Raw genomic sequence first — 44,842 nt, forward strand, 5'->3', positions numbered from 1 at the left:
CCGTCAGCACGTAGTAGCTCGGTGCCAGCGTATCCCCCGTCGTGTGAATGAGCCATGTGACGATGAACGGCGCGAACACGCCAAACAGCGTGACGCCGAGGCTGTAGCCGAGCGACAGCCCGGTCGAGCGCACGCGCGTGGGGAATATCTCCGACATCAGCGCCGGCATCGGGCCCGAATGCGCGGCCTTGAAGATGCCCGACACGGCTTGCAGCGCCAGCAGCGCACCGATGGTCGGGTACGCGCGCAACAGCGCAAACATCGGATAGATCAGCAGGATCATCAGCACCGACGTGGTGAGCATGATGCGGATGCGGCCGATGCGATCGGACAGCGCGCCCATCACGGGCGATAGCAGAAACTGCAGCCCGCCATTGAGCACCACCACCGCGAACGACTGGGCGGCCGGCAGATGCAGCTGCTTGACGGCATACGTCGGCATGTAGAGCTGCAGCACGTACACCGACACGGTGGACTGCGCCACCACGCCCACCGCCAGCAGCAGGTTCGTCCACTGCGCTTTGAACGACGCTTGCGGATCGACCGTCGTCTTCTTCTGCTCGGCGACGAACTCGGGCGTCTCGTCCAGATGGCGGCGGATGTAGAAACCCACCGGGCCGACCAGCAAGCCGAAGACGAACGGCAACCGCCAGCCCCAGCCTTCCAGATCGGCCGGCGTGAGCGATGCCGTGAGCAGCGCCCCCAGCCCGGCCGCCAGAATGGTCGCAATGCCCTGGCTGTAATTGCCAGCTGGCGTAGTAGCCGCGCCCGCGCGTGCTGTGCTCGACCATGAAGGCGGTCGCGCTGCCGAATTCACCGCCCACCGCAAAACCCTGCACCAGCCGTGCGAGCAGGATGGTGACGGGTGCGACGATACCGATCTGCTGATAGCTCGGCATCACGGCAATCGCCAGCGTGCCGACGATCATCAGCAGGATCGACAACGTGAGTGCCGCCTTGCGCCCCTTTCTGTCGGCATACATGCCCAGCACGATCGCGCCGACCGGCCGCGTGATGAACGACACGCCAAAGCTGCCCACCGCAAACAGCAGCGACACCCATTCGTCATCGGCCGGAAAGAACAGCTTGCCGATGACCGACGCGAAGAAGCCGTAGACGAGAAAGTCGTACCACTCCAGCGCATTGCCGATCGACGACGAAATGACGATGCGGCGTGCGTGCGCTGCACTCGTTGTTGCGGGCCGAGGCGCAGCAGTGCCTGCCGCAGAGGGGCGGTCATGATGAGGGTTCCTTTGGTGCCGGCCGGGATCGTTTTTATGGGAACTGCAGCGCGTTGCCTGCCCGGTCCGACGGGTCAGCGCGCTGGTGCGGCGGAGCTTTCTTAAAAGCCCACCGCGTGGCCGTCGCGGCGGCTGTCGCTGGCGGCCACGTAGCCGTGGTCGGCGTCGTCCGACAGGCGCCAGATGAACTGGCCGGAGCCGAAATCCATGTACGGATCGGCCACCGATTCGAGCTTGTGGCCGCGTGCTTCCAGTGCAGCGACGGTCTTGGCGTTCATCGTGCCTTCCACGTCCAGCGTGAAATCGCGGTTGACCTTCCAGCGCGGTGCGTCGCACGCGGCCTGGGGCTGCTGCTTGTAATCGAGCATGCGCACGAGCGTCTGCAGGTGGCCTTGCGGCTGCATGTCGCCGCCCATCACGCCGAAGCTCATCTGCGGCTGGCCGTCCTTGGTCAGGAACGCCGGAATGATGGTGTGGAATGGTCGCTTGCCGCCTTCCACCACGTTGGCTGAACGCGCGTCCATCGAAAAACCGAAGCCGCGGTTCTGCAGGCTGATGCCGGTGCCGGGCACCACCACGCCCGAACCGAAGCCCATGTAGTTGGACTGGATAAACGAGACCATCATGCCGTTCTCGTCCGCCGCCGTCAGGTACACCGTGCCGCCGGCGCGCGGCATGCCGAAGGTCGGCATCTGCGCGCCCATGTCGATGAGCTTGGCGCGTGCATCGAGGTACGCGTCGTCGAGCATCTGCTCTGGCGTGACTTCCATCGAGCGCGGGTCGGCCACGTATTTGTAGAGATCGGCAACGCCAGCTTCATCGCTTCAATCTGCAGATGCTGCGAATCGGCGGAGTCGACCGGCAGGCCGCCAAGATCGAAGCGGTCCAGAATGCCCAGGGCGATGAGCGCGGCGATGCCCTGGCCGTTCGGCGGAATCTCGTGGAGGTCGTAGCCGCGGTAGCGCTTGGTGATCGGCTTGACCCATTCGGGACGGTAGTCGCGCAGGTCTTGTGCGGTCATGCCGCCGCCGCATTCGCGCGAATAGGCGGCGATGCGTTCAGCGAGTTCCCCTTCGTAGAAATCTCGGCCATTGGTCTGGCCGAGGCGGCGAGCGTGGCGGCTGCGTCGGGCAGCTTGAATTTTTCGCCCACTTCCGGCGCGCGGCCGTGCGGCATGAAGGCCTGCGCGTAGCCGGGCTGTTGTGCAGCTCGGGAATGGCCGCCGCCCATTTGTGCGCGACGATGGGCGCGATGGTGGCCGCGCTCGGCAATCTCGGCGGCAGGTTCCAGCACGTCGGCAAACGGCAGCTTGCCGAAGCGCTCGTGCAACGCAGCCCATGCGGAGATGGCGCCGGGCACGGTTACCGCGTCCCAGCCGCGCGTGGGGCGCTTGGGGTTGCCGTTGGCGTCTTCGCCGTATTTCTTGCGGAAGTAATCGAGGTTCCAAGCCTGCGGGCGGTGCCGGAGGCGTTCAGGCCGTGCAGTTCCTTGCCGTCCCAGAGGATTGCGAATGCATCGCTACCCAGGCCGCACGAGACGGGTTCCACCACGGTCAGCATGGCTGCCGCCGCGATGGCCGCATCCACGGCAGTGCCGCCTGCGAGCAGCATGCGCAGGCCCGCCTGCGCGGCGAGCGGGTGCGAGGTACACAACGTTGCGCGCAAACAGCGGAATGCGGACGGTCGGATAGGGGTTCTGCCAATCGAAGCGGTGGGACATGGGGCTCAGGCGGTGATAAACGGGAAGGGTTGACGAACGATTATTTGCGGTGCGCTGGATTTAATAAAGTTAAAATTCATTGGATATTGCTTAAGAAAAACTTGAAAGTTAGCTGCGCCTTGCCGTGAGTACCGTCCGCTTTCTCCGCACCTTTGTCGCCGTGGCCCGTCATGGCTCGTTTGCCGCCGCGGCGGAGCGCGTGGCGCTGACGCAGGCCGCGGTGAGCCTGCAGATGCGCGCGCTGGAAAACGAACTGCGCCGTGACCTGTTCGACCGGTCCGGCCGCACCGTCACGCTGAATGCGCACGGCCGCGCGCTGTTGCCGCAAGCCGAGCACCTGCTGGGCCTGTACGACGCCATGCGCATCGGCGATGAACCGCAGACGGAGCTGTCCGGCGCGGTGGCGATCGGCGCGGTGGTGTCGGTGATGGGGTCGCTCGCGCATGCGGTGGCGGGGCTCAAGCAGGTGCACAAGGGGCTGGACGTCAAACTCATCACCGGCAAATCGGGCGAACTGGCGGAGCAGGTGGAGGCGGGCGAGCTGGATGGGGCGCTGGTGGTCGAGCACTTGGAGCGTCTGCCTGCCAACCTCGCGTGGCATCCGCTCTATACCGAAACGCTGGTCGTGGTGGCGGGCCGCCACACGCGCGGTCGTGCGGAAGAGGTACTGCGCACCCATCCGTTCCTGCGCTTCGACCGCGCGGTGCGCACCGGCGCGCTCATCGACCGGGCCCTGCGCAAGACGCACATGGCGGTCAACGAGTTCATCGAAGTCAATTCAATCGAGGCGATTGTCGAGCTGGTGCGCCAGCAGGTCGGGGTCACGCTGGTGCCGCGCCTGCGCCGTGCAAGCTGGGAGAGCGATCCCGCCCTGCGGGTGCTGCCCATGCCGCCGCACACGCCGGTCCGCACGGTCGGCATGATCGAGCGAAAAGAGCATGTGCGGCACGGTGTGATCCAGGCGGTACTCGATGCGCTCGAAACCACACTTGGCAATTCCAGCGCCTAGACTGATTGCACCAAGGCTGGCTCTGGAGGCCGCGATGGACGCATTCATTCAACGCTGGCGGGACGAATTGATCCTGCTTGCCCGGATTCTGCTGATGGTGCTGTTTGTGATGTCGGGCTGGGGCAAGCTGACGGGCTTTCAGGGCACGGTCGGCTACATGGCCAGTACGGGCGCACCCTGCCGATGGTGGCCGCGGCGGTGGCCGTTGTCATGGAGTTTGTGTGGGCATCGCCTTGCTGATCGGCCTGTGGACGCGGCCGCTGGCGCTGCTGATGGCGCTGTTCGTGCTCGGCACGTCGTTCATCGCCCATTCCTACTGGGATATGGAAGGCGCCATGGAGGCCGCCAACAAGATCCAGTTCTACAAGAACCTGAGCATCATGGGCGGGCTGTTTCTGTTGGCTGCGGTGGGACCCAAATACGCGGTGCAGAAGTCGTAGTGCGCACGTTTAACGCAACGACCGCTGCACCACTACCAAGACGGCAAACACGCCGCATGCCACCGCAAACCAGCTGAAGAGCTGCGTGCCGGCCAGCAGCGTTGCCTGGCGATCAATTTCAGCAGACAGGCTCGCCAGCCGTTCCGGCGTGAGCGGGCTGGCGGCCTGCAGGTCTGCTGTGAACCGCGTGACATGCGCCACGATGAGCGAGCGCGATTCCGCCTGCTGCGTCTGCAACGACACAGCCGCCAAGCCTGTACCAACCGCCGTCGCAAACTGGCGCGCGATGTTCTTCATCTGGTAGCCGTGCGCAAAATCTTCCCGGTCCAGATCGAGGTAGGTCATCATCGCCACCTGGATCATGACCGCGCCCGGCGTGATGCCTTCCAGCGTCGACACGGGGAAGAACGCGTAGTCTGGCGCACCCGGCATCAGGCTCGTCGCCAGCAACAGCGCCGCTGCCGCATACACGGCAAAACCGATGGCGATAAAGCGACGCTTGCGGAAGAAGAACGGCAGCCAGACCGTCATGACCACGGCCACCACGGTCGAGACCGCCCCGCTGATCATCAGGAACAGCGTGGTCGTGCGGAACGTAAAGCCCAGGCCGCCTTGCGACACCGCCGGAAACAGGTACGACCAATACCCGCTCATCAGGTAATAGACGCCGTAAAAGCCGATGCCCCATAGGTAGCGGCGGCCGTTCAGGCGGGAGAGATCGAGCCACGGGTCGGGGTGCGTGCGCAGGCGGTGGATGGCCAGCAGCAGCGAAGCCGTACCGCCCAGCAGCAACAGCGGAATCACAGGCGAGGCCGTCAGCCGGCTGTAGCGCAGCTCCGACAGGCCCATCAGGAACGACAGCGCGCCGATGGCCATGGCGCCCACGCCCACCCAGTCCCACTGACTCTCTTCGGGCGGCGCTTCATCGGGGCGGCGCGCGGCGCGTGTGCGCGGCTGATGACGTTCCGGCGGCAGGAAGAACATCGCCACCCACGCGACGCCGGCCAGCGCCAGTTCGATCCAGAAAATCACGCGCCATTCGCTGTACTCCAGCACCTCGGCGCAGATCCACGGCGCAATGGTGGTCAGTCCGAACAGGCCGACGCTGAACATCAGCATCGGCGGAATGCGCTCGTCGGGCTCCGTTGTGAGCTGCACCAGGATCCGCGACGCCGAGAACAGCCCGCCCGCGCCCAGGCCCTGGATGGTCCGCCCGATGACGAGTTCGCCGATATTGTTGGATTGCGCACACACCAGGCAGCCGATGGCGAACAGCACGATGCCCACCAGCGAATACATCCGGTAGCCCACGTGCGCCGCAATGCGGCCAATGGCGAGGTTGGCGACCACCGCCGCCACGGCATACGCTGTCACGGCGTACAGATACGCCTCGGGGCTCGCATGCACACCGCCCTGGATGTGCTGGCCCGCCACGGCGAACATCTGCGACGAGACGAAATCGAGGCCTGTGGAGAGACCCAGCGCCAGCCCAAAAGCGTGGACCCGCGCCGAAGAAAAGTGTGGAAACGCCCGCAGCGACGCGGGTTTGAGGATTTGCAGCGACATGTGCCCGAGCATAAACTTGCCCGCCAGCCGGATAAACGGCCAACTCTAGGAACACTGTCCAGTCATGCGAACAATGGAGTGGAACGACTGGGAAACCTTCTGCCGCGTGGTGGAAGCCGGCAGCTTCACCGCCGCCGCCGAGGCGCTGGGCATTCCCAAATCGACCGCCAGCGCCGCCGTATCACGGCTGGAAGCTGCACTCGGCGTGCGGCTCATGACGCGCACCACGCGCCAGTTGCGTCTGACCGAAGCGGGCTCGCAGTTCTACGACGACATCGCGCCCCTGTTCGAGCGCCTGCGCGCAGTGCATGCAGACACGACCGCAGCCAGCGAGACCGTGGCCGGCACGTTGCGCATCGCCGCGCCGTACGAAGTCGGTGCACAGCACCTGACCGAACCGGTGTGCCGCACGCTTGAGAAATATCCGCATCTCCAGATCCAGGTGCACATCTCGTGGGAGCAGCCCGACCTGCTCGCCAGCGGCTACGACATCGTCTTCGTGATGGTCGATCAGATGCTGCCGGATTCATCGCTCGTGGCGCGCCGCGTGGTGCTGATCCCGCGCGGTCTGTATGCGTCGCCGACCTTGCTGGCGGAACGCCCCCGCTCAAGACGCCAGCAGACCTCGCCGGCTGGCCCTGCCTTTCGGGCCCCGACGACGCGAGTTGGGCCTTCCGCCCCGTCGGCGAGCCCACGGCCGAGCCGATCGAAGTCCCGATCCAGCCGCGCCTGCAGACGCTGAACGCCGAAATGCGCGCCCGCGCCGCCGTGCGTGGCCTGGGCGTGGCACGCATGGCGCGCTCCGTGGGCGATACGGAAGTCGCTGCCGGCCGGCTCATACGCGTGCTGCCCGACTTCGAACTGACCGCGCTGCGCGTCTACGCGCTGATGCCGGCTCGCAAGCTGGTGCCGCGCAAGGTGCGCGTGTTTCTGGATGCGCTGGAAGCAGAGGGCGCTTCCGCCACACCGGCCGCCGCCTAGCCGAAGACCGGCGCCGGATGTCACAATCGGCGCTTCCTATTCGGATTGTGAGGACCGGCGGCCATGCGTCTGCGCCAGATTGAAGTCTTCCGCGCCGTGATGCTGGTCGGGACGGTCAGCGAGGCAGCGCGCATGCTGAACGTGTCGCAGCCCGTGGTGACGCGTGTGCTGCAGCACACCGAACTGCAACTCGGCTTCCGCCTGTTCGACCGCACCAAGGCCGCCTGCAGCCCACCGCCGAGGCGTTCGAGCTGTTCAGCGAAGTCGAGCGGCTGTACCAGGAGGTCGAGCGCGTGCGGCGCGTGTCGGCCAATCTGCGTCACAAGGGCGCCGGGCGCTTGCGCGTGGCGGCAACGCCCAGCTTGGCCCCGAGCATCCTGGCGCCTGCCGTGCGGCGTTTCTCGCAGCGCCATCCCGATACGCTGGTGCGCGTGTTCACGCATCACACGGCCGAGATCGTGCAGGGGTTGCTCTCGCAGGATATCGACGTCGGCTTCGCCTTTGCGCCGCCCGTGCATCCGGCTATCAGCACCACGCCGGTCGCGCAGGGCCGCACCTGGCCGCGCCGCGCGCCTGGGTGGGCGGCAAGACCGACGGCCGCGCGCTGCACAAGCTCGTTGCCGAAAAGCCCTTCATCGGATTGGAAGACCAGATTTCACTCGGCTCGCTGGTTGGGCAGACGCTGGCGCGCGGCGGGCTGGCGCCGCAGTCGACGCTGGAAGTGCAGACGTATTCGCTGGCGCGTTCGCTGGTGGAGGAATCGCTCGGCGTGACGATGCTTGATCAGTTCACGGCTGCCACCGGCAGCATGGAGCGCATCGCGCTGTTCGCGCTGGAGCCGGCGCAGACATTCGATGTGCGCGCCATGCGTGCCGAGCATCATGCGCCGTCGTCGTTGGCCGATAGCTTGGTGCAGTGCTTTGCGGAGGCCGCCCGTGCGCTGTCGGACGAACTCCCGCAGCGCGTCGAGCCGACCGCGTTTGTGCTCAAGCCCACCGAACCTGACAGCGACGCGGCGGACTAACCGACTTGCGCTGACCATTTTCAGGAGACGGATCCATGCGTCGTTTTGCAACTGCAGTGATGTTCGGCCTGGCGATGGGCGCCGGCGCCTTCAGCGGCGTCGCAACCGCCCAGCAATCGCCGGTGCCCGGCATGTCGTCCGACGATCTGAACACCGCGCTCGACTTTGCCAAGGCGGGGCTCAACAAGGCAATCGACCAGGCGCGCGCGTATTCGGCGTTGCCGATCAAGGACCCGCACGACGTGCGTTACACGTGCGAAGGCGGCAAGACGCTGCTCGTGAAATACATGACGGTGGGCGACACACCGCTGGCCGTCATGACACTCAACGGCAAGACGTTGGTGTTTGCCAACGTGATGGCCGCTTCGGGGGCGCGCTATGCGTCGGGCCAGTATGTTTGGTGGACGAAGGGCGCCACCGGCTTCCTTGCCGACGAGACCCAGCCCGGCAGCCGCAATCAGCTCTACCGCGATTGCAGCGAAGCCACCAGCGGCCGGCCTTAGATTTCCTGCAGATCGTGCCCGACGATGGTCTCGCCCTTGAAGTGCGGGCGCACGGCATCGAGCCAGACTGAATCTTCAAGGAACGGATAGCCGCCGGGCACGAAGTGCGACAGCACCAGCGTCTTCACCTTGGCCTCGGTAGCGATGCGGCCGACCTCTTCGGTGGACGTGTGGCTCGCCAGCAGATGCTCGCGCAGCGTCTTGGCGTTGGGCTCGGTGGACAGCAGCTTGTCGAGCGACGGCAGGTGCATCACCTCATGGACGAGCACGTCGGCGCCGTATGCCAGGCGCACGAGGTTTTCGCTCGGTGCCGTATCGCCGGAAATGACGATCGAGCGGTCTGCTGAATCGAAGCGAAACGCAAATGCCGGCGACACCGGCGGATGCTTGACCAGCGCGCTCGTCACCTTCACGTTGGCATCCTGCATGACAAGGCCGCCTTCGGTCAGCTCGTGCGGATGCAGCATCGGCGCCAGCGGCGGGCGGCCTTCGTCGGCAATGCGGGTGCGGATGTCGTAGTCGTACAGCTCGAGGAACTTGGTCGTCATCGCGGCCAGCGGGGCGGCCCCAGGCGTCGACGGGGCCGGTCAGGTCGGTGGCCCACGCGAGCAGCATCAGCGTGCCGTAATCGGCGTTGTGGTCGGAGTGCTGATGCGTGAGGAAGACGTGGCGGATGTCCTTGAGCTTCAGGCCCGCCGTCACGTACTGGCGTGCGACACCGTTGCCGCAGTCGACCACGTACGACACGCCGTTGATGACGATCACCTGTGCCGGCGCCGAGCGGTTCTTCTTGGGCGTCGGCCCGCCTGCCGTGCCGAGCAGGATCAACCGCGTGCCCTTCTTGGGCGCATCGGCGGCCAAGGTGCCCAGCGGCAAACCTGCCGACGCCGCGCCCGCACCCACGGCCAGCGCGCCGGCCTGCCGCATCCAGCGGCGACGGTTGTTGTCGAAAGCGTGCATGCGGCGGTCTCCTCTCTGTTGTATATGCGTGCGCTTCAGCGCGGCAGCCCGCCTACCTTCATGCCGGGCTTGATGCCCTTGCGTGCAAACCAGCCCTTGTTCATTTCCAGCGCATAGCTGCCGGCCTTGGTGGGGCAGTGGTTGTCTTCGGTCTGCGGCTTCATCTCGGCAATGTCTGAGATGGTGCCGTCGTCGGTGATGAACGCGATGGACAGCGGCAGGTCGGTGTTCTTCATCCAGAAGCAGTGGCCCGCGGATTCATCGAACACGAACAGCATGCCCGCGGTATCGGGCATGGTCTTGCGGAACATCAGGCCGGTCTCACGCGTTTGCGGGGTGGCCGCCACCTCGGCCTTGACCTTGTACATGCCGATGGTCAGGTCGACCACGAGCAGGCCGGTATTCGGGGCAGTCGGAGTCTGGGCAAGCGCTCCGGTGGCGGCAACGGCCAGCGACAGAGCGGCAAAGAGGCGGGACAGGGTGGTCATGGCGCGAACGGGTCGGAAAAGAAACGCTCCATGATCGGCACTCGGCCAGCCGCCGTCAATCAGACAGCCGCTAGCCAGGGCGACGAAGTTGTTACCGCGTATTGGTGGCTTGCCGGCCGATAGCGATTGTCTGTGCGGCCGCCTTGGGCGCATGCGCAGAGCGCGCCTTGTCCGCCGCCGGATCGGGCATCAACGCCACGTAACGTGCATCGGTGAGCGTGCGCAGGAATGCAACGATGTCGTCGATCTCGTCTTCCGTCAGCGCGGGCGTGGCGCCGGGCCGGCGGTTCATCGGCACGGCATTCACGTTGATGTTGCCCTGGTATTTGGCGGGCACGTCGTTGAAACGCTTGCCGCCGGGGTACCACTGCGCGGGGTCGGTCGAGCGTGTGGCATAGAAGGCCACCGTGTCGCGCAGGGTGCGGAACACGCCGTTGTGCATGAACGTCTGGCGCACCGCCACGTTGCGCAGGCCCGCAGTGCGGAAGTAGCCGCACCACTGATCGGGCTCCGGCCATTTGAGCGTGCGGGCGGTCTGGCACAGGCCGACATCGAAGTGGCGTGCGTCCTTGTTGGCGGGCAGCAGCGGGTTGCGCGGCACGGCGATGGCGTCGTAGCCGAAATCCGTGAACAGCGAGCGCTCGGGGCGTGACGACGATTCCACCATCAGATGGCACGACGCGCAGTTGCCTTTGTCCGGATTGCGGAAGAGGGCGAGGCCGCGCATCTCTGCGGGCGAAAGCGGCGTGCGCTTGCGCAGGAAATCGTCAAAGCGTGAGGTGAACGGCGCCAATTCGTCGCTCTGGAAATACGCCTCAAGCGCTTGCCCAACGCGCCGACGAGGGCGTTCGGGCTCACGCACTGCGTCGGCGCCGAACTGCTTCGTCAGCGCCTGGCCGAGGTCTGTGCCGGCCACCTTGCGCTGCAGCTCGCGCGCCGAACGGTTGCCCATCTCGTCAGGATTGAACAGCGGGCCGCGGATCTGCTCGGGGATGGAGTCGGCACGGCCATCGGCAAAGAAGCCGCCAAACGGCGACGGGAAGCTCGCGTCGTCGTCCTGGAAGAAATAGCGATGCGGGATGTAGCGCAGATACAGCAGCGACGGCGCGTTGCGTGCCGCCACGTGCCCGGGGCGGCTGCCTGCCGGCACACCAATGCGCAGCGCCTCGCCCTTCAGCGTGGGCGCGAACGCGCGCCCGGGGTCATGGCACGCCGCGCACGAGGTGCCTTGCGGCTCCGACAGGCGCGGATCGAAAAACACCCGCTTGCCGAGCGCGACGAGGTTCGGGTCCGGCTTGAACGCGGTCGACTCGGCAGGCGGCGGCACGGCGTCCAGCCTGGGCGTCATGCCGAACGATTCGGCCGCCGCCACGCCCGGGATGAGCGCAGCGGCGACCCAAGCGCAATGCTCAGGCGCTTCAAGGTGCGACGAAGCCGGTCTTGTCGCACACCAGGCTCGTGCCGTTCTGCGTGCACGTCGTCAGCAGCTTGCCGGCCACGGTGTAGGCCTTGAACAGCCAGCCCTTGGCGGGCGGGCTGGCGGTCCATCACCATGAAGCCGAACGAGTTGTTGTGCGAGATGCTGCCCACCGTCACGCCCGAAGCCGGGCTGATGGCCGGGAACGGATCGGGCAGCGCCACGTCGAGCGAATCGCCGGCGTTGCCCGCAACGATGGTCGCCGGATGGTTGCTCGTGAAGTTGATGGCCTGGAAGTCATGCACGTGGCCATGCAGCGCGACCTGCACGCCCGGCGGGTAATACGCCGTGGCGTTCAGGCTGTTCATGACCGACAGCAGCGCCGCATTGCCGCCCAGTGGCGTGCTGCCCGCGATGGGCACGAAGCCCAGGATCGGGTGGTGGTTGGTAAAGATCGACATCACGCCCGGCTTGGCGGCCAGCGTGCCCACCGTGCTGAACTGCTTCTGGTAGGTCTGGAACCACGGGTCGGTCGTCGCCAACGCCGTCGTGCCGGCCTTGGCCGAATCGAACACGATGACTTGCGTATCGCTGCCGATCGCGACGGCGTACGGGTCCGAGGCGTTGGCTGCCGTGTCGTTGGCCGGGTTGTCGCACGAGCGGTCGGCCGAATACGGACGCGGATCCAGGAAACGGTACCAGCCCTGGCCGGCGCGCGCGCATTCCTCGTGGTTGCCGCGCACCAGCACCCACGGAGCCGCAGCCATGAGCGGGGCGGCGGGCTGGAACAGGTCGGCCTGCCACGTATCCCAGCCGTATCCCCAGGGGCTGCCCTGGCAGCCGGCCACGTCGGGCGGGCAGGCGTTTTCGCGGTAGTGGTAGTCGCCCACGTGAAGGACGAGGTCCGGGTTCATCTTGGCGGCCGTGGCGGCAGCGCTCGCAAACGGCCACGACAGCGGGTCGTTACACGACTGGAACGTGTTGCTCGACTTCTTCATGCGGCAGCCGGTGTCCGCCAGGATCACCACGCGCTGCGGGTTGGCCTTGGGCAGCGGCAGCACGCGCGAGCCGATCGACGCGGCCTTGGCCGTGGAGGCCACGGTGGCTTCGCAGGCATTCACGGGGAACGACGAGGCTTTCGAATCGCTGGCGGCGCTGGCCGTGGTGCGCTGCGCCGGCGTGCCGGCCGCCACACGCAGCGTCATGCGCGTGGAGGTGCCGTCCACCGTCAGCAGCGGGCAGACCGAGCTGTCGACGGGCGAGGCGCTGTTCGTATAGCTCGTGACGGCGCGCACGACAGCCTGGTTGCTGTCGCCGATCTCCACCCACGCGGCCTGGATGTTGGCGTCAGCCGTGGCCGCATCCGACGGCGTGGCCGTCGACACCGGCGTCGAATCGGACGACGAGCCACCGCAGCCTGCAATTACTGCAGCAGCGGCCAGCGCGGCAAGAGAGAGCATCGTGAACACGGTGCGTTTTCGTCGCACCGGAGCGAACATCGATCGGAATTCCATTGCGCCATCCCTGTTTCTTGTTGTGAGGAATGGGCAAGGTACTCAAGCTTGATGGCGCTATTTTGACAGCCCTGCATGCGCGTCCGGGTTTCCGTTCAGCACGTGAGGGCGAAAAAAGCAGATGCATCAGCACCTGCTTTTTCTGTATCGGCCGAGCCGCGCGGGCCCGGCAGAAACACAAGCTTATTGCTTGGCGGCGTCAGCAGCCGGAGCCGAAGCGTCAGCAGCCTTCTTGGCAGCCTTCTTGTGGTGGTGCTTCTTGGCCTTCTTGGCCTTCGGAGCAGCCTTTTCGGCAGCAGCCGGAGCAGCAGCTGCGTCAGCAGCCGGAGCGGAGGCTTGAGCGAACACACCGGTGGCGAACAGGCCGGCGATCAGGGCAGCGATCAGCTTCTTCATGGTGAATCCTTTTATAGATCAGTGAGTTAACCAACGACCCGCTTAATGAGTCATCTGCAATAACGCAGGCCGTTACAGGCGCGTTGACACGTTGCACTGAATTTTTTGTGGGAGCCGCCAGAAGCCTCTGCGCTTACTGATCTCCAATGTGGTGCATGTTGCGCCGCGCAAGAAAGATGCCCGCGATGGGATGTGCCGCGCTCGCGTTTCGGAGCGGTCTGATTGGAGGGCGGCCCCCGCACCTGCAGAATGCCGGCCGATTTTGCACAAGGCTCACCGTGTCTCTCCCCCGCCATCTTTCCGCCCTGCCAAGCCGTCTCAGCCCATTCAGCCTGCCCATTTCAGGCGCCGCGATTTTGTCCTGGGCTGTGCCGCATTATTTGTGCTGGGCGCTGTGCCAGCGCTCCGTCCGCCTTCGCGCGACGCTTCCAGCCTGGACGATTTCATGCTCGTCTCCCAGACCATTTCCGGCGCGCGGCTGGATCGTCAGGTCGGTCTGTCCTGCTTCAGCCATTTGCAGCGAAGCGACGATCGTTTCATCGAGAACATTCAGGCGCTTGCATGGTTGGTCCGCCGCAATCCGGGCCTGGATGGTGTCGGCCTGATCCGCTTGCTCGATGCCGAGAACGCGTGCGACCTGCGCGCCGCGTTGGCCCGACTGGTGCGTGCCTGGAGCGCTCGGCTGGGTGCGGTCCCCGGATTCGCCGATGCCGGGGGCCTCATCGTTCGGGCTTCCGACGCCCGCCTGTCCGGCGGTTGACGGTCGCCCCGCCGGGTGCGGGAGTATGGCGGATGGTGAAATTTTCCGGCATAATGCGGAATTCACTCTTGTGTCTTATATAAGAGTTGCGGCTTGCGTGAGATGCGAGATTTGTGCGGTGCATCGTGAGCGCGTCACCGTAGGCCGTTAGAATCGCCAGTTCATTGCAGCGCGCCACGCCGGCCAACCCGTGAGCGGCACGCTGTGCTGTCAACCCCACCGTCCACCCGCTAACCTGCGGTCTGCACTGGAGTCGTCCATGTATCAACACATCAAGGTCCCGGCCGGCGAGAAGATCACCGTCAACCAAGACTTCTCCCTCAACGTTCCGAACAACCCGATCATTCCTTACATCGAAGGTGACGGCACCGGCTTCGACATCACCCCGGTGATGATCAAGGTGGTGGACGCAGCGGTTGAGAAGGCTTACAAGGGCGAGCGCAAGATTTCCTGGATGGAAATCTACGCCGGCGAGAAGTCGACCAAGGTGTACGGCCCGGACGTGTGGCTGCCGGAAGAAACCCTGCAAGTCCTGAAGGACTATGTGGTGTCCATCAAGGGCCCGCTGACGACGCCGGTGGGCGGCGGCATCCGTTCGCTGAACGTGGCGCTGCGCCAGGAGCTGGACCTGTACGTCTGCCTGCGCCCGGTGCGCTACTTCAAGGGCGTGCCTTCGCCGGTCAAAGAGCCGGAGAAGACCGACATGGTCATCTTCCGCGAGAACTCGGAAGACATCTACGCCGGTATCGAATTCGAAGCCCAGAGCGACAAGGCCAAGAAGCTGATCAAGATCCTGCAAGACGAATTCGGCGTGAAGAAGATCCGCTTCCCCGAAACGTCGGGCATCGGCGTCAAGCCGGTTTCGCGCGAAGGCACGGAGCGCCTGGTGCGCAAGGCCATCCAGTACGCGATCGACAACGACAAGCCGTCGGTCACGATCGTGCACAAGGGCAACATCATGAAGTTCACGGAAGGTGGTTTCCGTGACTGGGCCTACGCGCTGGCACAGAAGGAATTCGGCGCCGAGCTGATCGACGGCGGCCCGTGGTGCAAGTTCAAGAACCCGAAGACGGGCAAGGAAATCATCGTCAAGGACGCGATTGCCGACGCCTTCCTGCAGCAGATCCTGCTGCGTCCGGCCGAATACTCGGTTGTGGCCACGCTGAACCTGAACGGCGACTACATCTCCGACGCCCTTGCTGCGCAAGTCGGCGGTATCGGTATCGCTCCGGGTGCCAACCTGAGCGACTCCGTTGCCATGTTCGAAGCCACCCACGGCACGGCACCGAAGTACGCCGGCAAGGACTACGTGAACCCGGGTTCGGAAATCCTGTCGGCCGAAATGATGCTGCGCCACATGGGCTGGACGGAAGCCGCTGACCTGATCATCTCGTCGATCGAAAAATCGATCCTGTCGAAGAAGGTCACGTATGACTTCGCCCGTCTGTTGGAAGGCGCGACCCAAGTGTCGTGCTCGGGCTTCGGTCAAGTGATGATCGACAATATGTAAGAATGTCGCTCGCGGCTCCGGCCGCGATGGATGTGACAAAAACCCCGGCGGCTTCGGCTGGCCGGGGTTTTTTTGTTTCGAAGGTTCCAGTGCGCGAGTCGTCCGGGCGTCGTCATCGAGGCTGCCCGCGGCGTGATGGGCAGGTCGCCGCTGCGGAAAAAGCGCTGTGATATAACCGCGAGCATTCCGTCCTTTCGCGAGCAAATTGCACGTGGCCCCGTCAGACGCCCAGCCCCCGAAGCGAGTCTTTGCCGCCGGCTTCTTTGCATTGGTCGCGCTGGGTACGGCGGCATTGCTTGCGCCGCTCCTGCTGCCGCCGTCCCGTCAATGGGCGATTGCGATGCCCTTCCTGGCAGCAGCCTGTGCGTATGTCTGGGCTTGGGTCCTCTACCCCCGTGATGGCGCAGATTTGTACGGTGCGCTGCGCGGTGTTGGCGTCGCGTTGTTGGCCTACTTGAGCTTTACGGCGGTTCTTGCGGTCTCGGGCTATCGTGAGGCGGGGCTCCTGCTCGCGGGCTTCCTGTGGACACCGTTTCCGTGGTTGGTGCTGACGGCAGGTGCGGCAGCTGGCGGCACGAATCTGCGCAATGTCCGTGGGCGCATCGACGCGTCCGCTGCGTTCGCGTGTCGTGTCTGGGCGACGTGTGTTGCCGCTGTGCGGGCAACCTATGCAAGGCTTGACCAGTGGGCTGCCGACCCGCGCGCGTTTGCAATCGTCACGATGATCGTCAGCGGCTCCCTGTTGTTCGCAGGCGGCGCGTTGGGCCTTGCATGGCTTTCGCCTGGCCCCGCATCTGCAGGCGAGGGTTTCAGCATGTCGCAACGATTGCTGCCCGGCATGGTGGCATTGATTTTGGCCGTAACGGGGCGGACCTGCGGGCGCGCGTTGCTGGCCGTCATGCCGGCCACGCACCGTCTGCACGTCACGCTGACGTCGGTCGCCATCGCAGGTGTTTCGGCAGTCTGGTTCGCAATCAACGTCGTCGGCTGAGACGGGTTGGTTGGAAGTTTGTGTTGGACGCGAGCGGGGCTCAAGAGGCGGTACAAGAACAATCGTGCGGGTAAAGGCGGGCGAGACCCGGCAAGCCCGGGCACTGATGCTGCAACATCGGTACCGGCAGGCCTTCATGCGCCTGGCTCGCCCATGAAGTCAGCGTTGGAGATCCGGGTTGTTTGGTGCGTCCACCGTGCTTTTGGGGCGCGGCTTCTCGGCTGCGTTACGGGTGTCGATCGCACGCAGAAGCGCATGCGCAGAGCGGACACCTTTCTGGTATTCGGTGAGCGAATCGCCGGCCGGGGATTCGGCGGATTTGGAGATTGAGCGGGTCACGGCATTCCTCTTCATCTGATGAACGGAACCGCGCCCAACCCTTGGCCGGAGGGGTGGGCGAGCACAGGCAAGGTGGAAAACCGATAGCTAGCAATCGGCGCGGCCGAAGCCGCTCATGCCTGGCTCGCCCAATGAAGGTGACGAAGCCAGGCCATAGCTTTTGAGGACAAGTGCTTATGCTCAGCACTTGCCCGCTAGCTACGAGGTTTCCACACCTCGGTCGCTTCCTCTATGGCACTGAAAGCGACGGCGCAGAGTGTACCGATGGCCGCTTCGTCTGAGCAGGGGCGAAACTATAAATCAGAATTTGCCTAGGAAAGGCACGTGCAGAGCCTAGAGGCGGGTTGTCGCAGCTGCGCGCGGATGGCGCCTAGTGAGGCAACCGCGTTGTGCCGGGCGATTGCGGCCCCGGTGAGCGCCCGCGCACCACATCGCGCAGCCGCCGCACGCCGCGCCACAGCTTGGGCAGCAGCCACGCCGATACCAACAGCAGCAGCGCCAGCACCACCAGAAACGCAATCGGCAGGAAGAACGCCATCAACAAACCGCCGCTGGCAGCCACGTCTTCACTGAACGACGCCACCCAGTTCGAGAACGGCTCCGGCGACGTGTTGATCAGCGCGCGCGTGCCGGCCTTGGTGGCATGCGCCGTGCCGGCCAGCGTCCCGCCAATCAGTCCCGCAGCCACCATCCATTGCGGATCGAGCTGCCCGAATGCCGCAGCGGCCAGGATCGCACCCGCGGGCACGCGGATGAAGGTCTGGATGCCGTCCCATACCGAATCGAACCCGGGAATCTTGTCGGCGAGGAATTCCGCCACGGCCAGGACGCCGGCCAGGCCGATCACCCACCACGATTCCAGCATCTGCAGTCCGGGCGGCAAATGCAGCCAACCCGCGCGGCCGAGCACTCCGGCAGCAAATACAGCCAGGTAGAGTCGGAATCCGCTGGTCCAGGACAACCCGGCGGCCAGCGCGGCGGTTTCGAGCATGTGGCTCCTTGGGCGGAGAAGGTAGGCGATTGGCCAGTCGATATTGCAGTGTAGTGCGGGCTCGTCCGCGTCGCGGCTGAAAGCAGCGATTTGCCCTGCGGGGCCCCCTTGATGGCATCTCTGGCCCGGAGCGCGCACCGGAGTGCACAGCGCGCGAAATGACATGTTGCGTGCGGTGCGTTATCTCAGTCGTTTAACCGGCGCCGCGGCAACAAAACCCGGCATGTCGCCGGGTTTTTTGCATTTGAGCGCCATCGCCATCAGGCGGGGCGCCGTGCAACGCCAATCAGGCAGCCTGGATGTTGGTGGCCTGCTTGCCCTTCGGGCCTTGCGTCACTTCGAACGAGACGCGCTGATTTTCCTTGAGCGTCTTGAAGCCAGCCATTTGGATGGCCGAGAAATGCGCGAACAGCTCTTCGCCGCCTTCGTCAGGCGAGATGAAACCGAAACCCTTGGCGTCGTTAAACCATTTGACCGTACCGAGTGCCATGAAAACCCCTCCGTTAAAACACAAGTCCGAGCCGGGAGGGTGTGCCTGTCGTGGCAGTGCAGAGCGGTACCGCGCAGTCATCGCCCGGCCGCCGGCCTGCGAGGCACGACGAATGGCGCGGGTGGAACCGCGCCGCAAGCGATCGGTCTTCTTGTGGCAAACACCACAGCCTGAAGCGGTTGTCGATCTGTTGTCGACTGGTGTGAGGCCTCCCGGGCTCACCATTCATGCGGCTCGCTGCCAACGGTTTGCGGGGCAGTAGGGCGCACATGCTGAATTCGATTGTTCGAGGAATGTAAGAGACTGTCAAGGCCACAAAGGGTGGGTCTGTGGCGAAAAACGGTCAGTTTCTGAAGAGGATTTGCTCGAAATCCGGCCGATCGCCTCCAAGTACGGAAAACGATTGGCATCCCGGGCCCGGACCTTGCGCCAGTTCCAGCCAGCGCGGAGGCCGTAAAACCCTTCGTGCGCGAGGGCTGACGGACGCACGCGGCAGGAGCCAAACCGTTTGTAGACCTTGAAGTCGGCGTTATTTCCCCAAATTGCGAACTCGAAAGGAGTGGTTAGAATAAGACCATGGCAATCCGGCAAGCGACCACTCCACAACATGATGCAGGCACCGTCCTGGAGCGGAAAGAGCAAGCGCTCAAACCGCCCGCGATGTACAAGGTGCTGCTGCTCAACGACGACTACACCCCGATGGAATTCGTCGTGATGATTCTTCAGCAATACTTCAGCAAAGACCGGGAGACTGCCACGCAGATCATGCTGACTGTGCATCGGGAAGGTAAGGGCGTGTGCGGTATCTACACACGGGATATCGCCGCGACGAAAGTGGAATTAGTGTCAACCCATGCACGGCAAGCGGGGCATCCGCTGCAGTGTGTGATGGAGGAAGCATGATCGCGCAAGAACTGGAAGTCAGCCTGCACATGGCGTTTGTCGAAGCCCGGCAGGCTCGCCACGAATTCATTACGGTGGAGCATCTGCTGCTTGCGCTGCTGGACAATCCGACGGCCGCGGAGGTGCTGCGCGCCTGCGCCGCCAACATCGAAGACCTTCGCACGCATCTGAAGAACTTCATTGCCGACAACACGCCTGTGGTGCCCGGCACGGACGAGGTGGACACGCAACCCACGCTGGGTTTCCAGCGCGTGATTCAGCGCGCCATCATGCACGTGCAATCCACATCCAACGGCAAGAAGGAAGTCACCGGCGCGAATGTGCTGGTCGCCATCTTCGGCGAGAAGGATTCGCACGCGGTGTACTACCTGCAGCAACAGGGCGTGACGCGGCTGGATGTCGTCAACTTCATCAGCCACGGCATCCGCAAGGACCAGGCCGAGCCCGCCAAGCAAGGCGAGGGCAACCCCGAAGGCGAAGGCGGCGACGGCAAGGAAAGCCCGCTCGAGCAGTTCACCCAGAACCTGAACGCGCTGGCCAAGGCCGGCAAGATCGATCCGCTGATCGGCCGCGAGCAGGAAGTCGAGCGCGTGGTGCAGGTGCTGTGCCGCCGCCGCAAGAACAATCCGCTGCTGGTGGGCGAGGCCGGTGTCGGCAAGACGGCCATTGCCGAAGGCTTGGCATGGCGCATCACGAAGGGCGAAGTGCCGGACATCCTCGCGAAGTCCGTCGTCTACTCGCTCGACATGGGCGCGCTGCTGGCCGGGACCAAATACCGCGGCGACTTTGAGCAACGCCTGAAGGGCGTGCTGAAGTCGCTCAAGGACAACCCGAACGCGATCCTGTTCATCGACGAAATCCACACGCTGATCGGCGCAGGCGCCGCTTCGGGCGGCACGCTGGACGCGAGCAATCTGCTCAAGCCGGCGCTGTCGTCGGGTGCGCTCAAGTGCATCGGTGCGACGACGTTCACGGAATATCGCGGCATTTTCGAGAAGGACGCAGCGCTGTCCCGCCGCTTCCAGAAGATTGACGTGGTGGAACCGACCGTCGATCAGACCGTGCAGATTCTGCGCGGCCTGAAGTCGCGCTTCGAAGAACACCATGGCGTGAAGTACGCATCGTCGGCGTTGACCGCGGCGGCTGAGCTGTCGGCGCGCTTCATCACCGACCGTCATTTGCCGGACAAGGCGATCGACGTGATCGACGAAGCCGGTGCGGCGCAGCGCATCCTGCCGAAGTCGAAGCAGAAGAAAACGATCGGCAAGGGCGAGATCGAGGACATCGTCTCGCGCATCGCCCGCGTCCCACCGCAAAGCGTGTCGCAGGACGATCGCAGCAAGCTGCAGACGCTGGAGCGCGACCTGAAGTCGGTCGTGTTCGGGCAGGATCCGGCGATCGACGCGCTCGCTTCGGCCATCAAGATGTCGCGTGCAGGGCTCGGCAAGACGGACAAGCCGATCGGCTCGTTCCTGTTCAGCGGCCCGACGGGCGTGGGCAAGACGGAAGTCGCCAAGCAGCTCGCGTTCATCCTCGGCATCGAGCTGATCCGCTTCGACATGTCGGAGTACATGGAGCGCCACGCGGTGAGCCGGCTCATCGGCGCGCCTCCGGGCTACGTGGGCTTCGACCAGGGCGGTCTGCTGACGGAAGCCGTGACCAAGAAGCCGCACTGCGTGCTGCTGTTGGACGAGATCGAGAAGGCGCACCCGGATATCTTCAACATCCTGCTGCAGGTGATGGACCACGGCGCGCTGACGGACAACAACGGCCGCAAGGCGGATTTCCGCAACGTGATCATCATCATGACGACCAATGCGGGCGCCGAGACGATGAACAAGGCGACCATCGGTTTCACCACGGCGCGCGAACAGGGCGACGAGATGGCCGACATCAAGCGCATGTTCACGCCGGAGTTCCGCAACCGTCTGGACGCAACCATCAGCTTCCGCTCGCTCGATGAGGAAATCATCATGCGCGTGGTCGATAAGTTCCTCATGCAGCTGGAAGAGCAACTGCACGAGAAGAAGGTGGATGCCATCTTCACCGAGAAGCTGCGTCGCTTCCTGGCGAAGAAGGGTTTCGACCCGCTGATGGGTGCGCGCCCGATGCAGCGCCTGATCCAGGATCTGATCCGCAAGGCGCTGGCCGACGAGCTGCTGTTCGGCAAGCTGGTCAACGGCGGCAAGGTGATCGTGGATCTGGACGATGCGGATGCGGTGAAGCTGGAGTTCTCCGAGAACGAAGCGCCGCCGGCACCGGCTCAGGAAGAAGCGGAAGCTTGACGAGTTCGTTGCACCAAACAAAAGGCCCGGAAGTTCCGGGCCTTTTTTATGTCGAGGCGATGTTGTCAGTGGCGCCCGGTGCTGCCGAAACCACCGGCACCACGCTCGCTCTCGGCAAAGTCGTCGACGATGTTCAGCTCGGCTTGCACCACCGGCACGATCACGAGCTGCGCAAGGCGCTCCATCGGGTTGAGCACGAACGCCGTGCTGCCACGGTTCCAGGTGCTGACCATCAGCTGGCCCTGGTAATCCGAATCGATCAGGCCGACCAGGTTGCCCAGCACGATGCCATGCTTGTGGCCCATGCCGGAGCGCGGCAGGATTAGCGCAGCATAACCGGGGTCGGCCAGATGGATGGCCATGCCGGTCGGGACCAGATGCGTGGTGCCGGGCTCGATGGTGAGCGGGGCGTCGATGCAGGCACGCAGGTCCAGCCCGGCGCTGCCGGTGGTGGCGTACTGCGGGAGCTGTTCGTGCAGGCGGGCGTCGAGGATCTTGACGTCGAGTTTCATGCGGGGCGGGCCGAAGAGGTTGCAGAAGCCGGAGATGGTAGCGCAAACGCCTCGGCCAGCAGCTCGTACGAGCGCAGGCGCGCCTTGTAGCTCGGTGCGACGGTCAGCACGATCAGCTCGTCGGCGACAAAGCGGTCCTTGAGTGCATGCATCTGCTCGGCCACGGATTCCGGTGTGCCGATGATGCTGCGGGCCGCTCGCGCATGACGATGGCCTGGTCACGTTCGGTGTAGACATGCGCTTCGCCTTGCTCGACGGTCGGAATGGGGCCATTCACGCCAATCGCCATCTGCACGCGGCGCAAATCAATCGCAGCTTCGTAGCGGCGCGCCTCGGCTTCAGTGTCTGCCGCGATCACGAAGACGGCGGCAGCGCTGTACGGCCGTGCGTCGTAACCGGGTTCGAAATCCGTGCGGTATTGCTGGGCGACGATGTGACCGACGTGCGGATTGATGAAGTGCGCAAACGCGAAACGAATGCCCAGGCGTGCGGCCAGCGCGCCGCCAAAATCGCTGGAGCCGAGCATCCACAGTTCGGGTTGGGTGTCGATCTCGGGCTGCAGGATGACGCCGTAGGCGGGGTGATCCGGCGGCAGCGTGCCCGTCAGGTGCCAGATCAGTTCCTGCACCTGCTGCGGGAAGATGTCGCCACGGTTGTAGTCGCCCATGGCCACGGCCTGCGCGGTACGCATGTCGCCGCCGGGTGCGCGGCCGACACCCAGGTCGATACGGTTCGGGAACAGCGCTTCCAGCAGGCGGAACTGCTCGGCCAGCTTGAACGGGCTGTAATACGGCAGCATCACGCCGCCAGAGCCCACGCGTAAGTGCTTCGTGGCGCTCGCCACGCGGGCGATCATCACTTCCGGCGCAGGGTTGCTGACGCCCCGCAAGCCGTGGTGCTCGGCGCACCAGTAGCGCGTGTAGCCGAGCGAATCCGTCAGTTGTGCCAGGTCGACCGTCGCGGCGATGGCATCGCGTGCGCTGTGGCCGTAGATGACGGGGCTCTGGTCCAGGACGGATAGATGGATCGGCGCGGCACTCATGATCGCGCTCCATGCACGCGGTCGGCGATGGCGGCGACGATCTGGCGCGCGAGCGTCAACTTGTCGGCGCGCGGCAGGCGTGTGATGCCCTTGGCATCGAAGAGCGCGACTTCGTTGTCGTCGCGCCCGAAGGTCTGATGGCCGAGATTGCCCACCAGCAACGGGATGCCTTTTTCTGACGCTTGGCCTCGCCGAACTCTTCCAGGCGTTCGGTTTCTGCTGCAAAGCCGACGCAGAACGGCGCATTCGCACGGCGTGCCACGGCGGCCAGGATGTCCGGGTTCTGCGTGAACGTGAGTGCGGGAACGTCGGAGTCGTTCTGCTTCTTGAGCTTCTGCTCCGCGGCGTGGGCGACACGCCAATCGGCCACAGCGGCCACGGCAATGAAAATGTCGTTCTTCGTGGTATCCAACTCGCGCATGACGGCATCGTGCATCTGCTGGGCGGTTTGCACATCGATGCGCAGCACGCCGGCCGGCGTGTCCTGATGGCACGGCCCGGCGACGAGCGTGACTTCGGCGCCGGCCTGCGATGCGGCCCGCGCCAGCGCAAAGCCCATCTTGCCGCTGGACAGGTTCGTGATGCCGCGCACGGGGTCGATCGGCTCGAAGGTCGGGCCGGCTGTCACCAGCACGCGCTGGCCGCGCAGCAGCTTGGGCTGGAAGAAGCCGATGAGCTGCTCGACGATGTCTTCCGGCTCGAGCATGCGGCCGTCGCCGACTTCGCCGCAGGCCTGGTCGCCGGCATCGGGGCCGAGCAGGGTGACGTCGTCGGCGCGCAGTTGCGCTGCGTTGCGCTGCGTGGCGGGCGCGGCCCACATCTGGCGGTTCATCGCAGGCGCCACAAGCAGCGGGCAATCGCGCGCGATGCACAGCGTGGAGAGGAGGTCGTCGGCCATGCCGTGCGCGAGCTTGGCGAGGAAGTCGGTCGAGGCAGGCGCGATGACGATGGCATCCGCCTCGCGCGAGAGGTCGATGTGCGGCATGTTGTTGCCGATGCGGCCGTCCCACTGCGACGTGAAGACCGGGCGACCGGAAAGCGCCTGCATCGTCACCGGCGTGATGAAGTGCGCGGCGGCCTCGGTCATCACCACCTGCACGGTTGCGCCCGCCTTGGTCAACAGCCGCACCAGCTCGGCCGACTTGTAGCACGCGATGCCCCCGGTCAGGCCGAGCACGAAATGTTTGCCTTGCAGTTCCATAACAACCCGCTTGGGAATCCGATTGACGCAATATGCGCGGGCAGGATACAACCCGGTGCCCGGGCCTCCTGCTGAACAGTGGCGATGATACCGGCTTGCCCCGGGGCGCGTCTGGCGCTCGGGTTTTTCCTCAAACGCGCATTCTCGATATGGTTTTCGGTCGTCCCGCAGTCCGCAATGTCCTCGCCTGGATTGGCGGTTGCGCCATCGTGGCGGTGGTGGTCGGCGCTACGCTCGTGTGTGGGGCGAAGGCATGGCTGCGCGAGGAGCCGAAGCTTGGGCGCGCAGACGTGATCGTCGTGCTGGGTGGCGAATCGGGTCAGCGCGTGATCGGCGCCGCCGAGCTGTACCACGCAGGCATCGCGCCACGCGTGTTTGTCAGCGGGCAGGGCGATTGCCTTCTCATCACGCGCCGCCTTGTGATGGCCGGTGTGCCGGCAGAGCGCATCGGCCACGAATGTGTGTCCGGCAGCACGATGGAGAATGCGCGGATGACGCGCGAGACGCTGGCAGACCAGCACATCAACAGCGCAATACTGGTCACCAGCTGGTATCACACCGGCCGGGCACTGGCGGTGTTCCGCAAGGTCTGGCCGGAGGTCGCCTGGGGTGCGCGGGGCGTATTCCCGGGTGACACGCTGGCCAAGTCGGTTCCGATCTACGAAGCCGGGTCGATTCTTGCCGAATACGTCAAACGGGCGTGGTATGCCGTCCGCTATTGGGCGTGAGCCTCATGCGGCAGGCATGGGCCGCGCATCGGCGGCCAGGTCGTCCAGGGAGGGGACGAAGCGGATCGTGTCGCGCTTGTTGGATTCCCGCACCCAGTCGCGCAGCGCGCTGCTGGCGTCCAGGTGCGCCGAGATGTCACCGACCACGGCGAGCTTCAATCGGTAGTTCGTGATCTTCTGCGCGATGCCGCCCGCCAGGCCGGTGCGCAGCGCAAAGAACGCAGCGTCGAAGCGGCTGACCGGCACGGCAACCATCGATGCGCCATGCCCCAGCGCCTCGCCGATCAGATGGTCCAGTGCGTCCTGTTCGGTAGCGATGCGCGGGCCGGCCTCATCGAGGCACAGCACCGCTTCGCCGTTCCAATGCTGAAGGTCTGACACGGCAGCTTAGCGACGCACGCGCCGCAGTTCGTCGACGATCAGCAGCACCGCGCCGATGGTGATGCCGCAGTCCGCCACGTTGAAGGCCGGCCAGTGGTAGTTGTGCAGGTAGAAGTCGAGGAAGTCCACCACGTGGCCGTAGAGGACGCGGTCGATCACGTTGCCCAGCGCGCCGCCCAGAATCAGCGCCAGCGCAAAGCAGAACATCTTCTGCCCGCTGTGCCGCTTGAGCAGCCACACGATGAACAACGCAGCCGCCACGCCCAGGCCCGTGAAGAACCAGCGTTGCCAGCCGCCCGCCGCCGCCAGGAACGAAAACGCCGCCCCCTTGTTATAGGCGAGCACCAGGTTGAAGAACCCCGTGACCGGGCGTGACTCGCCGTAAGTGAAGGTTTTGAGGACGGCGATCTTGGTCAACTGGTCCAGCAGGATCCAGATGACGGCCAGGCCGAGCCAGGGGCCCACGCCATGACCGCCGCCGCTCTTTTTCATCCCGATCGATTTGCTCTTGCCGTTGTTGCGAGTGGCCATCAGGCAGCGCTCCGTTGTTCACCGGCGCCGAACAGGTTGTCGGTGCAGCGCTTGCAGAGGGTCGGGTGGGCGTGGTCGTGGCCGACGTCGGCGCGGTAGTGCCAGCAGCGCTCGCACTTGGCGTGCGTCGACGGCACCACGGTGATGAGCAGGTCGCCGCCTTCCGGGGCGCGTTCCAGCTTCGCCGCCGACGTGATCAGCACGAAGCGCAGGTCGTCGCCGAGGCTGGCCAGTGCGTCATGCACCGATTCGCCCGCCGACACCGTGACTTCCGCCTGCAGGGACGAGCCGATCTTGCCATCGATGCGCAGGGCTTCGAGTTGCTTGGTCACTTCGCCGCGCACGTTGCGGATGGCGGCCCACTTCTCCAGCAGCGCGCTGGCGCCTTGCGGTACCGGGGCGTCGTAGTAGGTGCTGGTGAAGATGGTGTCGGTGTGCTCGGTGCCGTGTGCGAAGACCTGCCATGCCTCTTCGGCCGTGAACGACAGGAACGGCGCCATCCAGTGCAGCATGGCCTGGGTGATGTGATACAGCGCGTTCTGTGCCGAGCGGCGCGCCACGGAATCGGGTGCCGTGGTGTACAGGCGGTCCTTCAGCACGTCGAGGTAGAAGCCGCCCAGGTCTTCCGAGCAGAACGTCTGCAGCTTGGCGACGACCGGGTGGAATTCATAGACGTCGTAATGCGACAGGACTTCCTTCTGCAGCGCATCCGTCAGCGCCACGGCATAGCGGTCGATTTCGAGCCATTGCTCGGTCGGCAGCGCGTGCTTGGCGTGGTCGTAGTCGGTCAGGTTGGCGAGCAGGAAGCGCAGCGTGTTGCGGATGCGGCGATAGCCTTCCACCACGCGCTTGAGGATCTCGTCCGAGATGGCGAGTTCGCCCGAATAGTCGGTCGAGGCCACCCACAGGCGGATGATCTCGGCGCCCATCTTGTTGGCGATTTCCTGCGGCGCGATCGTGTTGCCGATCGACTTCGACATCTTCCGGCCTTCTCCGTCCACCGTGAAGCCGTGCGTGAGCAGGCCCTTGTACGGCGGCTTGCCGTACAGCATCGAAGCCGTCAGCAGCGACGAGTGGAACCAGCCGCGGTGCTGGTCGGAGCCTTCCAGGTACAGGTCGGCCAGGCGGCCGTCCGGCAGGTCGGCCGAAGCGTCGTACAGATCCGCCGCATGCGAGCCGCGGATGACGTGCCAGTGCGTCGTGCCCGAGTCGAACCACACGTCGAGCGTGTCGCGGTTCTTCTCGTACATCTCAGCCTCGTCGCCGAGCAGCTCGCGCGGGTCGAGCGTCTGCCAGGCTTCGATGCCGCTTTGTTCGATGCGCTGCGCGACCTGTTCCAGCAGCTCAGGCGTGCGCGGGTGCAGCGCGCCGGTTTCCTTGTGCACGAAGAAGGCCATCGGCACGCCCCATTGGCGCTGGCGCGACAGCGTCCAGTCCGGGCGGTTGGCGATCATGTTGTGCAGGCGCTGCTTGCCCCACGACGGGTAGAACGCGGTGGCGTCGATGCCGGCCAGCGCCGTTTCGCGCAGCGTGGCGTTGCCGTCGTTGGGCTGCACGTCCATCCCCGCAAACCACTGCGACGTGGCGCGATAGATGATCGGCGTCTTGTGGCGCCAGCAGTGCATGTAGCTGTGCGCGTACTTGTGCGCATCGAACAGGTTGCCCGAGTCGCGCAGCACCTCGACGATCTTCGGATTGGCATCCCAGATCATCTGGCCGCCGAACAGCGGCAGCGTCGATGCGTACACGCCGTTGCCCATCACCGGGTTGATGATTTCCGAGTCGGGCATGCCGTGCGACTTGCACGACTGGAAGTCTTCCACGCCGTAGGCGGGTGCGGAGTGGACGATGCCGGTGCCGGTGTCGATGGTCACGTAGTCGCCCAGGTAGACGGGCGAGGTGCGGTCATAGCCCGCGTCCATCTTGGCAAGCGGATGGTGGAAGCGCACGCCCGACAGCGCTGCGCCTTCGCACGTGGCCAGCACGGTGCCTTCGAGCTTCCAGCTTTGCAGGCAGGCCTCGACGCGCTCCTTGGCGACGATCAGCAGCCCGCGCGGCGTGTCGACCAGCGCGTATTCGATTTCCGGGTGCAGGTTCAGCGCCTGGTTGGAAGGGATCGTCCACGGCGTGGTGGTCCAGATCACGATCCAGCCCGGCTTGGCCTTGAGCACATCGACGCCGACGTGGAAGGCGCTCGCCAGTGCGTCGATGTCGGCAAACGGGAAGCCGACGTCGATCGACAGGTCGGTGCGATCCGCGTATTCGACTTCCGCCTCAGCCAATGCCGAGCCGCAGTCGAAGCACCAGTTGACCGGCTTCAGGCCGCGGAAGACGTAGCCCTTTTCCAGGATCTTGCCCAGCGCGCGCACTTCATCCGCTTCGTTGCGGAAGTTCATGGTCAGGTACGGATCGGCCCAATCGCCCAGCACGCCCAGGCGTTCGAAATCCGCCTTCTGGCGTGCGATCTGGCCCGTGGCGTAGGCACGTGCTTTCTCTTGTACTTCCTTGACCGGCAGGCCCTTGCCAAATTGCTTTTCGATCTGGATTTCGATCGGCATGCCGTGGCAGTCCCAGCCCGGCACGTAGACGGCGTCCAGGCCGGTCAGGCCGCGCGCCTTGATCACCATGTCCTTGAGGATCTTGTTGACCGCGTGGCCGATGTGCAGATCGCCGTTGGCATATGGCGGGCCGTCGTGAAGGATGAACTTCTTCGCGCCTTTACGCGCGGCACGGATCTTCTTGTAGAGCTGCTTGTCCTGCCATTGCTTGACCCACAGCGGTTCGCGCTTGGGCAGGTCGCCGCGCATGGGGAAGGGCGTGTCCAGCAGGTTGACCGGGTACTTGCTCTTCTCCGGCGTAGGCTTCTTGGAATCGGACATGGTGTGATGTGGGGCAGATTCGGGCAATTCGGGTGGGTGCAGGCGCGGCTGACAGTGCAGGACGCGCGTGCGCAGCGTGTGGCTTCTGGGCGGCGAACGTGTCGGCCGCCTACTGAATTCGGTCGGTGGCGGAGGTGGCGAAGTCGCGCCGAAGCGTTGGCGACTCGCCGGCCGGCGGAACGGGCAGGCCGAAGAACTGCCGCGCGTGAACGCAGTCCTGCGCGATGGCGTCCTTGAGCGCATCGAGCGAATCGTAGCGAGCCTCGTCGCGCAGCTTCTTCATGAATTCCACGCGGACCAGCTTGCCGTAGACGCTGGCGTTGTAATCGAAGATATGCACTTCCAGCAGCACGCGGCCGGAGTCGTCCACCGTCGGGCGCACGCCAATGCTGGCGACGGCCGGCAGCGGCTTTTCGGCCAGCCCGTGCACCTGCACGACAAAGATGCCGGCCACTGCCGGCTTGCGGTGCGAAATGCGCAGGTTCAGCGTTGGGAAGCCCAGCGAGCGGCCGAGCTTTTGCCCATGCACCACGTGCCCGCTGATGGCATAACCGTGACCGAGCAGGCGGCGGGCATGTTCGAGGTCGCCTGCGGCCAGCGCCTCGCGCACGGCCGAGCTGGAGATGCGGATGCCGGACTCCGACACTGAGCCCATCTGCTCGACTTCAAAGCCGAACTGTGCGCCGGCGGCCTGCAGGTAGGTGAAATCTCCGGCGCGCTTGGTGCCAAAGCGGAAGTCATCGCCCACCAGCAGCCAGCGCGCGTGGAGACCGTCCACAAGGACATTACGGACGAATTCGTCCGGCGTCTGCCCGGCGAAATGCGCGTTGAAATGCTCCACCACCACGCGGTCGACGCCCTGGCGGCGCAGGCTTTCCAGCTTGTCGCGCAGCAGCGCAATCCGCGTGGGCGCGCGGTCCGGCATGAAGAATTCGCGCGGATGCGGCTCGAACGTCATCACCGTCAGCGGTAATCCGCGTGCGTCGGCCGCCGCGCGTGCGCGGGCCAGCAGAGACTGGTGCCCGCGGTGCACGCCGTCGAAGTTGCCGATGGTCAACGCGCAGGGCGCGCGACTTTCGGCATTGGGCAGGCCGCGAAAGACTTTCACGAGAAGCGTCGGTGGTCGAGGAAAGGAGGAGTGCGTTTTTGTGCCGGATGGGCTGACAGCCGCCCAAAATCCAGCAAAACGCACATTATATAAGGGATTGCCCCATCCCCGGCGGGTCAAGGGAGGATGAAGCTGGGTGTTGCACAATCGTCCGAACGATGCGCCCGCGCGGTTCATGCTTGCGGCACAATCCGGTATCCAGTTTCTTGCCGACATCTCCTTGAACGCCTCGCTGCGCCTTTTCTTCGCCAAGTTCGGGCTTGCCAGCCGCGCGCCGCTTGAACTGGACGCCCGAGCCAAGCTGCTCGCCGCCGTGCATCGCGGGGCGCCCATGGGGATCGCCGCCTCCGTTGTCCTGCCCGCCTTGACGGTCGCCGCGTTCTGGGACGCCTCCAACCGCCCGGTGCTGCTGGGCTGGTGCCTGATCATGCTGTGCCTGACGGCGTCGGGCCTGCGCTTCTATTTCGGCTATCGCTACGACCTGACCCGCATGACGCTGGCCGCGCACACCCGCAAGTGGTGGACGGGCATGCACGTCATGTCGGCGGTGGGCGGGGTGGCGTGGGGCTGTTCGGCGGGGCTGTATCTGATGTCGCCGTCGCTGGAGTTCAGCAGCCTGCTGATGATCGTGATCATCGGTGTGGCGGCGGCGGCGGTGTTGTCGCAGGCGCCGGTGCCGTCCAGCCTGCTGATCCTCGGGACGGGCATCCTGGCGCCGCACTTTGTGCTGGCCGAACAGGCGTTTCCGGGGCACGGGCTGTATTTGCGGGGCGTGCTGCTGTTCTTTGCGGCGCTGCTGACGCGGCATGCCGTGAACATCCACAACACGCTGGTGCGCGAAATCCAGCTTGAGAACGAGAGCCGCCAGCTCGCGCGCCGCTACCAGGATGAAAAGCAGCGCGCGTTGTCGGCGTCGGAAGAAAAGTCGCGCTTCCTCGCCGCGGCCAGCCACGACTTGCGCCAGCCGGTGCACGCGATCGTGCTGCTGGTGGAGGCCCTGCGGGCGCGCAACCAGTCGGAATCCTTGGCGCCGCTGGTGGAGCAACTCGCTTCGGGTGCTGCGACCATCGATTTGCTGTTCCGCTCGCTGCTGGACCTCTCCAAGCTGGAGAGCCGCAAGACCTCGCCGACGCTGGAGCCGGTGGATCTGGGCGAGGTGATCACCGAGGTGGTTCAGCAGTTCATGCCGGACGCGCGCGCCAAGGGCCTGACGCTCGCGGCGCGCATTCCGCCGCTGCCCGTGTTTGGGATGGCCGAGCCGGTGCTGCTGCGTCGGGCGCTGTTCAACCTCCTGCAGAACGCGCTGCGCTACACCGAGCGCGGCGGCGTGATGGTGGCGCTGCGCGTGCGCCAGAAGCATTTGCGGATCGAGGTGTGGGATACCGGCATTGGCATCGCGCCTGAGCACCAGAAAGACATCTTCTCGACGTACTACCAGGTCGAAAACCCCGAGCGCGATCCGAGCCAGGGTCTGGGTTTGGGCCTGTCGATCTACAAGGAATGTGTGCGTCTGCTGCGTGGCACGTTTGGCGTGCGCTCGGTGCCGGGGCGTGGCTCGATGTTCTGGATGGCGCTGCGGCCGGTGCCCGCCGAGATCAAGGCGCCGCTGGCGACGCAGCCGCGCGCCGAGCAGAAGCGCGCCGTGCTCGACCAGCCGCGGTTCTCAGGCGTGGTGCTGGTGGTCGATGACGACCCGCAGATCCGCAAGGCTTGGCACGCGCTGCTCGAAGCCTGGGGCGTCGAAGTCCATAGCGCCGCAGATGGCCGTTCCGCCGAGCAACTGCTCGCGCGCGGCATCCGTCCGCAGATCATCTTCTGCGACTTGCGCCTGCCCGGCGAGGAAGACGGCCTGCAATTGCTCGAGCGCTGGCAGGTCAGCCACCCCGATGCCCACGCCGTGCTGCTGACCGGCGATCGCAACTCGGCCGCCCTGGCGCGCGCCGAAGAAGCCGGCTATCTGCTGCTGGCCAAGCCGATGGACCCGAACATGCTGCGCGTGCTGCTCAAGCGCTGGCTGCGCGGCCGCTCGGCCGAGCCCCAGGTCGCTTATTGAGCGGAATGTAAAACGGCGCCGTCGATGGCGGCGCCGCGATGGTCAGACCGGCCTGCAGTTCACGCCGCGCCCGTCAGGCGAAAACGCTCCATGCGCGAGATGATCTGGATGCGCGTGCGCACGCCGAGCCGCTGCAAAATCGCCGAGACGTGCTCTTTGACGGTGTTTTCCGTCAGGCCCAACTGGCGTGCAATCGACTTGTTCGGCAGACCTTCGAGCAGCAGCGCCAGCACCGAGCCCTGACGCGGCGTCAGCCCCAGTTCCGCCGGCGTGATCGGGATGCCGTGCGAAGCGCCGCCCTTGCCGTTGGTGCCGCCCATATCGTCTTCCGACGGGAAGGATGCATCGCCGCCAAAGATGCCGGCGACCGCCTTGGAGAAGGCATGCGCATCGGCGTGCTTGCCGATGAAGCCGATGGCGCCCAGCGCTTGGGCCTTGGCGACGATTTCCGGCGTGTTTTCCGCCGACATGAAGGCAAAGCGCGCTTCCGGCAGTTTGCCGCGCAGCTCGCGCATGGCGTCGAAGCCGGTGCAATCGGACAGCCACACGTCCAGCAGCACGACGTCCGGCCGGACCCCTTCTTCCACCAGCGCAAGCGCCTGGCGCCGGCCAATGGCCGCGTGCACCTGAACTTCAGGCAAGGCGTGCGCAAGAAACGTGGTCGTGCCAGACAAGGCGAGAGGGTGGTCGTCGACCACCAGCAGGCTACGCAGCGAGCTCGTCATTCTTATTCCCCGGTGAGGGCACTGCCCTCTTGTTGTTGTACGCGTGTCGACCCGGCGCGGGCGATGGCCGAGGGGCCGGGTGTCTCACCCGGTGCCGATCGACCGTCACGGTATCGTCCGCACGATGTTGCAGCGCACGATGAGCGGACGCTGGATGCGCGTCGGATCACCGCTGGCTGCCCACCCGACCCCTCGGGAGCGCGGACAATTATGGTGCTGAGATTATCAGAGCGCGCCAAAGCACGCCAACGGTTGCCCCTTCCTTTTATCGGCGCGACTGGGTTTTTTCCGGCACGCGTCGGCAAAATGCCACGGTGGCTGCAAAAGCGCCCGCGGCATGGCCGCGCAGGCGTCACACCCGATTTTCTCGGGGAACTCCGGCGCACTTGATAAAATGCCGCGATGAAAAACATCGTCATTCTCATTTCCGGACGCGGCTCCAATATGGAAGCCATTGTCCGCGCCTGTCAGGCAGAAGGTTGGTCGGGACGCATTGCCGCCGTCATTTCTAATCGGCCCGATGCGGCAGGACTTAAATTTGCCGCGTCGCACGGCATTGCCACCGCGGTGGTCGACCACAAGGCTTTCCCCGATCGCGACAGCTTTGACGCCGCCCTGGCGCAGGTGATCGACGGCTTTTCGCCTGATCTCGTGGTGCTGGCCGGTTTCATGCGAATCCTTACGCCCGGCTTTGTAAAGCGCTATGCGGGCCGCATGCTGAACATTCACCCGTCGCTGCTGCCGTGCTTCCCCGGTTTGCATACGCACGAGGCCGCGCTGGCCATGGGCGTGAAGGCGCACGGCGCCACGGTGCATTTCGTTACCGCTGACCTGGACCACGGCCCGATCGTGCTGCAGGCCGTCATTGACGTGCGTCAGGACGACACGCCGGATTCGCTGGCCGGGCGGCTGCTGGCGCAGGAACACACGATTTACCCGTGCCGTGCGCTGGTTCGTGGAAGGGCGGTTGTCGATCGAAGACGGTGTGGTGCGCGTCTCGCCGGACGAATCGCAGCTTGTCATTGGCGTCAACGCCCGGGAGGCAGCATGAGCCAGGATCGTCAGCGTTCGCGCGGCAACGGAAACGGCGGATCGGGCAACAAGCGCGCAGGTTCCGGTGGCGGTGGCTGGTATCGGGCGCCCCAGGGCAAGCCCGCGCCGCGCAGCGCTCCGCGCCCCGCACGGGCGTGCATGGCAGCCATCTGGAGCATCTCGACAAGGTGCTTGCGCGCCTGCTGCACTTTGCGGCACCCGCCGACATGGTGGTCAGCCAGTACTTTCGCGAGCACCACGAACTGGGCCACCGCGAGCGCGGCATCATCGCCGAAGCGGCGTTTGCGGTGCTGCGCCGAAAAGTGGAGTTCGGCCAGTTTGCGGAGAGCGGCACCGGCCCGGCGCGCCGTCGCCTCGTGCTGCTCGGCTTGTTGCAGACCGCCGGACGCGAGGCCATTGCCCTGTTCTTGAACCCGGCCGAAGCAGAATGGCTCGACCGCTGGGAAAACCGCGACCGCGCCGCGCTGGCGGCCCGCGTGCGCGCCAATCTGCCCGACTGGCTGTTCGACGCGCTGGTTGCCCAGCACGGTGCCGAGTTCACCGAAGCGCTGGCGCAAGCGTGGTTGACGCCAGCGCCGCTGGATCTGCGCGTGAACACGCTCAAGGGCGAGCGCGACGCCGTGCTCGCCACGCTGGCCGAAGCCGGTATCGAAGGCGCTGCGGCGCCGCTCTCGCCAGTGGGCATCCGCCTGGCGGGCAAGCCGGCGCTGAACAAGCTCGACATCTTCACCAACGGCACGGTCGAGGTACAGGACGAGGGCAGCCAACTGCTGTGCCAATTGCTGGCGCCCAAGCGCGGCGAGATGGTGGTCGATTTCTGCGCCGGGGCCGGCGGCAAGACCCTGGCGATTGGCGCAGCAATGCGCTCGACGGGGCGCCTGTATGCCTTTGACGTATCGGAAAAGCGCTTGTCGAACCTCGGCCCGCGCTTGGCGCGCAGCGGCCTGTCAAACGTGCATCCGAGCCGTATCGACAGCGAGCACGATGCCAAAGTCAAGCGCCTGGCGGGCAAGATTGATCGCGTGCTGGTCGATGCGCCGTGCAGCGGCTTGGGCACGCTGCGCCGCAATCCGGACCTGAAGTGGCGCCAGTCGGCGCAGGCCGTCGAGGAAATGTCGGCCAAGCAGCTGTCGATCCTGACATCGGCGGCGCGGCTGCTGAAGGCGGGTGGCCGCCTCGTCTACGCGACTTGCAGCGTCCTGGCGCGCGAGAACCAGCAGGTGGTGGAGCAGTTCCTGGCCGCGCATGAGGACTTCGTGCTCGTGCCCGCCGGTGAAGTGCTGGCCGCGCAGAAGATCGCGCTGGAAATGGGGCCCTACCTCGAGCTGTATCCGCACACGCACCAGACCGACGGCTTCTTCGCGGCCGTGCTGGAGCGCCGCGCATGATGGTGCGCCGCTTGAGTTGGCTGCTGGCCGCATGGCTGTTGTTTGCCGCAGGTGGCGTGGCTCAGGCCCGCAGCGCGCCGCCGGTGCAGCCGGCCAAGGGCACGGTGCAGGCCGCGTTCACGCCCGACGACGACATCGAAGGGTTGTTGGCCGATGCCATCGACCAGGCGCGCGAGCAGGTGCTGGTGCAGGCGTATCTGCTGTCGAACAAGGCGATTACCCGTGCACTGCTGGCGGCGCATCAGCGTGGCGTGGATGTGCGCGTGCTGGCTGACCGCGAGCAGATGACGCGCTCCGGCGGCAGCCGCGTGCCCGAGGTCGCCAACGCGGGCATCCCCGTCTGGCTGGAGGTGCGCTACAAGAACGCACACAACAAAGTCATCGTGATCGACCCGCGGGGTGCGCATCCGGTGTTGGTCACCGGCAGCTTCAACTTCACGCAGACTGCGCAGCGCGGCAATGCCGAGAACGTACTGATCGTGCGCGGCGACGCCGATCTCGCCCAGCGCTATGCCGCCAACTGGCAGAAGCATGCGGGTGACGCGTTGCCCTATCGGACCCAGTAAGGGTTCGCAATCACCCGTCAACCCAATGAACGGATTGCCGCTGAACCTGAACCACATCGCGCTGGGCCACATGCTCGACGACATCGTGTCCGATCTCGGTGGCCCGCGCTTCATCTGGCAGCTGGGCGTGCTGGTGCTGGTGCTCGTTGCCGCCTGGCTGGTTGCACGCCCGATTTCGCGGCGCCTGCATGCAGCGCATGTGAACGAGACGTTCGCCCTGCGTTTTGCCTGGTCGAGCCTCGAGCGGGCGATGTTCCCGCTGATCGGCTGGCTGCTGGTGGTGGGCGCGCGCTATGCCCTGGTCGGCACCATGCCGATCAGCGTGTTCCGGCTGGCCGCGGTGCCGCTGTTTGGCCTGGCGATCCTGTATCTCGGCTTCTACGTATTGCGCCGCGTGCTGTCGGCCAATGGCGAGCTGCATGGCATGCTGGTCGTTGCCGAGCGCGTGCTGACCACGCTGATGTGGATCGGCATGGTGCTCTACGTGCTGGGCGTGCTCGGCGATGTGGTCGATTATCTCGACGGCATCCGTTTTGCGCTGGGCGGCAAGCAGAAGGTGAGCCTGGCGGCCATGCTGATGGGCGTGGTGTGGATTCTCGTCACGGTGCTCGTGGCGATGTGGTTCGGCTCGTGGCTGGACAGCCGCATCACGCGTGCTTCAGCCATTGACGCCAACCTGAAGGTGGTGCTGTCGCGCGTGACCAAGGCGGTGCTGCTGCTGGTGTCGCTGCTGCTGAGCTTGTCGCTGGTGGGCATCGACCTGACGGTGCTGTCGGTGTTTGGCGGCGCGCTTGGCGTCGGCCTGGGCTTCGGCCTGCAGAAGATCGCGAGCAATTACGTCTCGGGCTTCATCATCCTGCTGGAGCGCTCGCTCAAGCTCGGCGATCAGATCACGGTCAGCACGTACACCGGCATCGTCACGCAGATCCGCACCCGCTACACCGTGGTGCGCAACGGCGATGGCGATACGCTTGTCCCCAACGAACTGATGGTCGCGCAGGCCGTGCAGAACCACAACGAGCGCGGCACCGTGCGCGTGGCGGTGCGCGTCCAGGCATCGTATGCCGCCGACCCGGAAGCCGTTCTGGCGCTGCTGGTGCAATGCGCCGAGGGCATCCCGCGTGTTCTTCCCGAGCCGGCGCCCGCCGCGTTCATGGCCCTCTTTGCCGACAGCGGCATCGAGTACGAACTCGGCGTGTGGATCGGCGATCCCCACAACGGCAAGCTTGGCGTGCAGTCCGACCTGAACCGGGCGATCTATCGCCGCTTCAAGGAGGCGGGTATCGACATTCCGTATCCCCAGCGCGAAGTGCGTGTCCTCGGGCCGCTGGCCTTGCAGGGCGCGTCGGGCACTTCAGGTGATGCGGCAGCCGCATCTGGCTCCTCCGTGCCGTCCTAACATATCTGCAGGGGGAACGGTGCGCCCTTGTCTGAGGTCAAATCGGCGGTTTTCCCCCATGGAATAGAGGGGCTATTCGGTTAAAATGCTGAATGCTCCCTCGTAGGATCAGACGGCCCCTCGCAAAGGCATAGCACTTGCGACAAGGCGCCGCGAATACCTTGTATTGCGCTGGGGCGGAGGTCATATAAGCGGCGGCCGAAAGCTCGCCGATGTGACGCAAGTCGGGTGCCAGCACCCGAGTCCCCGCCAACCCGACCCCATTGTCGTAACGCTGCGACAGCGGATGGCCTTAAGAGGCAACCAAGTCTGGTTTATGGACCAAGGGTTGCTTTGATCACCCGAGTTGACCACGGAGAACACTTTGATCGACTCCTTTCTGACTTTCCTTGCTAACGGCACCCTGGATTGGGCCTGGTGGCAAATTCTGATTTTCACGCTGGTGATGACGCACATCACGATCGCCAGCGTCACGATTTTTCTGCACCGCTGCCAGGCGCACCGTGCGCTGGACGTGCATCCCATCGCCGGTCACTTCTTCCGTTTCTGGCTGTGGCTGACGACGGGCATGGTCACCAAGGAATGGACCGCCATTCACCGCAAGCACCACGCCAAGTGCGAAACCGAAGAGGATCCGCACAGCCCGCAGACCCGTGGCATCCGCAAGGTGCTGATGGAAGGCGCTGAGCTGTATCGCGCCGAGGCCAAGAACAAGGAAACGATCCAGAAGTTCGGCCACGGTACGCCGGACGATTGGGTCGAGAGGAACGTGTATTCGAAGTTCACGTGGCAAGGCGTCGGTTTGATGCTGATCCTCGACGTGCTGATGTTTGGTGCGCTGGGCCTGACGGTGTGGGCCGTGCAGATGCTGTGGATCCCGATCCACGCTGCCGGCATCATCAACGGTCTGGGCCACTTCTGGGGCTACCGCAACTTCGACTGCGAAGACGCTTCGACCAACGTGTCGCCGTGGGGCATCATCATCGGCGGCGAAGAGCTGCACAACAACCACCACACGTACGCCACGTCGGCCAAGTTCTCGGTCAAGTGGTATGAGTTCGACATCGGCTGGGGCTACATCCGCGCGCTCGAAATCGTCGGTTTGGCGAAGGTCAAGAAGGTGGCGCCCAAGGCCCGCTTTGGCGACGTGAAGCCGGTCGACCAGAACACGCTGGAAGCCATCATCGCCAACCGCTACGACGTGATGGCCCGCTATGCCAAGACCGTCAAGGCGGCCTATCGCCAAGAGCTGGCCAAGCTGAAGGATTCGCGCGCTGTCGAGTACCGCGCACTGAAGCCGGCCCGCAAGTGGTTCCACCGCGACGAGACCAAGCTTGGCGCGCCGCAGCGCGAGCAGCTCTCGCAAATCGTGTCGGACCACTCCGCGCTGCACACCTTCGTTGAGATGCGCCGCGAGCTTGGCGCACTGTGGGGCCGTTCGAACGCCACGCGCGAGCAACTGCTGCATCAGCTGCAGGAATGGTGCAAGCGTGCCGAGGAAAGCGGCATCCACGCGCTGCAGGAATTCGCTGTTCGCCTGCGCCGCTACGCCTGAGTTTCTTGTTTCATAGGTGAAGCCCCGCTCCGCAGCGGGGCTTTTCTTTGGGTAAACTGCCCCAACTCACATTTTTAACAAGCCGCGACAATGTATCGCGGTGCCAGTCCTCCTCACACGCCGTCCGTTTCATTGCCGCGCCAGCTTCTTGGCGCCTTCACAGCGCGAATGGACGCGGAGACCACCATGGAAACCCACATCAAGACGGTTGAATTCGAGCGCCCGATATGCTTTCCGAGGCGCAATCCGGCGCAAGCTGCGTCGCCCACGCCTGGGCCAAGGTGCCGCCGGTGCTGTCGCGCGAGGAACGCGACGACCTGAAAGCCCGCATCAAGCGCCTGCTCAAGGAGCGCGAGGCCGTGTTGGTTGCGCACTACTACGTTGACGCCGACCTGCAGGACTTGGCCGAAGAAACCGGTGGCTGCGTATCCGATTCGCTGGAAATGGCGCGCTTTGGCCGTGATCATTCGGCCAAGACATTGGTCGTGGCGGGCGTGCGCTTCATGGGCGAGACCGCCAAGATTCTGAGCCCCGAGAAGACCGTGCTGATGCCGGATCTTGACGCCACCTGCTCGTTGGATCTGGGTTGCCCGCCGGATGAGTTCGCTGCCTTCTGCGATGCGCATCCGGATCGCACCGTGGTCGTCTATGCCAATACCAGCGCCGCCGTGAAGGCGCGCGCAGACTGGATGGTGACTTCGTCCATCGGCCTGAAGATCGTGCAGCACCTGCATGCACAGGGTAAGAAGATCCTGTGGGCACCGGATCGTCATCTCGGCAGCTACATTCAGAAGCAGACCGGTGCCGACATGCTGATGTGGCAGGGCTCGTGCCTTGTGCACGACGAATTCAAGGGCGTCGAGCTTGACCTGCTGCGTGCCGAACACCCGAACGCGAAGATTCTCGTGCATCCGGAATCGCCGGAATCGGTGGTGGCGCAGGCCGATGTGGTGGGTTCGACTTCGCAGCTCATTGCGGCAGCGCAGTCTTGTCAGCGCAGGAATTCATCGTGGCCACCGACAACGGCATCCTGCACAAGATGCGCATGGCGGCTCCGGGCAAGCGCTTCATCGAGGCTCCGACGGCGGGTAACGCTGCTACCTGCAAGAGCTGCGCGCATTGCCCCTGGATGGCGATGAACGCGCTGACCAATCTGGCAGAGGTGCTGAAAACGGGTCGCAACGAAATCCACGTCGATCCGGCCATCGGGCAGCAAGCCGTGGTCTGCATCGACCGCATGCTCGACTTTGCCGCGCGCGAGAAAGCCGCGGTTCGCCCGCAAGGCGACCTGGCCGCCAACGCACAACTCTTTCAAGGAATCGGCCCGGCATGACGGCAACCCAGATCAACACGACAAGTCTTGTCCCTTCGGCTGAGGCAATTTTCGATAGCTTTGGTCCGGCGCTGCGCGAGGCGTTGTCCGCCAACGTGGCTGCGGCCATTGCCGAAGACGTCGGCACGGGGGACCGCACCGGCTTGCTGATCCCCGCCGATCGCCATGCGCGCGCGCGGGTGATCGTCCGCGAGGACGCTGTGCTGTGCGGCACGCCTTGGTTTGACGCGTGCATGCGGGCCGTTGATCCGACGCTGCGCGTTACGTGGCGCCAGCACGAAGGCGACCGCATGGCGCCCAATTCGGTGGTGTGCGAGATCGAAGGCCCGGCGCGCTCGCTACTGACGGCCGAGCGCCTGTCGCTGAACTTTCTGCAATTGCTTTCCGGTGTGGCGACAACGACGTCGCGTTACGCCGAGGTCATTGCCGGCACGCGCGCCCGCGTGCTCGACACGCGCAAGACGCTGCCGGGTCTGCGCCTGGCGCAGAAGTACGCCGTGCGGATCGGTGGCGGTGAGAATCAACGCCTGGCGTTGTACGACGGCATCCTGATCAAGGAAAACCATATCGCGGCGGCAGGTGGTGACGGCGGCCCTGCGCGCGGCGCAGGCGTTGAATGCCGGCGTGACGATCCAGGTTGAGGTGGAAACGCTCGCGCAGCTGGATGAGGCACTGGCGGCCGGTGCCACGTCCGTGCTGCTCGACAATTTCGAGCCGGCTGCGATGCGCGAGGCTGTGCGCGTGACCGCAGGCAGGGCGCTGCTGGAGGTGTCCGGCGGCGTGAACATCGAGACGATCCGCCTGTTTGCTGAAACGGGCGTAGACCGCATCTCCGTCGGCGCGCTCACGAAAGACGTGCGCGCAACCGACTTCTCTTTGCGGATCGTCGACTAAGCCCAGGCCTCAGCGTTTCCGGGCGATTTGCCGATGGGTCGGCTGCATGACCGTCGGCAGCGCCTTGGGCAGCGTTTCAGGGTAGTCGCGCGAGAAATGCAGGCCGCGGCTCTCATGCCGTGACAGCGCGCTGTCGACGATCAGCGAGGCGGCCTCGACGAGGTTGCGCAATTCCAGCAGATCGTGGCTCACGCGGAAGTTGGCGTAGTACTCCGTAATTTCTTCGCGCAACAGGGCAATGCGGTGCTGCGCGCGCTCAAGCCGCTTGTTCGTGCGCACGATGCCGACGTAGTTCCACATCATGCGGCGCAGTTCGTCCCAGTTGTGCGACGACGACTTCCTCATCGGGATCAGTCACGCGGCTTTCGTCCCATGCGGGAATCTGCACCGATGTTGGGCCGGAGGCCGGTTGCGCGAGGATGTCTTCCGCCGCGCCGCGCCCGATCACCATGCATTCGAGCAACGAATTGCTCGCCAGGCGGTTGGCGCCGTGCAGGCCGGTGTAAGCCGTCTCGCCGACGGCGTACAGGCCAGCGATATCCGTGCGGCCAAGATGGTCCGTCACCACGCCGCCGCACGTGTAGTGCGCTGCCGGCACGACCGGAATCGGTTGGCGCGTGATGTCGATGCCAAGCTCCAGGCAGCGCGCCATGATGGTCGGGAAATGTTCCTTGAGGAACGCCGGGCTCTGATGGCTGATGTCGAGATAGACGCAGTCCAGGCCGCGCTTCTTCATCTCGAAGTCGATGGCGCGGGCGACGATATCGCGCGGCGCCAGCTCCGCTCGCTCATCGTGCGCAGGCATGAAGCGCGTGCCGTCGGGCAGGATCAGCTTGCCGCCTTCGCCGCGCACGGCTTCGGTAATCAGGAAGGACTTTGCGAACGGGTGGTACAGGCACGTGGGGTGGAACTGGATGAACTCCATGTTCGCCACACGGCAGCCGGCGCGCCATGCCATGGCGATGCCGTCGCCGCTGGCCGTGTCCGGATTCGTCGTATAGAGATAGACCTTGCCCGCACCGCCCGTGGCCATCACGGTTTGGCTCGCGGTAATCGTCTTGACGTGGCCCGACGCAATGTCGAGCGCGTACAGGCCATGGCAGCGCATGCCGGGCAGACCCAGCTTCGCGTCGGTAATCAGGTCGATCGCGAAATGGTCTTCCAGCAGCGTGATGTTCGGGTGATTGCGCACCTTCTCAACCAGCGTCGTGACCACGGCATGGCCGGTGGCATCGGCGGCGTGGATGATGCGTCGATGGCGATGGCCGCCTTCACGTGTCAGGTGGAAGCCGAGTTCGGCCTGCTCGTCGCGCGTAAAAGGCACGCCATGGCCAATCAGCCATTCAATGGCAGCGCGGCCGTTTTCGACGATGTACCGCGTAGCGGCCTCATCGCACAGTCCTGCCCCGGCAATGAGCGTGTCGTCGACGTGCTCGTCATGGCTGTCACCTGAATCGAGCACTGCGGCAATGCCGCCCTGTGCCCAATCGCTGGCGCCTTCCGGCAGGCTGCGTTTGCTGATGACGACCACGCGACGGTGATCGGCTAGGTGCAGGGCGACGGTCAAGCCCGCCGCCGCTGCCAACAACGGCAACATCGAAATTCATGGAAGACGCGGGATGCGGTGGGCGCGGCTGGAGGTAACACAGTCGCGTGTCAATCGGAAAGAGAAGCAGTGTACACCGCAGCATGCGCCAAACAGCAGGCAACAAAAAACCCGCCTGAGAGCGGGTTTTTGCTGTCGGTCATGCCGACGGAAACAAGATGCGCAATCCGCGAGGATTACTTGATCTTGGTTTCCTTGTAAGCGACGTGCTTGCGGGCGACGGGATCGAACTTCATGATCTCCATCTTTTCCGGCTTGGTGCGCTTGTTCTTGGTGGTCGTGTAGAAATGACCCGTACCTGCGGTCGATTCCAGCTTGATCTTGTCGCGTCCGCCTTTGCTGGCCATGTTTAACTCCTAATTAGACTTCGCCGCGTGCGCGCAGGTCCACGAGCACTTCGTCGATGCCTTTTTTATCGATCAGGCGCAGACCAGCGTTCGAGACGCGCAGGCTCACCCAGCGGTTTTCGGATTCGACCCAGAAGCGGCGATTCTGCAGGTTCGGCAGAAAACGGCGCTTGGTCTTGTTGTTTGCGTGGGAAACGTTATTGCCGACCATCGGCGCTTTCCCGGTCACTTGACAGACGCGTGCCATGGAGCACTCCCAACTAAATTCGTTGGCTACAGTTTGCGACCGGGCGCTGGGACCAAAACCAAGCGCAGCGCCACTGTAGAGGTGGGACTTCAGCGAAACGCGGATTATACACACAAAACAGCTGACAAATCAACGAGATCGATGGATTGCTGTTGGGCACCGCGCGATGCGGCCTGGGCATTACATTTTGCCGTGTTCCAGAAAGCCGTAGACATCGCTGCGGCCAACGATCATGTGATCCAGAACGATCACATCGAGCGTGGCCAGTGCACGGCGCAGTTCGCGTGTCAGGGTGATGTCGGACTCGCTGGGTTCGGTGTTGCCGGTAGGGTGGTTGTGGGCAAGGATCACTGCGGCTGCATTGTGATGGAGTGCGCGCTTGGCGATCTCGCGCGGGTAGACGCGGGCTTCGGTCAGTGTGCCGCGGAAGAGTTCTTCCCAGGCGATCAGCCGGTGCCGTACATCTAGAAAGAAGCAGGCGAAGACTTCGTGCGGCCGGTGGCCGAGTGTCAGGCGCAGAAAATCCTTCACGCTTTGTGGAGACTCGAAGGTCTGCCCCTGGGTGAAGTCTTCCTTCAGCACGCGCCGGGCAACTTCCAGCAGCGCGTGCAGCTGTGCGTACTTGGCGGGGCCCATACCGTTGATCGACGAGAACTCCTCTTGTGAGGCATGGCACAGCCGCCCAAGTGATCCAAAGTGCGCCAGCAGTTCGCGAGCGAGGTCGACGGCGCTTTTGCCCGGCATGCCGACGCGCAGGAAGATGGCCAGCAGCTCCGCATCGAGAGGGCGGCGGGGCCGTGGGCGAGCAGCTTTTCTCGGGGCCGCTCGTGGGCGGGCCAGTCGACGATTGCCATAGGATGCGATGAACGGAAGAAAGGCCCTGCCAGCGGGAGTGCGGCGCGCGACACGCCTGCGGCCGCGCGGATGGCTGACGTACAATAACGGGTTACTTTTTGGTCAAGCAGGTTGAGCGTGCAAAATTTGGTGAACGAGGCGTCCGCGACGGCGCCAGGCGGCGCAGGCAAGGTGGTCGGCCCAGATTCATTTCTGACGCTGCACTACCGCATCGCGCTGGAAAACGACACGGATATCGTCACCACCTTCGACGACAAGCCGGCCACGCTGCTGCTCGGCCAAGGCCAGATGGCGCCGACGCTGGAGCAGGCGTTGCTCGGTATGCGCGAGGGCGAGCGCACGGCATTCCGCCTGGCGCCTGAGCATGCGTTCGGTCCGCGCAATCCGGAACTGCAACGCTGTGTCGCTCCTGGCCACGCTGCGGGAAAACTCTTCGTTCGAAGAGGACTACCAGCCGGGCGACCTGGTTGAATTCAATGCGCCCAGCGGCGGCAAATATGCCGGCGTGCTGAAGGAAGTCGGCGAGACCTCCGCGCTGTTCGACTTCAACCATCCGCTGGCCGGCCAGACGATCGTGTTCGAAGTCCAGCTGATCGGCATTCTTTGATATGAGCAATGCCGTGAACGTCCCGCTCGATCCCATTGATCCTGTCACTCAGGCAGACGCCGAGGTCCTGCTGGCGCAGCCACGCGGCTTCTGTGCTGGCGTGGATCGTGCCATCGAAATTGTCGAGCGCGCCCTGGAGCTGTTTGGCGCCCCCATTTACGTGCGTCACGAGATCGTCCACAACGCCTATGTGGTGGGCGATCTGCGCAACAAGGGCGCGGTGTTCGTGCAGGAACTCGATGATGTGCCTGTGGGCGGCACGGTGATCTTCAGCGCGCACGGTGTGTCGCGGGCGGTGCGTGAGG

The 44,842-nt window shown here is 64.7% G+C and carries 28 protein-coding genes and 16 pseudogenes; 21 read left to right on the plus strand and 23 right to left on the minus strand.

Annotated features, from left to right (window positions below; genetic code table 11):
* Both OWR21_RS06260 and OWR21_RS12590 read right to left on the minus strand, forming a co-directional pair.
* Positions 1-1,232: pseudogene (locus OWR21_RS06260) on the minus strand (MFS transporter); the annotation flags it as partial.
* 110 nt (positions 1,233-1,342) lie between these two features.
* Positions 1,343-2,851: pseudogene (locus tag OWR21_RS12590) on the minus strand (gamma-glutamyltransferase family protein).
* A gap of 233 nt (positions 2,852-3,084) precedes the next feature.
* On the opposite strand from OWR21_RS12590, the gene OWR21_RS06280 reads away from it, so the two are divergent.
* Positions 3,085-3,969: a LysR family transcriptional regulator gene (locus tag OWR21_RS06280; protein ID WP_332394805.1), complete on the plus strand. Its 885-nt coding sequence runs from the start codon at positions 3,085-3,087 to the stop codon at positions 3,967-3,969.
* A 34-nt stretch (positions 3,970-4,003) separates the two neighbouring features.
* A pseudogene (locus OWR21_RS06285) lies at positions 4,004-4,409 on the plus strand (DoxX family protein).
* A 9-nt stretch (positions 4,410-4,418) separates the two neighbouring features.
* On the opposite strand, the gene OWR21_RS06290 reads toward OWR21_RS06285, so the two are convergent.
* The gene (locus OWR21_RS06290; RefSeq protein WP_332394806.1) at positions 4,419-5,975 is read right to left on the minus strand and encodes an MFS transporter; all 1,557 of its coding nucleotides are present in this window, start codon (positions 5,973-5,975) and stop codon (positions 4,419-4,421) included.
* A gap of 73 nt (positions 5,976-6,048) precedes the next feature.
* Here OWR21_RS06290 and OWR21_RS06295 point away from each other — a divergent pair.
* The 3 genes and pseudogenes from OWR21_RS06295 (at position 6,049) to OWR21_RS06305 (ending at position 8,483) form a co-directional block, all read left to right on the plus strand.
* Positions 6,049-6,956: pseudogene (locus OWR21_RS06295) on the plus strand (LysR family transcriptional regulator).
* A 63-nt stretch (positions 6,957-7,019) separates the two neighbouring features.
* A pseudogene (locus OWR21_RS06300) lies at positions 7,020-7,980 on the plus strand (LysR family transcriptional regulator).
* 35 nt (positions 7,981-8,015) lie between these two features.
* Positions 8,016-8,483, plus strand: coding sequence for an MliC family protein (locus tag OWR21_RS06305; protein ID WP_316889884.1), 468 nt, complete (start codon positions 8,016-8,018; stop codon positions 8,481-8,483).
* Here OWR21_RS06305 and OWR21_RS06310 read toward each other — a convergent pair.
* The 5 genes and pseudogenes from OWR21_RS06310 to OWR21_RS06330 all read right to left on the minus strand — a co-directional run bounded on the left by OWR21_RS06310 (position 8,480) and on the right by OWR21_RS06330 (position 13,258).
* Positions 8,480-9,443, minus strand: a pseudogene (locus OWR21_RS06310) (MBL fold metallo-hydrolase). The gene OWR21_RS06305 and the pseudogene OWR21_RS06310 sit on opposite strands and share 4 nt — an antisense overlap.
* A gap of 35 nt (positions 9,444-9,478) precedes the next feature.
* Positions 9,479-9,931 carry a DUF192 domain-containing protein gene (locus OWR21_RS06315; protein ID WP_332394807.1) on the minus strand — a complete coding sequence of 151 codons (453 nt, stop codon included), beginning with the start codon at positions 9,929-9,931 and terminating at the stop codon, positions 9,479-9,481.
* A 91-nt stretch (positions 9,932-10,022) separates the two neighbouring features.
* A complete protein-coding gene (locus OWR21_RS06320) occupies positions 10,023-11,279 on the minus strand; it encodes a cytochrome-c peroxidase (protein WP_332394817.1) in 1,257 nt (418 codons plus the stop codon).
* Positions 11,280-11,349: 70 nt separating this feature from the next.
* Positions 11,350-12,862, minus strand: a pseudogene (locus tag OWR21_RS06325) (metallophosphoesterase).
* A 183-nt stretch (positions 12,863-13,045) separates the two neighbouring features.
* Positions 13,046-13,258 (minus strand): hypothetical protein, encoded by a 213-nt coding sequence (locus OWR21_RS06330; RefSeq protein ID WP_004631913.1) that lies wholly within the window; start codon positions 13,256-13,258, stop codon positions 13,046-13,048.
* Positions 13,259-13,652: 394 nt separating this feature from the next.
* On the opposite strand from OWR21_RS06330, the gene OWR21_RS06335 reads away from it, so the two are divergent.
* The 3 genes from OWR21_RS06335 to OWR21_RS06345 all read left to right on the plus strand — a co-directional run bounded on the left by OWR21_RS06335 (position 13,653) and on the right by OWR21_RS06345 (position 16,519).
* The gene (locus OWR21_RS06335) at positions 13,653-14,018 is read left to right on the plus strand and encodes a sugar dehydrogenase complex small subunit (RefSeq protein WP_332394818.1); all 366 of its coding nucleotides are present in this window, start codon (positions 13,653-13,655) and stop codon (positions 14,016-14,018) included.
* Between the two features lie 259 nt (positions 14,019-14,277).
* Positions 14,278-15,528 (plus strand): NADP-dependent isocitrate dehydrogenase, encoded by a 1,251-nt coding sequence (icd, locus tag OWR21_RS06340; RefSeq protein ID WP_004631917.1) that lies wholly within the window; start codon positions 14,278-14,280, stop codon positions 15,526-15,528.
* A 211-nt stretch (positions 15,529-15,739) separates the two neighbouring features.
* Positions 15,740-16,519: a hypothetical protein gene (locus tag OWR21_RS06345; protein WP_332394808.1), complete on the plus strand. Its 780-nt coding sequence runs from the start codon at positions 15,740-15,742 to the stop codon at positions 16,517-16,519.
* Positions 16,520-16,678: 159 nt separating this feature from the next.
* Here OWR21_RS06345 and OWR21_RS06350 read toward each other — a convergent pair whose 3' ends face one another.
* The 3 genes from OWR21_RS06350 to OWR21_RS06360 all read right to left on the minus strand — a co-directional run bounded on the left by OWR21_RS06350 (position 16,679) and on the right by OWR21_RS06360 (position 18,339).
* Positions 16,679-16,858 carry a hypothetical protein gene (locus OWR21_RS06350; RefSeq protein ID WP_332394809.1) on the minus strand — a complete coding sequence of 60 codons (180 nt, stop codon included), beginning with the start codon at positions 16,856-16,858 and terminating at the stop codon, positions 16,679-16,681.
* A gap of 370 nt (positions 16,859-17,228) precedes the next feature.
* Complete coding sequence (locus tag OWR21_RS06355; RefSeq protein WP_147213338.1) at positions 17,229-17,849, minus strand: DUF4126 domain-containing protein; 621 nt, start codon at positions 17,847-17,849, stop codon at positions 17,229-17,231.
* Positions 17,850-18,135: 286 nt separating this feature from the next.
* Positions 18,136-18,339, minus strand: a complete 204-nt coding sequence (locus OWR21_RS06360; RefSeq protein WP_004631953.1) for a cold-shock protein — start codon at positions 18,337-18,339, stop codon at positions 18,136-18,138.
* A 576-nt stretch (positions 18,340-18,915) separates the two neighbouring features.
* Here OWR21_RS06360 and clpS point away from each other — a divergent pair.
* Together clpS and clpA are read left to right on the plus strand one after the other, a co-directional pair.
* Complete coding sequence (gene clpS, locus OWR21_RS06365) at positions 18,916-19,242, plus strand: ATP-dependent Clp protease adapter ClpS (protein ID WP_003261876.1); 327 nt, start codon at positions 18,916-18,918, stop codon at positions 19,240-19,242.
* Positions 19,239-21,527, plus strand: coding sequence for an ATP-dependent Clp protease ATP-binding subunit ClpA (gene clpA, locus OWR21_RS06370; RefSeq protein WP_004631957.1), 2,289 nt, complete (start codon positions 19,239-19,241; stop codon positions 21,525-21,527). Before clpS ends, clpA begins: the two co-directional genes overlap by 4 nt.
* 65 nt (positions 21,528-21,592) lie before the next feature.
* Here clpA and dut read toward each other — a convergent pair whose 3' ends face one another.
* From dut to coaBC, 3 genes and pseudogenes are all read right to left on the minus strand, one after another.
* Positions 21,593-22,039, minus strand: coding sequence for a dUTP diphosphatase (gene dut / locus OWR21_RS06375; RefSeq protein ID WP_024974963.1), 447 nt, complete (start codon positions 22,037-22,039; stop codon positions 21,593-21,595).
* A pseudogene (locus OWR21_RS06380) lies at positions 22,036-23,081 on the minus strand (LLM class flavin-dependent oxidoreductase). The gene dut and the pseudogene OWR21_RS06380 overlap by 4 nt, the downstream one beginning before the upstream one ends.
* A pseudogene (gene coaBC / locus OWR21_RS06385) lies at positions 23,078-24,282 on the minus strand (bifunctional phosphopantothenoylcysteine decarboxylase/phosphopantothenate--cysteine ligase CoaBC). The pseudogenes OWR21_RS06380 and coaBC overlap by 4 nt, the downstream one beginning before the upstream one ends.
* 149 nt (positions 24,283-24,431) lie before the next feature.
* On the opposite strand from coaBC, the gene OWR21_RS06390 reads away from it, so the two are divergent.
* The gene (locus tag OWR21_RS06390; protein WP_332394810.1) at positions 24,432-25,010 is read left to right on the plus strand and encodes a YdcF family protein; all 579 of its coding nucleotides are present in this window, start codon (positions 24,432-24,434) and stop codon (positions 25,008-25,010) included.
* Positions 25,011-25,013: 3 nt separating this feature from the next.
* Here OWR21_RS06390 and OWR21_RS06395 read toward each other — a convergent pair whose 3' ends face one another.
* From OWR21_RS06395 to OWR21_RS06410, 4 genes are all read right to left on the minus strand, one after another.
* Entirely contained in the window at positions 25,014-25,391 is a 378-nt protein-coding gene (locus OWR21_RS06395) for a DUF4180 domain-containing protein (protein ID WP_332394811.1), read from the minus strand.
* A 6-nt stretch (positions 25,392-25,397) separates the two neighbouring features.
* The gene (gene lspA, locus OWR21_RS06400; protein WP_316872957.1) at positions 25,398-25,922 is read right to left on the minus strand and encodes a signal peptidase II; all 525 of its coding nucleotides are present in this window, start codon (positions 25,920-25,922) and stop codon (positions 25,398-25,400) included.
* Positions 25,922-28,801 (minus strand): isoleucine--tRNA ligase, encoded by a 2,880-nt coding sequence (gene ileS, locus OWR21_RS06405; protein ID WP_332394812.1) that lies wholly within the window; start codon positions 28,799-28,801, stop codon positions 25,922-25,924. Before ileS ends, lspA begins: the two co-directional genes overlap by 1 nt.
* 109 nt (positions 28,802-28,910) lie before the next feature.
* Positions 28,911-29,909 (minus strand): bifunctional riboflavin kinase/FAD synthetase, encoded by a 999-nt coding sequence (locus OWR21_RS06410; RefSeq protein ID WP_332394813.1) that lies wholly within the window; start codon positions 29,907-29,909, stop codon positions 28,911-28,913.
* Positions 29,910-30,129: 220 nt separating this feature from the next.
* Between OWR21_RS06410 and OWR21_RS06415 the strand changes: the two genes are divergently transcribed.
* Complete coding sequence (locus OWR21_RS06415; protein WP_092973020.1) at positions 30,130-31,962, plus strand: ATP-binding response regulator; 1,833 nt, start codon at positions 30,130-30,132, stop codon at positions 31,960-31,962.
* 59 nt (positions 31,963-32,021) lie between these two features.
* Here OWR21_RS06415 and OWR21_RS06420 read toward each other — a convergent pair whose 3' ends face one another.
* Entirely contained in the window at positions 32,022-32,687 is a 666-nt protein-coding gene (locus tag OWR21_RS06420) for a response regulator transcription factor (protein ID WP_027680729.1), read from the minus strand.
* 402 nt (positions 32,688-33,089) lie between these two features.
* Here OWR21_RS06420 and purN point away from each other — a divergent pair.
* The 7 genes and pseudogenes from purN to nadC all read left to right on the plus strand — a co-directional run bounded on the left by purN (position 33,090) and on the right by nadC (position 40,875).
* Positions 33,090-33,738, plus strand: a pseudogene (purN, locus tag OWR21_RS06425) (phosphoribosylglycinamide formyltransferase).
* A 136-nt stretch (positions 33,739-33,874) separates the two neighbouring features.
* Entirely contained in the window at positions 33,875-35,128 is a 1,254-nt protein-coding gene (locus OWR21_RS06430) for an RsmB/NOP family class I SAM-dependent RNA methyltransferase (RefSeq protein WP_442968603.1), read from the plus strand.
* On the plus strand, positions 35,125-35,694 hold the full coding sequence (locus tag OWR21_RS06435; protein ID WP_147213330.1) for a phospholipase D family nuclease: 570 nt from the start codon (positions 35,125-35,127) through the stop codon (positions 35,692-35,694). Before OWR21_RS06430 ends, OWR21_RS06435 begins: the two co-directional genes overlap by 4 nt.
* Positions 35,695-35,719: 25 nt before the next feature.
* Positions 35,720-37,093 (plus strand): mechanosensitive ion channel family protein, encoded by a 1,374-nt coding sequence (locus tag OWR21_RS06440; RefSeq protein WP_332394814.1) that lies wholly within the window; start codon positions 35,720-35,722, stop codon positions 37,091-37,093.
* A gap of 364 nt (positions 37,094-37,457) precedes the next feature.
* A complete protein-coding gene (locus OWR21_RS06445; RefSeq protein WP_316889868.1) occupies positions 37,458-38,648 on the plus strand; it encodes a DesA family fatty acid desaturase in 1,191 nt (396 codons plus the stop codon).
* 186 nt (positions 38,649-38,834) lie between these two features.
* Positions 38,835-39,981 (plus strand): annotated as a pseudogene (nadA, locus tag OWR21_RS06450) (quinolinate synthase NadA).
* A pseudogene (gene nadC / locus OWR21_RS06455) lies at positions 39,978-40,875 on the plus strand (carboxylating nicotinate-nucleotide diphosphorylase). The pseudogenes nadA and nadC overlap by 4 nt, the downstream one beginning before the upstream one ends.
* Before the next feature lie 9 nt (positions 40,876-40,884).
* Here nadC and nadB read toward each other — a convergent pair.
* The 4 genes and pseudogenes from nadB to radC form a co-directional block, all read right to left on the minus strand.
* Positions 40,885-42,482: pseudogene (gene nadB, locus OWR21_RS06460) on the minus strand (L-aspartate oxidase).
* Positions 42,483-42,657: 175 nt separating this feature from the next.
* Positions 42,658-42,828, minus strand: coding sequence for a 50S ribosomal protein L33 (gene rpmG, locus OWR21_RS06465; protein WP_003262397.1), 171 nt, complete (start codon positions 42,826-42,828; stop codon positions 42,658-42,660).
* 13 nt (positions 42,829-42,841) lie between these two features.
* Positions 42,842-43,075, minus strand: coding sequence for a 50S ribosomal protein L28 (rpmB, locus tag OWR21_RS06470; RefSeq protein WP_004631999.1), 234 nt, complete (start codon positions 43,073-43,075; stop codon positions 42,842-42,844).
* A 180-nt stretch (positions 43,076-43,255) separates the two neighbouring features.
* Positions 43,256-43,929: pseudogene (radC, locus tag OWR21_RS06475) on the minus strand (RadC family protein).
* Positions 43,930-44,047: 118 nt separating this feature from the next.
* Between radC and OWR21_RS06480 the strand changes: the two are divergent.
* Positions 44,048-44,537, plus strand: a pseudogene (locus tag OWR21_RS06480) (FKBP-type peptidyl-prolyl cis-trans isomerase).
* A gap of 1 nt (position 44,538) precedes the next feature.
* Positions 44,539-44,842, plus strand: a pseudogene (gene ispH, locus OWR21_RS06485) (4-hydroxy-3-methylbut-2-enyl diphosphate reductase); the annotation flags it as partial.

The organism is Ralstonia sp. 1B3 (assembly GCF_036631435.1).

Coding starts and splice junctions, on each gene's coding strand:
- OWR21_RS06290 (WP_332394806.1), bottom strand. CDS start 5,975: ATGTCGCTGCAAATCCTCAAACCCGCGTCGCTGCGGGCGTTTCCACAC.
- OWR21_RS06305 (WP_316889884.1), top strand. CDS start 8,016: ATGCGTCGTTTTGCAACTGCAGTGATGTTCGGCCTGGCGATGGGCGCC.
- OWR21_RS06315 (WP_332394807.1), bottom strand. CDS start 9,931: ATGACCACCCTGTCCCGCCTCTTTGCCGCTCTGTCGCTGGCCGTTGCC.
- OWR21_RS06320 (WP_332394817.1), bottom strand. CDS start 11,279: ATGACGCCCAGGCTGGACGCCGTGCCGCCGCCTGCCGAGTCGACCGCG.
- OWR21_RS06330 (WP_004631913.1), bottom strand. CDS start 13,258: ATGAAGAAGCTGATCGCTGCCCTGATCGCCGGCCTGTTCGCCACCGGT.
- icd (WP_004631917.1), top strand. CDS start 14,278: ATGTATCAACACATCAAGGTCCCGGCCGGCGAGAAGATCACCGTCAAC.
- OWR21_RS06355 (WP_147213338.1), bottom strand. CDS start 17,849: ATGCTCGAAACCGCCGCGCTGGCCGCCGGGTTGTCCTGGACCAGCGGA.
- OWR21_RS06360 (WP_004631953.1), bottom strand. CDS start 18,339: ATGGCACTCGGTACGGTCAAATGGTTTAACGACGCCAAGGGTTTCGGT.
- clpS (WP_003261876.1), top strand. CDS start 18,916: ATGGCAATCCGGCAAGCGACCACTCCACAACATGATGCAGGCACCGTC.
- clpA (WP_004631957.1), top strand. CDS start 19,239: ATGATCGCGCAAGAACTGGAAGTCAGCCTGCACATGGCGTTTGTCGAA.
- dut (WP_024974963.1), bottom strand. CDS start 22,039: ATGAAACTCGACGTCAAGATCCTCGACGCCCGCCTGCACGAACAGCTC.
- OWR21_RS06390 (WP_332394810.1), top strand. CDS start 24,432: ATGGTTTTCGGTCGTCCCGCAGTCCGCAATGTCCTCGCCTGGATTGGC.
- lspA (WP_316872957.1), bottom strand. CDS start 25,922: ATGGCCACTCGCAACAACGGCAAGAGCAAATCGATCGGGATGAAAAAG.
- ileS (WP_332394812.1), bottom strand. CDS start 28,801: ATGTCCGATTCCAAGAAGCCTACGCCGGAGAAGAGCAAGTACCCGGTC.
- OWR21_RS06420 (WP_027680729.1), bottom strand. CDS start 32,687: ATGACGAGCTCGCTGCGTAGCCTGCTGGTGGTCGACGACCACCCTCTC.
- OWR21_RS06435 (WP_147213330.1), top strand. CDS start 35,125: ATGATGGTGCGCCGCTTGAGTTGGCTGCTGGCCGCATGGCTGTTGTTT.
- OWR21_RS06440 (WP_332394814.1), top strand. CDS start 35,720: ATGAACGGATTGCCGCTGAACCTGAACCACATCGCGCTGGGCCACATG.
- rpmG (WP_003262397.1), bottom strand. CDS start 42,828: ATGGCCAGCAAAGGCGGACGCGACAAGATCAAGCTGGAATCGACCGCA.
- rpmB (WP_004631999.1), bottom strand. CDS start 43,075: ATGGCACGCGTCTGTCAAGTGACCGGGAAAGCGCCGATGGTCGGCAAT.